This is a genomic window from Kitasatospora sp. NPDC101235, from assembly GCF_044767505.1.
Lineage (GTDB): Bacteria > Actinomycetota > Actinomycetes > Streptomycetales > Streptomycetaceae > Kitasatospora.
Genome location: NZ_JBIWNZ010000018.1, coordinates 1 through 56512, shown reverse-complemented (window position 1 = coordinate 56512; position 56512 = coordinate 1). Strand labels below are relative to the sequence as shown.

Annotated in this window: 49 protein-coding genes, 2 tRNA genes and 2 pseudogenes (1 of these 53 cut by a window edge); 32 read left to right on the top strand and 21 right to left on the bottom strand. The window is 73.4% G+C overall.

Annotation, left to right across the window (positions count from 1 at the left end):
• Window positions 1-474, top strand: the final stretch of a protein-coding gene (dnaB, locus tag ACIRRH_RS27090) for a replicative DNA helicase (protein WP_403072740.1). It extends 1002 nt beyond the left edge of the window; the window shows 474 of its 1476 coding nt (coding positions 1003-1476); its start codon lies off the left edge, out of view; the stop codon is at window positions 472-474.
• A 27-nt stretch (window positions 475-501) separates the two neighbouring features.
• Here dnaB and manA read toward each other — a convergent pair whose 3' ends face one another.
• Window positions 502-1701: a mannose-6-phosphate isomerase, class I gene (manA, locus tag ACIRRH_RS27085; protein WP_403072435.1), complete on the bottom strand. Its 1200-nt coding sequence runs from the start codon at window positions 1699-1701 to the stop codon at window positions 502-504.
• Between the two features lie 316 nt (window positions 1702-2017).
• On the opposite strand from manA, the gene ACIRRH_RS27080 reads away from it, so the two are divergent.
• The 10 genes and pseudogenes from ACIRRH_RS27080 (at window position 2018) to ACIRRH_RS27035 (ending at window position 13859) form a co-directional block, all read left to right on the top strand.
• Window positions 2018-2782 (top strand): polyprenol monophosphomannose synthase, encoded by a 765-nt coding sequence (locus tag ACIRRH_RS27080; protein ID WP_403072433.1) that lies wholly within the window; start codon window positions 2018-2020, stop codon window positions 2780-2782.
• A 98-nt stretch (window positions 2783-2880) separates the two neighbouring features.
• Window positions 2881-4059: an MBL fold metallo-hydrolase gene (locus ACIRRH_RS27075; protein ID WP_403072430.1), complete on the top strand. Its 1179-nt coding sequence runs from the start codon at window positions 2881-2883 to the stop codon at window positions 4057-4059.
• Window positions 4060-4075: 16 nt separating this feature from the next.
• A pseudogene (locus ACIRRH_RS27070) lies at window positions 4076-5018 on the top strand (NTP transferase domain-containing protein).
• Window positions 5015-6223 (top strand): molybdopterin molybdotransferase MoeA, encoded by a 1209-nt coding sequence (locus tag ACIRRH_RS27065; RefSeq protein WP_403072428.1) that lies wholly within the window; start codon window positions 5015-5017, stop codon window positions 6221-6223. The pseudogene ACIRRH_RS27070 and the gene ACIRRH_RS27065 overlap by 4 nt, the downstream one beginning before the upstream one ends.
• Window positions 6224-6350: 127 nt before the next feature.
• Entirely contained in the window at window positions 6351-7412 is a 1062-nt protein-coding gene (locus ACIRRH_RS27060; RefSeq protein WP_403072425.1) for a potassium channel family protein, read from the top strand.
• A 42-nt stretch (window positions 7413-7454) separates the two neighbouring features.
• Complete coding sequence (locus ACIRRH_RS27055; protein ID WP_403072422.1) at window positions 7455-8432, top strand: NAD(P)H-quinone oxidoreductase; 978 nt, start codon at window positions 7455-7457, stop codon at window positions 8430-8432.
• Between the two features lie 151 nt (window positions 8433-8583).
• On the top strand, window positions 8584-9390 hold the full coding sequence (locus ACIRRH_RS27050; protein ID WP_403072419.1) for a hypothetical protein: 807 nt from the start codon (window positions 8584-8586) through the stop codon (window positions 9388-9390).
• 320 nt (window positions 9391-9710) lie between these two features.
• Window positions 9711-10313, top strand: a complete 603-nt coding sequence (locus tag ACIRRH_RS27045) for a bacterial proteasome activator family protein (protein ID WP_403072737.1) — start codon at window positions 9711-9713, stop codon at window positions 10311-10313.
• A gap of 293 nt (window positions 10314-10606) precedes the next feature.
• Window positions 10607-12046, top strand: a complete 1440-nt coding sequence (locus ACIRRH_RS27040; RefSeq protein WP_403072416.1) for a protein kinase — start codon at window positions 10607-10609, stop codon at window positions 12044-12046.
• A gap of 112 nt (window positions 12047-12158) precedes the next feature.
• On the top strand, window positions 12159-13859 hold the full coding sequence (locus tag ACIRRH_RS27035; protein ID WP_403072413.1) for a protein kinase: 1701 nt from the start codon (window positions 12159-12161) through the stop codon (window positions 13857-13859).
• Window positions 13860-13864: 5 nt separating this feature from the next.
• Here the strand turns inward: ACIRRH_RS27035 and ACIRRH_RS27030 are convergent, their stop codons facing one another.
• Together ACIRRH_RS27030 and ACIRRH_RS27025 are read right to left on the bottom strand one after the other, a co-directional pair.
• Window positions 13865-14968 (bottom strand): phosphotransferase, encoded by a 1104-nt coding sequence (locus ACIRRH_RS27030; protein ID WP_403072410.1) that lies wholly within the window; start codon window positions 14966-14968, stop codon window positions 13865-13867.
• Between the two features lie 65 nt (window positions 14969-15033).
• Complete coding sequence (locus tag ACIRRH_RS27025; protein ID WP_074001879.1) at window positions 15034-15693, bottom strand: response regulator transcription factor; 660 nt, start codon at window positions 15691-15693, stop codon at window positions 15034-15036.
• 426 nt (window positions 15694-16119) lie between these two features.
• Here ACIRRH_RS27025 and pdhA point away from each other — a divergent pair, with 426 nt between their 5' ends.
• Genes pdhA through ACIRRH_RS27010 form a run of 3 tightly spaced genes read left to right on the top strand, consistent with a single transcriptional unit; the run spans window position 16120 to window position 19685 of the window.
• Window positions 16120-17274, top strand: a complete 1155-nt coding sequence (gene pdhA / locus ACIRRH_RS27020; protein WP_403072406.1) for a pyruvate dehydrogenase (acetyl-transferring) E1 component subunit alpha — start codon at window positions 16120-16122, stop codon at window positions 17272-17274.
• Window positions 17274-18248, top strand: a complete 975-nt coding sequence (locus ACIRRH_RS27015) for an alpha-ketoacid dehydrogenase subunit beta (protein ID WP_403072404.1) — start codon at window positions 17274-17276, stop codon at window positions 18246-18248. Before pdhA ends, ACIRRH_RS27015 begins: the two co-directional genes overlap by 1 nt.
• 15 nt (window positions 18249-18263) lie before the next feature.
• Window positions 18264-19685, top strand: coding sequence for a dihydrolipoamide acetyltransferase family protein (locus ACIRRH_RS27010; RefSeq protein WP_403072402.1), 1422 nt, complete (start codon window positions 18264-18266; stop codon window positions 19683-19685).
• A gap of 88 nt (window positions 19686-19773) precedes the next feature.
• Here the strand turns inward: ACIRRH_RS27010 and ACIRRH_RS27005 are convergent, their stop codons facing one another.
• Window positions 19774-20739, bottom strand: a complete 966-nt coding sequence (locus ACIRRH_RS27005) for a hypothetical protein (protein ID WP_403072399.1) — start codon at window positions 20737-20739, stop codon at window positions 19774-19776.
• Window positions 20740-21140: 401 nt separating this feature from the next.
• Between ACIRRH_RS27005 and ACIRRH_RS27000 the strand changes: the two genes are divergently transcribed.
• Window positions 21141-22337, top strand: a complete 1197-nt coding sequence (locus ACIRRH_RS27000) for a M64 family metallopeptidase (protein ID WP_403072397.1) — start codon at window positions 21141-21143, stop codon at window positions 22335-22337.
• A 62-nt stretch (window positions 22338-22399) separates the two neighbouring features.
• Complete coding sequence (locus ACIRRH_RS26995) at window positions 22400-23779, top strand: nitrate/nitrite transporter (RefSeq protein ID WP_403072394.1); 1380 nt, start codon at window positions 22400-22402, stop codon at window positions 23777-23779.
• A gap of 53 nt (window positions 23780-23832) precedes the next feature.
• Here the strand turns inward: ACIRRH_RS26995 and ACIRRH_RS26990 are convergent, their stop codons facing one another.
• Both ACIRRH_RS26990 and ACIRRH_RS26985 read right to left on the bottom strand, forming a co-directional pair.
• Window positions 23833-24555, bottom strand: a complete 723-nt coding sequence (locus tag ACIRRH_RS26990; RefSeq protein WP_403072391.1) for a Bro-N domain-containing protein — start codon at window positions 24553-24555, stop codon at window positions 23833-23835.
• Window positions 24556-24708: 153 nt separating this feature from the next.
• Window positions 24709-25530, bottom strand: coding sequence for a maleylpyruvate isomerase family mycothiol-dependent enzyme (locus tag ACIRRH_RS26985; RefSeq protein ID WP_403072388.1), 822 nt, complete (start codon window positions 25528-25530; stop codon window positions 24709-24711).
• A gap of 174 nt (window positions 25531-25704) precedes the next feature.
• Between ACIRRH_RS26985 and ACIRRH_RS26980 the strand changes: the two genes are divergently transcribed.
• The 3 genes from ACIRRH_RS26980 to ACIRRH_RS26970 all read left to right on the top strand — a co-directional run bounded on the left by ACIRRH_RS26980 (window position 25705) and on the right by ACIRRH_RS26970 (window position 28432).
• Window positions 25705-26502, top strand: a complete 798-nt coding sequence (locus tag ACIRRH_RS26980; RefSeq protein ID WP_403072385.1) for a carbon-nitrogen family hydrolase — start codon at window positions 25705-25707, stop codon at window positions 26500-26502.
• A gap of 149 nt (window positions 26503-26651) precedes the next feature.
• Complete coding sequence (locus ACIRRH_RS26975; RefSeq protein WP_403072383.1) at window positions 26652-27668, top strand: GntR family transcriptional regulator; 1017 nt, start codon at window positions 26652-26654, stop codon at window positions 27666-27668.
• A gap of 116 nt (window positions 27669-27784) precedes the next feature.
• Window positions 27785-28432, top strand: coding sequence for a hypothetical protein (locus ACIRRH_RS26970; protein ID WP_224284654.1), 648 nt, complete (start codon window positions 27785-27787; stop codon window positions 28430-28432).
• A gap of 10 nt (window positions 28433-28442) precedes the next feature.
• Here ACIRRH_RS26970 and ACIRRH_RS26965 read toward each other — a convergent pair whose 3' ends face one another.
• Entirely contained in the window at window positions 28443-29228 is a 786-nt protein-coding gene (locus ACIRRH_RS26965) for an SLATT domain-containing protein (RefSeq protein ID WP_403072380.1), read from the bottom strand.
• Window positions 29229-29595: 367 nt separating this feature from the next.
• On the opposite strand from ACIRRH_RS26965, the gene purD reads away from it, so the two are divergent.
• From purD to ACIRRH_RS26945, 4 genes are all read left to right on the top strand, one after another.
• Window positions 29596-30843: a phosphoribosylamine--glycine ligase gene (gene purD, locus ACIRRH_RS26960; RefSeq protein WP_403072377.1), complete on the top strand. Its 1248-nt coding sequence runs from the start codon at window positions 29596-29598 to the stop codon at window positions 30841-30843.
• Window positions 30844-31543: 700 nt separating this feature from the next.
• Window positions 31544-33142, top strand: coding sequence for a hypothetical protein (locus ACIRRH_RS26955; protein ID WP_403072374.1), 1599 nt, complete (start codon window positions 31544-31546; stop codon window positions 33140-33142).
• Between the two features lie 228 nt (window positions 33143-33370).
• Window positions 33371-34978: a N,N-dimethylformamidase beta subunit family domain-containing protein gene (locus tag ACIRRH_RS26950; protein WP_403072371.1), complete on the top strand. Its 1608-nt coding sequence runs from the start codon at window positions 33371-33373 to the stop codon at window positions 34976-34978.
• Between the two features lie 54 nt (window positions 34979-35032).
• On the top strand, window positions 35033-35932 hold the full coding sequence (locus tag ACIRRH_RS26945; RefSeq protein ID WP_224281506.1) for a phosphoribosylaminoimidazolesuccinocarboxamide synthase: 900 nt from the start codon (window positions 35033-35035) through the stop codon (window positions 35930-35932).
• A gap of 25 nt (window positions 35933-35957) precedes the next feature.
• On the opposite strand, the gene ACIRRH_RS26940 is transcribed toward ACIRRH_RS26945, so the two are convergent.
• The 7 genes from ACIRRH_RS26940 to ACIRRH_RS26910 form a co-directional block, all read right to left on the bottom strand.
• Complete coding sequence (locus ACIRRH_RS26940; RefSeq protein ID WP_403072368.1) at window positions 35958-36578, bottom strand: response regulator; 621 nt, start codon at window positions 36576-36578, stop codon at window positions 35958-35960.
• A 13-nt stretch (window positions 36579-36591) separates the two neighbouring features.
• Window positions 36592-37833 carry a sensor histidine kinase gene (locus ACIRRH_RS26935; protein ID WP_403072365.1) on the bottom strand — a complete coding sequence of 414 codons (1242 nt, stop codon included), beginning with the start codon at window positions 37831-37833 and terminating at the stop codon, window positions 36592-36594.
• 109 nt (window positions 37834-37942) lie between these two features.
• Window positions 37943-38773 carry an ABC transporter permease gene (locus tag ACIRRH_RS26930; protein ID WP_403072362.1) on the bottom strand — a complete coding sequence of 277 codons (831 nt, stop codon included), beginning with the start codon at window positions 38771-38773 and terminating at the stop codon, window positions 37943-37945.
• Complete coding sequence (locus tag ACIRRH_RS26925) at window positions 38770-39780, bottom strand: ABC transporter ATP-binding protein (RefSeq protein ID WP_403072360.1); 1011 nt, start codon at window positions 39778-39780, stop codon at window positions 38770-38772. Before ACIRRH_RS26925 ends, ACIRRH_RS26930 begins: the two co-directional genes overlap by 4 nt.
• A gap of 219 nt (window positions 39781-39999) precedes the next feature.
• Window positions 40000-40072 (bottom strand) — tRNA-Gly (locus ACIRRH_RS26920).
• A 39-nt stretch (window positions 40073-40111) separates the two neighbouring features.
• Window positions 40112-40184 (bottom strand) — tRNA-Gly (locus ACIRRH_RS26915).
• Window positions 40185-40327: 143 nt separating this feature from the next.
• A complete protein-coding gene (locus ACIRRH_RS26910) occupies window positions 40328-40645 on the bottom strand; it encodes an Lsr2 family protein (protein ID WP_030056585.1) in 318 nt (105 codons plus the stop codon).
• 467 nt (window positions 40646-41112) lie between these two features.
• Here ACIRRH_RS26910 and purS point away from each other — a divergent pair, with 467 nt between their 5' ends.
• The 4 genes from purS (at window position 41113) to ACIRRH_RS26890 (ending at window position 45175) form a co-directional block, all read left to right on the top strand.
• Window positions 41113-41367 (top strand): phosphoribosylformylglycinamidine synthase subunit PurS, encoded by a 255-nt coding sequence (gene purS / locus ACIRRH_RS26905; RefSeq protein ID WP_049654013.1) that lies wholly within the window; start codon window positions 41113-41115, stop codon window positions 41365-41367.
• Window positions 41364-42041: a phosphoribosylformylglycinamidine synthase subunit PurQ gene (purQ, locus tag ACIRRH_RS26900; RefSeq protein WP_403072357.1), complete on the top strand. Its 678-nt coding sequence runs from the start codon at window positions 41364-41366 to the stop codon at window positions 42039-42041. The genes purS and purQ overlap by 4 nt, the downstream gene beginning before the upstream one ends.
• Window positions 42041-44296 (top strand): phosphoribosylformylglycinamidine synthase subunit PurL, encoded by a 2256-nt coding sequence (gene purL, locus ACIRRH_RS26895; RefSeq protein WP_224281514.1) that lies wholly within the window; start codon window positions 42041-42043, stop codon window positions 44294-44296. The genes purQ and purL overlap by 1 nt, the downstream gene beginning before the upstream one ends.
• 66 nt (window positions 44297-44362) lie before the next feature.
• Window positions 44363-45175, top strand: a complete 813-nt coding sequence (locus ACIRRH_RS26890) for a sterol carrier family protein (protein ID WP_403072354.1) — start codon at window positions 44363-44365, stop codon at window positions 45173-45175.
• 90 nt (window positions 45176-45265) lie between these two features.
• Here the strand turns inward: ACIRRH_RS26890 and ACIRRH_RS26885 are convergent, their stop codons facing one another.
• Window positions 45266-46060, bottom strand: a complete 795-nt coding sequence (locus tag ACIRRH_RS26885; protein ID WP_403072351.1) for a DUF3152 domain-containing protein — start codon at window positions 46058-46060, stop codon at window positions 45266-45268.
• Window positions 46061-46281: 221 nt separating this feature from the next.
• On the opposite strand from ACIRRH_RS26885, the gene ACIRRH_RS26880 reads away from it, so the two are divergent.
• On the top strand, window positions 46282-46701 hold the full coding sequence (locus tag ACIRRH_RS26880) for a DUF3151 domain-containing protein (RefSeq protein ID WP_350631934.1): 420 nt from the start codon (window positions 46282-46284) through the stop codon (window positions 46699-46701).
• Window positions 46702-46795: 94 nt separating this feature from the next.
• On the opposite strand, the gene fbaA is transcribed toward ACIRRH_RS26880, so the two are convergent.
• Window positions 46796-47818: a class II fructose-bisphosphate aldolase gene (gene fbaA / locus ACIRRH_RS26875; RefSeq protein ID WP_224284781.1), complete on the bottom strand. Its 1023-nt coding sequence runs from the start codon at window positions 47816-47818 to the stop codon at window positions 46796-46798.
• Window positions 47819-48184: 366 nt separating this feature from the next.
• Between fbaA and ACIRRH_RS26870 the strand changes: the two genes are divergently transcribed.
• Window positions 48185-48904, top strand: a complete 720-nt coding sequence (locus ACIRRH_RS26870; protein ID WP_403072348.1) for a DedA family protein — start codon at window positions 48185-48187, stop codon at window positions 48902-48904.
• Between the two features lie 86 nt (window positions 48905-48990).
• Here the strand turns inward: ACIRRH_RS26870 and pyrE are convergent, their stop codons facing one another.
• The 5 genes and pseudogenes from pyrE to ACIRRH_RS26845 form a co-directional block, all read right to left on the bottom strand.
• A complete protein-coding gene (pyrE, locus tag ACIRRH_RS26865; RefSeq protein WP_224284783.1) occupies window positions 48991-49527 on the bottom strand; it encodes an orotate phosphoribosyltransferase in 537 nt (178 codons plus the stop codon).
• A 44-nt stretch (window positions 49528-49571) separates the two neighbouring features.
• On the bottom strand, window positions 49572-50591 hold the full coding sequence (locus tag ACIRRH_RS26860; protein ID WP_403072345.1) for a CoxG family protein: 1020 nt from the start codon (window positions 50589-50591) through the stop codon (window positions 49572-49574).
• A 270-nt stretch (window positions 50592-50861) separates the two neighbouring features.
• On the bottom strand, window positions 50862-52508 hold the full coding sequence (locus ACIRRH_RS26855; RefSeq protein ID WP_403072342.1) for a polyamine aminopropyltransferase: 1647 nt from the start codon (window positions 52506-52508) through the stop codon (window positions 50862-50864).
• 154 nt (window positions 52509-52662) lie between these two features.
• Window positions 52663-53193 carry a DUF2617 family protein gene (locus ACIRRH_RS26850; RefSeq protein WP_224284249.1) on the bottom strand — a complete coding sequence of 177 codons (531 nt, stop codon included), beginning with the start codon at window positions 53191-53193 and terminating at the stop codon, window positions 52663-52665.
• Window positions 53194-53794: 601 nt separating this feature from the next.
• Window positions 53795-54136 (bottom strand): annotated as a pseudogene (locus ACIRRH_RS26845) (aminotransferase); the annotation flags it as partial.
• On the opposite strand from ACIRRH_RS26845, the gene ACIRRH_RS26840 reads away from it, so the two are divergent.
• The 3 genes from ACIRRH_RS26840 to ACIRRH_RS26830 all read left to right on the top strand — a co-directional run bounded on the left by ACIRRH_RS26840 (window position 54050) and on the right by ACIRRH_RS26830 (window position 56387).
• Window positions 54050-54898 (top strand): hypothetical protein, encoded by an 849-nt coding sequence (locus ACIRRH_RS26840; RefSeq protein ID WP_403072734.1) that lies wholly within the window; start codon window positions 54050-54052, stop codon window positions 54896-54898. The pseudogene ACIRRH_RS26845 and the gene ACIRRH_RS26840 overlap by 87 nt on opposite strands.
• A gap of 254 nt (window positions 54899-55152) precedes the next feature.
• Window positions 55153-55998: a DUF2637 domain-containing protein gene (locus ACIRRH_RS26835; RefSeq protein WP_403072337.1), complete on the top strand. Its 846-nt coding sequence runs from the start codon at window positions 55153-55155 to the stop codon at window positions 55996-55998.
• An 8-nt stretch (window positions 55999-56006) separates the two neighbouring features.
• Window positions 56007-56387: a hypothetical protein gene (locus ACIRRH_RS26830; RefSeq protein ID WP_403072334.1), complete on the top strand. Its 381-nt coding sequence runs from the start codon at window positions 56007-56009 to the stop codon at window positions 56385-56387.
• The last annotated feature ends 125 nt before the right edge of the window (window positions 56388-56512 follow it).

The window sequence follows — 56512 nt, the reverse complement described above, 5'->3', positions numbered from 1 at the left end:
TTCATCGACGACTCGCCGAACCTGTCGATGATGGAGATCCGCGCCAAGTGCCGCCGGCTGAAGCAGCGCAACGACATCAAGCTGATCGTCATCGACTACCTCCAGCTGATGCAGTCCGGCGGCTCCCGGCGGGCCGAGAACCGTCAGCAGGAGGTCTCGGACATGTCCCGTAACCTCAAGCTGCTGGCCAAGGAACTGGAAGTCCCGGTCATCGCGCTGTCACAGCTGAACCGTGGCCCCGAGCAGCGCACCGACAAGCGGCCGATGGTCTCGGACCTCCGCGAGTCCGGCTCGATCGAGCAGGACGCCGACATGGTCATCCTGCTGCACCGCGAGGACGCCTACGAGAAGGAGTCCCCGCGGGCGGGCGAGGCCGACCTGATCGTCGCCAAGCACCGTAACGGTCCGACCGCGACCATCACGGTGGCCTTCCAGGGCCACTACTCGCGCTTCGTCGACATGACCCGGGACTGAGGGCCCGGGCCATCACCCACGGCGTGGTCAGACGGTGACGGTGGCGCGGAAGAGCGTGGTGCCGGTGCCGGAGAGGCGGGTCGGGGTGCCGGTGGCGGGCAGGAAGGCGGACTGGCCGCGGACGAGCTCCAGGACGGTGCCGTCCGCCCCGGTGAGGCGGGCCGCGCCCTCGGTGCAGAGCAGGATCTGCGGGGTGCGGCCGTCCATCGCGCGCTCGACGCCGTCCAGCGTGAAGCGGGAGAGCCGGAACTCGTCGATCGGGACGGGGTAGAGCTCCTCGCCCGGGGTGGCCTCGACCCGGACGGGGGCCAGCACCTCGGGGGCGCCGGCCTCGAAGACCACGACCTTCAGCAGCTCCGGCACGTCGATGTGCTTCGGGGTGAGGCCGGCCCGCAGCACGTTGTCGGAGTTGGCCTGCAGCTCGACGCAGACGCCGGACAGGTAGGCGTGCGGCACCCCGGCGCCCAGGTAGAGCGCCTCGCCGGCCCGCAGCCGGAAGTGGTTGAGCAGCATGCCGGCGATCACGCCGCGGTCGTCCGGGAAGTCCTCGGCGATCCGGGCGTACGGTGCGTAGGACCGGTCCGGATCGCCGGTGTCGTACGCCGCCAGTGCCTCGGCCGTCTCCCGGACGGTCTTCGCGGCGGTCTCGTCGTCCATGGTGAGGACGGCGGCCAGCGTGCCGCGCAGAGCCTCGGCCTCGTCCTCGACGCCCAGCAGGTCGATCAGCGGGTCCAGCCCGGGCACCGAGAGCCGGGCCATCAGCTCGGCTGCCTCACGCGGCCGGCGGAAGCCGCAGAGGCCCTCGAACTCGCTCAGCGCGCAGACCATTTCGGGCTTGTGGTTGGCGTCGCGGTAGCTGCGCTCGGGGGCGTCCAGCGGTATGCCGAGGGCGTTCTCGGCGGCGAAGCCGGCGCGGGCCTGCTCGATCGTGGGGTGGGCCTGGATCGACAGCGGGGTGCCCGCGGCCAGGACCTTGAAGAGGAACGGCAGGGTCGGGCCGAACCGGGCCGTGCTCGCGGCGCCCAGCTCGCCCTCGGGGTCGGCCGCGATCAGCTCGTCCAGCGGGCGCGGACCGTCGCCGCGGTCGGCGCGGGACGGGTCGCCGGGGTGGGCGCCCATCCACAGCTCGGCCTGCGGCTCACCGGTCGGCTGCTGCCCGAGCAGTTCGGGCAGGGCGGTGAGCGACCCCCAGGCGTACGGGCGGACGGTGTTGAGGAGCCTGTCCATGCGCGCGGTCCTACTCCTTCGCTGTCTGGGCGGGTGCGCCGGCTCGCCGGGGCGGGCCCGGCGGTGCGGGCGTGGGCAAGGGAACGACCCTAGCCGAACGGTGTCACCCACGGGGAAACGGCGGGCAGCGGGCGGGAGTGCCGCGGTCGAACCGGTGGCTCCCGGGCGCGGTAGTAGACTGCCTGGACGCAGTTGCCTCCGCCCTGCGCGCAGTTCGCCACCGGGGTCCTCCCCGGCGGGTTGCCGGCGGAGCCGCGTTCCAGAGTGCGGGCGCCGGTGTTCCGAGACCCCCCGCCATCGGCCGAGAGGTTTGTACGTGACCGTGAACCAGCAGAGTTTTGCTGATCTCGGCAAGGTCCTGGTGATCATCCCGACCTACAACGAGGCGGAGAACGTCGAGCGGATCGTCGGCCGGGTCCGCGCCGCCGTGCCCGAGGCGCACGTTCTGGTCGCCGACGACAACAGCCCCGACGGCACCGGCGAGCTGGCCGACAAGCTGGCCGTCGAGGACCAGCACGTCCACGTGATGCACCGCAAGGGCAAGGAGGGGCTGGGCGCCGCCTACCTCGCGGGCTTCCGCTGGGGCATCGACAACGGCTACGACGTCCTGGTGGAGATGGACGCGGACGGCTCGCACCAGCCCGAGGAGCTGGACCGGCTGCTGGGCGCGCTGCGCGGCGCCGACCTGGTGCTGGGCTCGCGCTGGGTGCCGGGCGGCCGGGTGGTGAACTGGCCGAAGTCGCGGCTGCTGCTCTCGCGCGGCGGCTCGACCTACTCGCGGCTGATGCTGGGCGTGCCGATCCGGGACGTCACCGGCGGCTACCGGGCGTTCCGCAAGGAGACCCTGCTGGGCCTGGGCATGGACGAGGTCGCCTCGGCCGGGTACTGCTTCCAGGTCGACCTGGCCTGGCGCACGGTGAAGGCCGGATTCAAGGTCGCCGAGGTGCCGATCACCTTCGTCGAGCGCGAGCTCGGGGCGTCCAAGATGAGCCGCAACATCGTCGTCGAGGCACTGTGGCGGGTGACCACCTGGGGCGTCACCGACCGCCTGGGCCGGCTGCGCGGCGCGCAGAAGCGCTGAGGACTGCGCGCGCCGCGGATTGCGCTTCGAGGTTCCGCGCCGGGGTTCCGCTCAGGTGAAGGGCCCGTCTGCTGGTGACAGCAGGCGGGCCCTTCCGCATGTCCGGGGGCGGCTCGTACGCGCCCGGCGCCCCGCGCGAGCCGTACGAGTTCGTCACCACCTACCTGGAGAAGGTGCTGACCGGGATGCTGGCGTGCCCCACCGGGCGCGCCTTCCGCGGAATCGGGCAGCAGTACTCCCATGCTGTAGGGCGCAGGAGAACCGACCGTGCGGGGAGGGTCCACGCCGGGAACCCGTCCGCCGACCAGAGGGAGCAGCCCGTGACGTCGTCCCCGCCCGAGGAGAGCGCCGGCGGCGAGCCCGCGGACACCCAGCCCATCGAGCTCCCCGAGGCCGAGCGGCCCGCCCGGCCGCTGGAGGTCGCCGTCTTCACCGGCCCCGAGTCGGCCTTCTTCGCCACCTCCACGCTGATCCTCGGCGAGCGGACCGCGATCCTGGTGGACGCCCAGCTGACCCGCAGCGCCGGGCGCGAGCTGGCCGAGTGGGTCGCGGGCAAGGGCAGACGGCTGCTCGCCGTCGTGGTCACCCATCAGCACCCGGACCACTACTTCGGCGCCGAGGAGGTGCTGCGGCTCTTCCCGGACGCGCAGCTGCTGGCCGCCCCGGCCGTGGTCGAGGGCATCCGGCGCACCGTCGCCGCCAAGGTCGCGCAGTGGAAGCCGGTGTACGGAGACGACATCCCGGACCACCCGCTGATCCCCGCCCCGCTGCTGCCGCAGCCGCTGATGCTGGACCGCCAGGTGATCCCGGTGCTGCTGCTCGGCCAGGCCGACTGCGGGGACTCCACGGTCGTCCACGTGCCGAGCATCCGCACCGTGATCGCCGGGGACTTCGTCCACAACGGCACCCACCCCTGGACCGCCGACACCACCCCGGCCCAGCGCACCACCTGGGGCCACAACCTCGGCCGGATCGCCGACCTCGGCGCGGACCGGGTGATCGCCGGCCACCGGGCCCCGGACCAGGGCGACGACGCCGCCCGGGTGCTGGCCTTCACCGGCGAGTACCTCCAGGACTTCGACCGGCTGCTGGCCGCGCACCCGGACGATCCGGAGGCGCTGGTCACGGCGATGAACGAGCGGTACGGGGAGCTCACCCTGCCGTCCTTCCTGGAGCTGGGCGCGGCGGCCAACACCGCCCGTGCGGCCGAGGCCGCCCGGTCCGGGGCCGAGGAGGGTCCGGAGCCTGCGGAGGACGGCGGGGCCGCGGCGCAGTAGGGCGGATACTGGCCGCATGACGCCCTACGACGCGATCGTCCCGGCGGGCGGGAGCGCCCGGCGCCTCGGCGGGGCCGACAAGCCGGGCCTGACGGTGGGCGAGGCCACCCTGCTCGACCGGGTGCTCGCCGCCTGCGCGGGCGCCCGCACCACCGTCGTGGTCGGCCCGGCCCGGCCGACCGCGCGGGCCGGAGTCCGCTGGACCAGGGAGCAGCCGCCCGGTGGCGGGCCGGTCGCCGCCGTCGCGGCCGGGCTCGACCTGGTCACCGCGGACACCGTGCTGCTGCTCGCCGCGGACCTGCCGTTCCTGGACCGGCGGACGGTGCAACGGCTGGTCACCGCCCTCGACGAGGCCGGGCCGTACGGGGACGCCGCCGTGCTGGTGGACGCGGGCGGCCGCGACCAGCCGCTCGCCGCCGCCTACCGGACCGCGGCGCTGCGCGACGCGCTGGCCGCCCTCGGCGACCCGGCCGGCCAGTCGCTGCGGCGCTTCCTCGGCGGGCTGAGCGGGGTACGGGTGGCCGACACCGACGACGTCGCCTACGACTGCGACACCTGGGAGGACCTGGAGCAGGCCCGCGAGCGCGACCGAAGCTGAACCTCACCGACGCAGACACCGGGGTGTGAGCGAAACGACGTGCCCCGCACACGGGCCGAACACCTCGGGGAAACCGCCGATCGGGCAGCATGGGCGCATGGAGCGCACGCTGGATGACTGGATCGCCGAGGTCAAGGCCGACCTGGGCATCGACCTGGACGTGGACGTCCGTGGTCTGCTCGACGTGGCCCGGGTGGTCGCGCACGGAGTGGCCCGGCCGGCCGCGCCGCTGACCGCCTTCCTGATCGGCTACGCGGCCGCCCAGCGGGGCGGCGGGGCGGAGGCCGTCGCCGAGGCGGCCCGGCGGACCGAGGCCCTCGCCGAGGGCTGGGGCGCCGCCGGCCGGCCGGGCGAGTCGTGAGCACGGTCGGACGGACCACCGTGGCCGCACCGTCCACCGCCCCCGGCGTGCTGAGCTGGCCCCGGGCCCGCGAGACCGCGCGCCGGGCCGGGCTGCGCCCGTTGCCCGGGGTCGGAGTCCCGCTGGCCGAGGCGCTGGGTTGCACCCTCGCCGAGCCGCTCGGCGCGCTGACCGACCTGCCCGCCTTCGACACCTCCGCGATGGACGGCTGGGCGGTCGCCGGTCCCGGCCCGTGGCGGGTCGCCGGCCGGGTGCTGGCCGGACGGGCCGAGCCGGCGCCGCTGGCCGACGGCACCGCCGTGGAGATCGCCACCGGCGCCCAGCTGCCGGCCGGCGCCACCGCCGTACTGCGCCGTGAGCACGGGCGGACGGACGGCGCGCTGCTGCACGACCGCGGCCCGCGGCCGCTGACCACCGGCCAGGACGTCCGCCCGCGCGGCCAGGAGTGCCGCCGGGGCGAGGAGTTGCTGCCGTCCGGCACGCCGGTCGGGCCGGCCGTGCTCGGCCTGGCCGCCGCCTGCGGCCACGACCGGCTGCCGGTCCACCGCCGTCCGAAGGTCCAACTTCTCGTTCTGGGCGACGAGTTGCTCATCTCCGGGGTGCCCGGGCCGGGCCTGGTCCGGGACGCGCTCGGGCCGCTGCTGCCGCCCTGGCTGCGGGCCGCCGGTGCGGAGCCGGCCGAAGTCCGGTACGTCCGGGACGACTTCGATCTGCTCCTGGACGCGCTGCGGCACTCCGCCGCCGATCTCGTGGTCACCACCGGCGGAACGGCCGCCGGGCCGGTCGACTTCCTGCACCGGGCGCTCGCCGAGGCCGGTGCCCGGCTGCTGGTGGACGGCGTCGCCGCCCGGCCGGGGCACCCCATGCTGCTGGCCGAACTCCCGGGCGGCCGCCACCTGGTGGGCCTGCCGGGCAATCCGCTGGCGGCCGTCGCCGCGATGGTCACCCTCGTCCTGCCGCTGCTGCACGCCTGCAGCGGACGGGCCGCCGGGGCCCCCGCCCTCGCCCCCGCCGCGACGGCGCTGCCCGGGCACCCGACGGACACCCGGCTCCAGCCGGTCCGGCGGAGCGCCGAGGGCGTCCTGCCGCTGGCCTTCGACGGGCCGGCGATGCTGCGCGGGCTCGCCCGGGCCGAGGCGCTGGCCGTGGTGCCGCCCGGCGGGGCGGCGGCGGGGGAGACGGTCGAACTCCTGGAGGTGCCGTGAGCGAGCGAAGCACAGGGGTCCCCACGGCCGGAGGCCGGGGGAGAACCATCACGAGGTGCGCGTCCGGCGAAGCGGCTGTCGAGCGGCGGGGGCGCCCCGGGCCGGACGCCGGGGCAGGGGTGGGCGCATGAGCCGCCTGCGACGCAACCTGGCGCCCGGCACCGAGCCGTGGGCGGACGCCGGGATCGTGCTGCCCGCCCGCCGGACCGCGCCCGCCGTCCGGCAGGTCGGTTCCCGGCTGCTGCTGGCGCTCGCCGTACTGGTCGCCACCACGTTCATCGTCTACTTCGACCGGGCCGGCTACAACGACAACGCCGGTGGCGGGCTCAGCTTCCTGGACGCGGCGTACTACGCCACGGTGACGCTCTCCACCACCGGGTACGGCGACATCACCCCGTACAGCGACAGCGCCAGGCTCACCAACATCTTCGTGATCACCCCGCTGCGCGTGGTGTTCCTGATCATCCTGGTCGGCACCACCCTGGAGGTGCTCACCGAACGGACCCGCCTGCAATGGCGGTTGAACCGCTGGAGGTCCACCGTGCGCGAGCACACCGTCGTCATCGGCTACGGGACGAAGGGCCGCAGCGCCGTCGACACCCTGCTCGGACAGGGGGCGAAGAAGGAGGAGATCGTCGTCGTCGACCCGCAGCGCAAGGTGATCGACCACGCCGCCCAGCACGGCCTGGTCGGGGTGGTCGGCGACGCCACCCGCACCGACACCCTGGTGCGCGCCGCGCTGCCCACCGCCGCGCGGGTGGTGGTCGCGCCGGAGCGGGACGACACCGCCGTGCTGATCACCCTGACGGCCCGCCAGCTGAACAAGTCCGCCACCGTGGTAGCCGCCGTCCGGGAGGACGAGAACGCTCCGCTGCTGCGGCAGAGCGGTGCCGACGTCGTGGTGACCAGCTCCAGTTCGGCCGGGCGGCTGCTCGGGCTGTCGATGCTCAGCCCGCACGCCGGGGCGGTGATGGAGGACCTGCTGACGTACGGCAACGGGCTGGACGTGGTGGAGCGCCCGGTCACCCGGGCCGAGGCCGGGCACAGCCCGCGCGAGTGCGCGGACCTGGTGGTCGCGGTGGTCCGGGGCCGACGGGTGCTCAACTACACGGAGCCGGAGGCCGCCGTGCTCCAGCTCACCGACCGGGTGATCGTCATCAAGTCCAGCGGAGTCGCGCCGACCGGCTGAGCCACGCCGTGGAACCGCCCCGGCCCGCAGTAGGTTCGGGGCATGTATGCGATGACGATTCCCGTACCCGGCGGTCCCGAGGCACTGGTCTGGGCCGAGGTGCCCGACCCGGTGCCCGCTGAGGGCGAGGTCCTGGTCGAGGTGGCGGCCACCGCCGTCAACCGTGCCGACCTGCTCCAGCGGCAGGGCTTCTACAACCCGCCGCCCGGCGCCTCGCCCTACCCGGGGCTGGAGTGCGCCGGGCGGATCGTCGCGCTCGGGCCCGGGGTGTCCGGCTGGGCGGTCGGCGACGAGGTGTGCGCGCTGCTGGCCGGCGGCGGCTACGCGCAGCGGGTCGCGGTGCCGACCGGGCAGCTGCTGCCGCTGCCCGCGGGGCTGTCCGTCGAGCAGGCCGCGGCGCTGCCCGAGGTCGCCTGCACGGTGTGGTCCAACGTCTTCCTCACCGCGCACCTGCGGCCCGGCGAGACGGTGCTGCTGCACGGCGGTGCGAGCGGGATCGGGACCATGGCGATCCAGCTCGCCAAGGCGGTCGGCGCCCGGGTCGCGGTCACCGCGGGCAGCCCGGAGAAGCTGGCGCGGTGCGTCGAGCTGGGCGCGGACATCCTGATCGACTACCGCGAGCAGGACTTCGTGGAGGCGCTCCGGGAGGCCACCGGCGGGGCCGGGGCGGACGTGATCCTGGACATCATGGGTGCCAAGTACCTCCAGCGGAACGTGGACGCGTTGGCGGTCAACGGGCGGCTGGTGATCATCGGACTCCAGGGCGGGGTGAAGGGCGAGCTCGACCTCAACGCGTTGCTGCGCAAGCGCGGCGCGGTGATCGCCACCAACCTGCGCGGACGACCGCTGGCGGAGAAGGCGGCGATCGTGGCGGCGGTGCGGGAGCACGTGTGGCCGCTGGTCGAGTCCGGGGTGGTGAAGCCGGTGGTGGACCGGGTGCTGTCGCTGGCCGACGTGGCCGAGGCGCACCGGGTGCTGGAGCGCGGGGAGCAGGTCGGGAAGGTCGTGCTGCGGGCCTGAGCGCCGGGAGGCACGGCGGCGGGGCGGTAACGGAACCGGGGGGTAAATCGCCCGAAATGCCGTACGAGCCGGGGCGTGCGAGCCTGGTCCGGAGCAGTCCCGCCGCCGATCCCGCCTCCGGGCGCCATCGGCCGTCGGAAGGACTCCGACCGTGGCCGCATCACTGCACGCACTCCTCGGGCCGCTGCCCGCATCACCGCATCACCGTCGTACTTCCCGCCGCTCTCCGGGCCGCGCGCAGCGGCTGTTGGCGGCGGCCGTGCTGGGGCTCACCCTCCCGCTGGCCGCCGCCTCGGCGGCGGTGGCGCTGCCCTCGCCGGCGGCGCTGCCCCTGCCGGTGACCCTGTCCTCGCCGGAGGGGCTGTCCTCGCCGGAGGCGGGGACGAGTGCCAAGCCGAGTGCCAAGCCGAGTGCCGAGCCGGGCGCGTCCAGGGCGGCGGCCGCGCGGCCACGGCACCGGCCGCGGCGGCCGGTGCCGCGTTCGCACCCGGGCGGCTACTTCGCGCAGGTCCACCGGCACCACGTGGCCTCGCTGCCCGAGCGCTCCGACGCCGCCGTGGAGCAGGCTCCCGGGCAGGTGCCGGACCAAGCCCCTGGGCAGGCTCCCGAACAGGCCCCGGACCAAGCCCCTGGGCAGGTGTCGGAGCAGGCCGCCGAGCAGCCCCCCGAACAGGTGCCGGAGCAGGCCACCGAGCAGGCTCCCGGACAGGCCCCGGAGCAGGGCGTCGAGGCCGGGCGGCCGGAGACCGACGCGGAGGCCGCGGAGGCCTGGGCCCCCGGCGGTGCCGCCGCTCCGGCCCCGGCCGCTCCGGACACCGTCGCGGCTGCCGCCGCCGTGCCCGCGCTCTTTCCCGCCCGTTGGCAGGACGCCTCCACCACCCAGCTCCCGCTGGGCGTCGGCCTGGGACTGATCGGCTGCGGCCTGGGACTGGTCGGCCTGCGGCTGCGCAGGGGCTGACGTGCGGGGCCGCGGCCGGCAGGGCCGGGGCCCCGCCGGGTGTGGAGATCCGGTGTGGGACCGGGACCGGCTTCCGGGTGCGGCACGCCCGGGACGGTCCGGGGTTTCGGCGGGTGCGGTGCGGCGGGCCGGTGCGGGCGGGGCCGGGGCACGGTCGCCGGGCGGTCGGCGGCCGGGGCGCGGGAACTGAGTACCCGTACGGATGCCCGCAGGGCGCCCGGGGGCGTACCTTCGTCGCGGGTGGCGCAGGACGGCGGGACGACCGGGGGCTTCCGCCCGACCAACCCCAGTGAGAGAGAATGTTGTTCATGACGAATCCGATGAACGAGCGCCCGTCGCAGGAGCCCTTCCGGGCCGCCGGCGGGCAGTCGCAGGACGGCCAGAAGGTGCTGATCGTCGGACCGGACGGGCTGCCCGTGGGCCAGGGGTTCGCGGGCACGGCTGGGGGCGGGGACGACGAGGGCGACGTGCCGCGTGAGCTCCCGGTGACCGAGATGGTCGAGCAGCCCGCCAAGGTCATGCGTATCGGCAGCATGATCAAGCAGCTGCTGGAGGAGGTCCGGGCGGCGCCCCTCGACGAGGCGAGCCGGGCCCGGCTGAAGGACATCCACGCGAGCTCGATCAAGGAGCTCGAACTGGGGCTGGCCCCGGAGCTGGTTGCCGAGCTGGAGCGGCTGTCGCTGCCGTTCACCGACGACACCATCCCGACCGAGGCCGAGCTGCGGATCGCCCAGGCCCAGCTGGTCGGCTGGCTGGAGGGCCTGTTCCACGGCATCCAGACCGCCCTGTTCGCGCAGCAGATGGCGGCGCGGGCCCAGCTGGAGCAGATGCGGCGGGCGCTGCCGCCCGGTCTGCACAGCGGCGAGCCGGACGAGGACGAGCTGGGCCAGGGCCGCGGCATCCGCTCCGGCCCCTACCTGTAGCCGCAGCCGGCGGTACCCGCCGGTAGGTACGTCCGGACCGCCGTCGGACCGGACGTACCACGACGATCCGCCCCGGCCCCGGGCCACCCGCACCGAGCGTGGGCGGCCCGGGGCCGGGCCCGGCCCTGGACCGATCACCGTCGGCGCGAGCCGATACCCTGGCCCCTGTCGCCGGCCGGTGGAACCGCCGCGGCAGGGGCCCGCCAGGCCAGCGGGCCGGGCCCACCACGCACGGACGAGACCGAACGTCAGGCTGCGGCAAGCACGGCCGAGCCGAGGGGGAGCAGAGGACCATGAGCGAGCACGGCAACGCGGCGGTCGAGGGCTTCTCCCGGGGCAACGGCCGCTATGTGCTGCAGCGGCTGGTGGGCGAGGGCGGCATGGCCTCCGTGCACCTCGCCTACGACAGCGTGCTGGACCGGCAGGTCGCGCTGAAGAGCATGCACAGCGAGCTGGGCCGGGACGACTCGTTCAAGGAGCGGTTCCGCCGCGAGGCCCAGGCCGTGGCCCGGCTGGAGCACCCCAACATCGTCACGGTGTACGACAGCGGCGAGGACATCGCCCCGGACGGCTCCAGCACGCCGTACATCGTCATGCAGCTGATCGACGGCAAGGGCCTGCGCGAGGCGATCAACGAGGCGATCGGCCAGTACGGCGCGATGCCGGTCGAGGATGCGCTGAAGGTCACCGTCGGCGTGCTGAACGCGCTGGAGGCCTCGCACGACATGGGCCTGGTGCACCGCGACATCAAGCCCGGCAACGTCATGTTCGACCGCAAGGGCAACGTCAAGGTCATGGACTTCGGCATCGCCCGCGCGCTGGAATCCGGCGTCACGTCGATGACCCAGACCGGCATGGTGGTCGGCACCCCGCAGTACCTCTCGCCCGAGCAGGCGCTCGGCAAGCCGGTGGACGCCCGCTCCGACCTGTACTCGGTCGGCGTGATGTTCTTCGAGATGGTCACCGGGCAGCTGGTCTTCGACGGCGACTCGGCGTTCTCGATCGCCTACAAGCACGTCCAGGAGGAGCCGCCGGCCCCTTCCACCCTCAACCGCTCGATCACCCCCGAGGTGGACGCCTTCGTCGCCCAGGCGCTGCGCAAGGACCCGGCGCACCGGTTCCAGAGCGCGGCGGCGATGCGGGACGAGGCGGAGCGGCTGATCGCGGCCGCCAAGGGCGGCGACAGCGGGCACAAGCTGCAGGCCAGCACCCCGCTGGTGATCAACGAGGGCCCGCGCTCGGTGCACGCCGCTCCGCAGGCCCCGCAGACGCCGCAGCCGCAGTACCTCCAGCAGGGCGGGCAGCCGCAGTACCAGACCCCGCCGCCGGCCTACCAGGCGCCGCCGCAGGCCCCGCACACCCCGCACCCGCAGTACCTCCAGCAGGGCGGGCAGCCGCAGTACCAGACCCCGCCGCCGGCCTTCCAGCCCCCACGGCCGCAGGCGCACACCCCGCACCCGCAGTACCTCCAGCAGGGCGGGCCGCAGGCGCACACCCCGCCGCCGCAGCCGATGCCGGCGTACCAGCAGCCGAAGCAGCCCGCCGGCGGCGGCTGCTCGACGGCCGCGGTCGTGATCGGGATCATCATCGGCGTGCTGGTCCTGGCGGGCATCATCATCGCGATCGTGGTCAACAAGGCGAACGAGAAGAGCGGCGGCAAGCTCGGCCACGCACCCCTTCCCGCCAACGTGCTGGTCGTCGACCTCCCGGCCGACCGGAATGGCCTGCTCTGACGGTTTCCGGCAGGTCCGGGGGTGCCACAGCCGTCCGCCGGAAGCGGTAGCGTTCGGGGATACGTAAGCGACAGGGCACCGCGATCCGAGCGAACGCCCGGGGCGAGGAGCGATGGCACAGACGCAGCAGCCGGACGACGACGCGGGTGTCCGGGCGGTCGGCCGGACCGGCGGAACCCCGAGGATTCCCGGGCCCGGCACCGAGGCCGCGACCTCGGCGCTGCCCCCGGTCACCGCGGGCGGCCCGCAGACCCCGGGCCGCGGCACCGCGGTGCCGCTGAGCACCGTCGGCGACGGCCGCTACCGGCTGACCCACCGGCTCGGACGCGGTGGCATGGCCGAGGTGTTCGCCGCCGAGGACGTGCGGCTCGGCCGCACCGTCGCGGTCAAGCTGCTGCGCGGCGAACTGGCCCAGGACGACGTCGCCCGGCTGCGCTTCACCCGCGAGGCACACGCCGTCGCGGCGCTCAACCACCACTCGATCGTCTCGGTCTACGACACCGGCGAGGAGTACGTCGGGGACGAGTCCACGCCGTACATCGTGATGGAGCTGGTCGAGGGCCGCACCGTCCGCGAGCTGCTGGCGGACGAGGAGGCGCCGCCGGTCGACCAGGCGCTGATCATCATCGCCGGGGTGCTGGAGGCGCTCGCCTACAGCCACCGCAACGGCATCGTCCACCGCGACATCAAGCCCGCCAACGTGAGCATCACCAACACCGGCGCGGTCAAGGTGATGGACTTCGGCATCGCCCGGGCGCTGACCGGCGGGGCCACCACGATGACCCAGACCGGCATGGTCATGGGCACCCCGCAGTACCTCTCGCCCGAGCAGGCGCTCGGCAAGCCGGTCGACCACCGCTCCGACCTGTACGCGGCCGGCTGCATGCTCTACGAGCTGCTCACGCTGCGCCCGCCGTTCACCGGCGACACCCCGCTGTCGGTGGTCTACCAGCACGTCCAGGACCCGCCGGTGCCGCCCTCGCAGGCCAACGGCCGGGTGCCGGCCGGCCTCGACCCGCTGGTGCTGCGCTCGCTCGCCAAGAACCCGGACGACCGCTTCCAGGACGCCGACGAGTTCCGCGCCCACGTGCAGCACGCGCTGCGCGAGATGCACGACGCGGCCGGGGCCGGCTGGGTCGGCGCGACCGCGGGCGACACCGGTGCGACCCAGGTGCTCCGGCCGGACCAGACCGCGGCCACCGCGGCCTTCGGCGCGGTGCGCCCGGGCGACCAGACCTCCGTGCTGCCGTACTCGACGGGCGGCCCGCACACCCCCTCCTCGCCCTACCCGGCGGCCGGCGGCCCGTACGGCGGCGGCGCGGGCGAGGACGGCGAGGGCCCCGGCCGGCGGCGCGGGCCGTGGGCCTGGGTGGCCGGTGCGATCGCCGTGCTGGTCGCGGCCGGTGCGGGCATCGCGTTCGCGCTCAGCGGCAACGACAAGGTCGACCACGGCGTGTCCCCGACGCAGCCCCCGGCGGTCACCACCACGGAGCCGACCGCGCCGGCCCAGGGCGGTCTGGTGACCCCGCCGGCCTCGGTCTCCGGCAGCAAGAAGCCGCAGCAGCCGACCGACCCCGGCAACAACGGCGGGAACAACACCGGGAACAACGGCAACAACATGTCGCCGTCGCCGAACTCGGGCAAGCACACGCCGACCCCGACGCCGACCGGGACCGCCAGCCACACGCCGACGGCGACCGCGCCGGCGTCGACGCCGCCTGCGACGACGCCGCCGGCGACTTCGGGCGCCGGCACGGGTACGGCCAAGCCGCCGACGGACACGAAGACGACGGACCCGAAGACGACCCCCTGACCCGGTCAGTTGGCGAAGGCGTCCAGGACCTGCTCGTACTCCTGGCACCACCACGCCAGCTGCCCCGCGGAGGCGGGGTAGAGCGGGTCGGCCCGGTGGTCGGCCCGCTGGTAGCGCCACTGCAGCATCCAGAAGTCGTTCAGCCGCTCCCACCAGACCCGGTGGACGGCGCCGGCCATGTGCTCGGCGGTGGCGGCACCGGAGGCCCGGTACGCCTGTGAGTAGCGGCGGACCCGGACCAGGTCGAGGACGCCGGACGACCGGTCGTTGAAGAGCAGCGTGGCGGCCCGGACCGCCTCCTCGGCGCGTGGCTGCGGGCCGAGCTTGTCCCAGTCCAGGACGGCGGTCACCCGGCCGCCTCCCTGCGGGCCGTCGTCGTACAGCAGGTTGAGGCCGTGGAAGTCGCCGTGGGTCCAGCCGGTGGGCGGCGCGGCCTCCGGGGCGGGGCGGCGGTGGGCGTGCTCGGCGAGCAGTTCCAGCCGTTCCGTGAGCCGTTCCACCACCAGGGCGTCCAGCTCCCCGGCCGGGTGGTACTCCCGGGCGCGGCGCCGCAGGTCGCGGGCGAGTCCGGCGCTGTCGACGGGGTCGGCGCTCCGGTAGCCGGCGGGTTGTCCGAGCGGGGCGCAGACGTCGTCGAGTGCGCCGTGCAGCCGGCCGAGCAGCGCGCCGAGCGCGTCGCACTGCGACGGGTCGAGCTCGCCGCCGTGCCGGTGCCGGCCGTCGACCCAGGGGAACAGCGCGAACAGCCGACCGCCCCGGGCGGCCACCGTGCCGGACCGTTCGGCGCAGGCCAGCGGGGGTGTGACGGGCAGTCCGAGGGTGTTCAGCGCGGCCATCGCGCGGTGGTGGGCGAGGATCTTCGGACGGCTGGCGGTGGCGGTGTCGACGTAGCACTTCAGGAAGTGCGGACCGGCCTCGGTGGTGACCAGGTACCCCCGGTTCAGCAGGCCCTCGGCGACGGGTTCGGCGGTCAGCAGCCGTCCTACCCGGTAGCGGGCCAGGACCTCGGCGAGCGCGGCCGGCGGGACGGGTGGGCTGAGGGTCCCCATCGGCGGTGCGCAGACGTCGGGGCGGGCCGGGGCGCAGGCGAGGGTCTGGCTGAAAGTCACGTGGAGAGGTTATGGCCCCTTTGCAGGGGCCCTTGACAAGCCGTCAGTTCTGTGCAGCCGTCCGGTCAGTACTGGTGGTCGGCCTGGTGCCGCGCCACGAAGGCGGCCGCCTGGGTGCGCCGCTCCATGCCCATCTTGGCGAGCAGACTGGAGACGTAGTTCTTCACCGTCTTCTCGGCCAGGTGCAACTCGTTGCCGATCTGACGATTTGTCATACCTTCGCCGATCAGATCGAGGATCCGCCGCTCCTGCTTGGTGAGTTGGGCGAGCCGCTCGTCCTCCTTCTCCCCGCCGTCGCGCAGCCGGGCGAGCACCCTGCTGGTGGCGACCGGGTCGAGCAGCGAGCGGCCGGCCGCGACGTCCCGGACGGCGGTGATCAGGTCGGTGCCGCGGATCGCCTTCAGCACGTAGCCGGAGGCGCCGGCCATGATCGAGTCGAACAGCGCCTCGTCGTCCGAGAACGAGGTCAGCATCAGGCACTTGATCTCCGGAAGCTTGGACCGGATCTCGCGGCAGACCTCGACCCCGTTGCCGTCCGGCAGCCGGACGTCGAGCACCGCGACGTCCGGGTGGACCGCCGGGATCCGGGTGAGTGCCTCGGCGGCCGTGCCGGCCTCGCCGACCACCTCGATGTCGTCCTCGACCGAGAGCAGATCGTGCACGCCCCGTCGGACGACCTCGTGATCGTCGAGCAGGAACACCCTGATTTGTCCGTTATCAGTCACGTCCAAAGCCTCCCATATCACCCTACGAAAGACCTATCGCCCGCACCTCCGTCACAACGGGATCCGGCCACAGCCGTCCGAAACCGATACCGAGAACCCCCTTACGTACGGGCGTCTGCCCGGATAACGTGCGCTGGTGTCCTGAAGGCGCTCGAATTGAGAGCTGCGTCACGCCGACCGTCACCCCCACCCTTCCGACGGCGAGCCGAACGCAGCACCCTCGGGGTTGTAGGCCCTGAACAAGTAGGACGTCCTAGCGCAAGCGCGTCGAGGGCGGACGCTGGGTAACGTTCTCGTGAGGGACGCCGTCGGAACAGGATCACCACCTGCCCCGCAGTGGGAGCGCACACCCACGCGCGCCCCGCGAGGCGGTGACCGGACCGGTCACCGGCGACCCCGGGTGGCCGGACAGACCGAGGAGTGAACGTGACCGTCAAAAGCACGGCGAGGGCTCGCAAGAAGGCGGCCCCCGGCGTCCCTGACAACCTCCGCGCCACGGGCAAGGACGCCCAGCCGGAGCTCGTCCAGTTGCTCACGCCGGAAGGCGAGCGGGTCGAGCACCCGGACTACCCCCTCACCACCACTCCCGAGGAGCTGCGCGCCCTCTACCGCGACCTGGTGCTGGTGCGCCGGTTCGACGGCGAGGCCACCGCGCTCCAGCGGCAGGGCGAGCTGGGCCTGTGGGCCTCGCTGCTCGGCCAGGAGGCCGCCCAGGTCGGTTCCGGCCGCGCCATGCGCCCCGGCGACTACGCCTTCCCCACGTACCGCGAGCACGGCGTGGCCTGGTGCCGCGACGTCGACCCGCTGAACCTGCTCGGCATGTTCCGCGGCGTGAACCACGGCGGCTGGGACCCGAACGAGAAGAACTTCCACCTGTACACCATCGTGATCGGCGCGCAGGCCCTGCACGCCACCGGTTACGCGATGGGCGTCAGCAAGGACGGCGCCGACGACGCGGTGATCGCGTACTTCGGCGACGGTGCCTCCAGCCAGGGCGACGTCAACGAGGCCTTCACCTTCGCCTCGGTCTACAACGCGCCGGTGGTGTTCTTCTGCCAGAACAACCAGTGGGCGATCTCCGAGCCCACCACCACCCAGACCAAGATCCCGCTGTACCGCCGCGCCTCCGGCTTCGGCTTCCCGGGCGTCCGGGTCGACGGCAACGACGTGCTGGCCTGCCTGGCGGTCACCCGCTGGGCGCTCGACCACGCCCGCAGCGGCAACGGCCCGGTGCTGATCGAGGCGTTCACCTACCGGATGGGTGCCCACACCACCTCCGACGACCCCACCCGCTACCGGCACGCCGAGGAGACCGAGGCCTGGAAGGCCAAGGACCCGATCACCCGGCTCCGCGCCCACCTGGAGAAGGAGGGCCTGGCCGACGAGGCGTTCTTCGCCGCCCTCGACGCCGAGAGCGAGCAGTTGGGGCTGCGGGTGCGCGAGGGCGTGCGCGGCATGCCGGACCCGGACCCGACCCTGATCTTCGACCACGTGTACAGCGAGCCGCACACGCTGGTCGATGAGGAACGGGCCGAGTACATCGAGTACGCGGCCTCCTTCGAGGCGGGGGAGACCCACTGATGGCCGGTCAGCTGAGCATCGCCAAGGCGCTGAACGGAGCGCTGCGCAAGTCGCTGGAGAACGACCCGAAGACCGTCCTGATGGGCGAGGACATCGGCAAGCTCGGCGGCGTCTTCCGGATCACCGACGGCCTCCAGAAGGACTTCGGCGAGGACCGGGTGATCGACACCCCGCTCGCCGAGTCCGGGATCATGGGTACCGCGATCGGCCTCGCGCTGCGCGGCTACCGCCCCGTCGTGGAGATCCAGTTCGACGGCTTCGTGTACCCGGCCTTCGACCAGATCGTCTCCCAGCTGGCCAAGATGCACGCCCGTGCGCTGGGCCACGTCAAGCTGCCGGTCACCGTGCGCATCCCCTACGCGGGTGGTATCGGTGCGGTCGAGCACCACAGCGAGTCGCACGAGGCGTACTTCGCGCACACCGCCGGTCTGCGCGTGGTCACCCCGGCCAGCGCGCACGACGCGCACTGGATGCTGCGGCAGTCGATCGAGTCCGACGACCCGGTCATCTTCCTGGAGCCCAAGCGCCGCTACTGGGACAAGGGCGAGGTCGGCGACGCCGCCGACCTGGGCCTGCACGACGCCCGGATCGTCCGGTCCGGCACCGACGCGACGCTGATCGCGTACGGCCCGATGGTCAAGGTCTGCCTGGAGGCCGCCGCGGCCGCCGAGGAGGACGGCCGCCGGCTGGAGGTCGTCGACCTGCGCTCCCTCTCCCCGGTGGACTTCGCCGCGCTGGAGGTGTCGGTCAAGCGCACCGGTCGGGCCGTCGTGGTGCACGAGGCACCGGTCTTCATGGGCATGGGCGCCGAGCTGGCCGCCCGGCTCACCGAGAAGTGCTTCTACCATCTGGAGGCGCCGGTCCTGCGGGTCGGCGGCTACCACGCGCCGTACCCGCCGTCCCGGGTCGAGGAGGCCTTCCTGCCCGACCTGGACCGCGTGCTCGACGCCGTCGACCGCGCGCTGGCGTACTGATACCGGGGAGCGAAGATGACCACCGAAGTTCGCTCGCTCCGCGAGTTCAAGATGCCCGACGTGGGCGAGGGCCTCACCGAGGCCGAGATCCTCAGCTGGTACGTCAAGCCCGGTGACACCGTCACCGACGGGCAGGTCGTCTGCGAGGTGGAGACCGCCAAGGCGGCGGTGGAGCTGCCCATCCCGTTCAACGGGGTGGTCGAGAAGCTGCACTTCCCCGAGGGCGCGACGGTCGACGTCGGCACCGTGATCATCTCGGTCGCGGTCGCCGGCGAGGCGGGGGCCGAGGCTCCGGCCGCGCCCGCCGCGACGCCGGCCCAGGCTCCGGCTCCCGCCGAGGAGGCCGAGCCCGAGCGGCGCGAGGTGCTGGTCGGGTACGGCCCGCGCACCGGCGGCACCCAGCGCCGGGCGCGGCGGACGACCACCACCAGGGTCGACGCGGCCAAGCCGGCCCCGGCCGCGCCTGCCCCGGTCGCGCCTGCCCCGGCGCCCGCGGCCCCGGTCGCGGTTGCGGAAGTGCCCGGCGGGGAACGGCCGTTGGCCAAACCGCCGGTGCGCAAGCTGGCCAAGGACCTCGGCGTCGACCTGCGCGCGGTCACCCCGACCGGCCGGGACGGCGTGATCACCCGCGAGGACGTGCACGCCTACGCCACCGCCCAGGCCGCTCCGGCCGCCCCGGTGGTCGAGGCCGCCGTGGCGGAGCCGGCCGCGCCGCAGGCGCCGGTGCCCACCGCGGGCGACGTCCGGGTGCCGATCAAGGGTGTCCGCAAGGCGACCGCGCAGGCGATGGTGGCCTCGGCCTTCACCGCCCCGCACGTCACCGAGTTCGTGCAGGTCGACGTGACCCGCACGATGAAGTTCGTCCGCCGGCTCAAGGAGAGCGGCGAGCTGGGCCGGGACGTCCGGGTCAGCCCGCTGCTGATCGTCGCCAAGGCGCTGCTCACCGCGATCAAGCGGCACCCCGAGATCAACGCGCAGTGGGACGAGGCGGCGCAGGAGATCGTCCTCAAGGGCCAGGTGAACCTCGGCATCGCCGCGGCCACCCCGCGCGGACTGATCGTCCCGAACATCAAGGACGCCGGGTCCAAGACCCTCGCCGGGCTGGCCACGTCACTCGGCGAGCTGGTCGAGACCGCCCGTCAGGGCAAGACCTCGCCGGCCGACATGCAGGGCGGGACGGTCACCATCACCAACGTCGGCGTCTTCGGCGTCGACACGGGCACCCCGATCCTCAACCCGGGCGAGGCCGCCATCCTGGCCTTCGGCGCGGTCCGGGAACTGCCGTGGGTGCACAAGGGCAAGGTGGTTCCGCGTCAGGTGACCACGCTCGCGCTCTCCTTCGACCACCGCCTGGTGGACGGGGAGCTGGGCTCCAAGGTGCTGGCCGACGTGGCCGCGTTGCTGGAGCGCCCGAAGCGCCTGATCACCTGGGGCTGACGGCCCGGTAGGACCTCGTAGGACCGAAGAAGGGGCCCTCCTCCGCACCGTGCGGAGGAGGGCCCCTTCGTTGCGACCGCCCGTTCGACTAACGCTGGGGACGGAGCCGGCGGACGGCGATCAGGACGCCGGCTCCGAGGGCGAGGAGCGCGGCGGAGGAGACGGCGAGGAAGGTGTTGGTGGACGAGGAGCCGGTCCGGGCCAGCTCGGGCGTGCCGGCGGGCGCCGTGGTGGCGGTGGCGGTGGCGGGGGCGGTGGCCGGGGCCGAGGCCTTCGGGGCCTCGGGGGCGACCGGGGCGGCGTCCTTGGTCCTGTCGGCGGCGGGCTCGGCGGGCTCGGCGGTCTTGGTGGGCGTCGGCTCGGGCTCGGCCGGGGTGGTCGGCTTCGCGCTGGGTGCGGGGGCTGCGGCCCGCGCCACGTGGAAGCTGCGGGACTCGCCGCCCTGGACCGGGAACCCGGGGGCCTTCGCGAGGGCGACGAACTCGAGCCCGGTCATCTCCTTGGGCGCCTTCGCGGAGAGCCCCACCCGGAACAGGACGTTCGCGGCCCGACCGTTCTCCAGGCGCGCGGTGGTGGTCGCCGGGGACTCGACGGAGGTCAGCGACGGGTCGCAGCCGCCGTGGACCAGCTTGACCGGCTTCCAGCCGCCCGCGGAGGCGACCTCGACCGTGACGTCCTCGGCCTCCAGGCCGCCGGCGGCCGGGTTGTGGATCCCGAGCAGCGCGGAGATGTTCTGGTACGGGGCGCCGGTGAAGTTGGTGACGCTGACGCCGACCTCGACCTTGGGGCCGCCCGCGGTGATGGTCTGGTTGCCCGGGGTCATGATGAACCCGGCCTGGTAGGAGCCCTGGTGGTCGGCGGCGGGCGCCTCGGCGACGCTCGCGGTGGTCTTCGCGCGGGTGGTGGTGGCGCCCTCCCCGCAGGCCCAGGCGGTGTCGGTGGCGAGGAGCTGGACGCCGCCGGCGAGGACGGCGGTGGCGGCGAGGGTGGCGATGCGGCGACGGGAGAGCGTGCGGTCGTTCTTCGCAAAACGGGTGATAACGGGCATGCGCATGACGTGACTCCCCAGGGTCATCGTGCTGATGGTGTGAGTGGGTGAAGACGACCGGCCCCGCTCCTGTCGAGCGGAAGCGCCCCCCGGCTCTGCCGGTCTCGCTCTCCGTGCCTTCACCCGTACAGACGCGCATCCCCGGAGGGGGTTGCAGACGAGTTCCGAAAAGTTTTCGGGGCTCTTCGGCGGGCTTCGGGGGGCCACTCAGGTGGTGGTTGGTATGACATGAATGATCCGGGAGGTCCGGATCGTTGGGCCAGGTCGGTGACTTTTACGCGGCCGGATAGGGGAGCCCCACCGGTCAGGGTACGTCTCCGCTCCACCACCCGGGCGACGCCGGGTGACCGGAGCCCGGAGGACGCACCCGTATGCCGCGTGGCAACCCTGGCCGTCTCGTCCGGAGTGTGGCCGCACTCGTGCTGGTGTCCGTCGCCGCCCTCCCGGCCGCCGTGGAGCTGGCCGGCCCCCCGCCGTTCGGCGTGATCGGGCCGGGGGCGCCGGCCGACCGCGCGGTGCCGCCGCACACGGCCCTCCGCGCCGACCAGCAGGCATCCGGGGCCGCCCCGACCTTCGACATACGCCGCACCGGGGACCCGGCCAACCGGATCACCCTGGTGCTGCTCGGCGACGGCTACACGGCCGACGAGCAGGAGCTCTTCCGGCAGCAGGCAGACAGGGCCTGGCACGCGCTGATGGACATCGAGCCCTTCCGCACCTACCAGGGCTTCTTCAACATCAGGCGGGTCGAGGTGGTCTCCCCGGTCTCCGGGATCGCCGAGTCCGAGAGCCGCGGCCGCAAGACCGCCACCCCGCTCGGCATGCACTTCTGGTGCGAGGGCACCGCCCGGCTGCTCTGCGCCGACGAGGCCGCCACCGCGCGGTACGCGGGCGACGGCGCCGGGCCGCAGTACCTGATAGCGCTGGCCAACTCCGCCGAGTACGGCGGCGCCGGCGGTACCGGGGTGACCACCCTCGCGGGCGGCAGCCCGGACGCCGGGCGGATCATCCAGCACGAGATCGGGCACACCGTGGGGGACCTCGGCGACGAGTACGACAGCGCCCCGGACGACGCCGACTACCCGAACCTCGCCACCCTCAACGCCGAAGACATGCGCAGGAAGCAGACCAAGTGGTGGCGCTGGCTCGGCGCCGAGTCCCCGGACGGGGCCGGGGTGATCGGGGCGTACCGCAGCGTCAACGGCCTCTACCGGCCCACCCCGGACTCGGTGATGCGCACCCTGGGCAGTGCGTACAACCTCCCCTCGCGGGAGGCGATCATCGAGGAGCTGTACCGCAAGGTCCGGCCGACCGACGACCCGCTGCCGGCCCCCGGCGAGGTGGCCGGGCGGCCCCGGCTCGACGTCCGGCCGCTGCCGCTGACCGGCCCGCGGCAGCTGAAGGTGGAGTGGACGGTGGACGGCGTCCCGGTGACGCCGCAGCCCGCCGACGGCTCCTGGCTGGACACCGCCCGGCTGGAGCTGGCCCCGGGCCGGACGGCCACCGTGACGGCGACCGTCCGGGACACCACCGACTGGGTGCGGGACGAGGCCTTCCGGGAGCGCTACATGACCCGCTCGGTGTCCTGGACGCTGACCGGCTGACGCCCGGTTCGCACCACCCGGATCTGGGCGTCCAATCATGGGATGACTAGTCTGGTCGGACTATGACCGTGGAGCCCGATCGTTCAGCCCCGTCCCTGTCCGTCCCCGCTCCCCGATCCACGGCCGAGCCCCCGGCCGCCCCCACACCTGTGCCTGTGACCGCACCCGCACCCGCACCGCCCGGTGGTCGCGCGGCCTGGCTGGCCTGGTCCATCGGCGTCAGCGTCTACATCCTGGCCGTCATCCACCGCACCAGCCTCGGCGTGGCCGGACTGGACGCCGCCGACCGCTTCGGCATCGGCGCCTCGGCGCTCTCCACCTTCTCGATCCTCCAGGTGCTGGTCTACGCGGCCATGCAGATCCCGGTCGGCCTGCTGGTCGACCGGTTCGGGCCGCGCCGGGTGCTGCTGCTCGGTGTCCTGCTGCTGAGTGCCGGTCAGCTGGCCTTCGCGTTCAGCTCCGCCTTCGGCCCCGCGCTGGCCTCCCGCGCCGTGCTCGGCTGCGGTGACGCGATGACCTTCATCAGCGTGCTGCGGATCGCCGCCCGGTGGTTCCCGGCGGCCCGGAACCCGTTCGTGGCCCAGCTGACCGGCTTGGCCGGGATGGGCGGCAACCTGGTCACCACCGTGGTGCTCGCCCGGGCGCTGCACAGCGAGGGCTGGACGCCCACCTTCACCGCGATCGCCCTGCTGGGCGTGGTGGTGTTCGCGCTGGTCGCGCTCTTCCTCCAGGACACGCCGCCCCACCAGGAGGCCGCCGTACGGCCCGACGCGGCACGGCCCGACGCGGTACGGGCGGCGCGGCCGAAGGTCGGCCGGCAGGTCCTCGCCTGCTGGCGGGAGCCGGGCACCCGGCTCGGGCTCTGGATCCACTTCACCACCCAGTTCCCCGGCAACGCCTTCGGCCTGCTCTGGGGCCTGCCCTACCTGGTGCAGGCGCAGGGCATGTCCCGGGCCGGGGCCGGCGGGCTGCTGACCCTGCTGGTGCTCAGCAACATGACCTTCGGCTTCGTCTTCGGCCGGCTGCTCTCCGCCTCGGCGCGGGCCCGGATGCCGATCGTGCTGACCGTCATCGTGACCACCGCGCTCGGCTGGGCGCTGGTGCTGGCCTGGCCGGGCGGCCACCCGCCGACCTGGCTGCTGGTCGGGATCATCCTGGTGATGGGCAGCAACGGACCGGCCTCGCTGGTCGGCCTCGACTACGCGCGCGCCCGCAACCCCGCGGAGCGGCTCGGCACCGCCTCCGGGATCGTCAACATGGGCGGCTTCATCGGCACGATGATCACCCTGTTCGGCATCGGCGTGCTGCTGGACGCGCTCTCCCCGGACGGCGCCGGGGCCTACTCGGCCACCGCCTTCCGCTGGGCGTTCTGCTGGCAGTACGTCCCGTTGGCGGTGGGGACGGCGATGATCCTCAGGCTGCGGCGGAAGGTCGCGGCGTAGGGTTTCTGACCTGCGAAGATGCGTAACCCTCACTTCAAGTGAGGGTTGCGCCGCTACGCCTGAGTCGAACTCGGGCGTAGCGACGGCGTCAGCGGCCGCACTCCCTTGGGGCAGCCCGGGACGGTCCGGCTGCCCCGGATGCCGACCCGTTCCACGTCCGAGCAGGAGTAGTACCCGCCGAACGGCGGCCCACTGTCCTCGTCCTGAGCCGGCATGTGGAAGACCATCTCCCCGTGCCGACAGTGCACCGTCCCGTCCGAGCGGATGGTCACCCCCGGCCAGTTCTCGTGGTCGATCTCGGCGATGACATCGACCTGTCGGCCGATCGCCTCGGTCAGGGTCTCTGCCATCCGCCGCTGCTGGGTGGGGATGTCGGTGTCCCCGCGGCGGACGGAGGGGAGGAGGTCGCGGGTGACCCAGTTCCGGAAGGGCTGGGCATCCGGTTTCCTCGACCGCATGATCAGCGTGTAGACGCCGGCCTCACTGATCACGTTGAGATTTGGGTTACCGCGCTCGTAGAGCTTCTGACCTGCGGAAACGTGATTACCCTTCCTAGTGGGAAGGTTAATCGAGCGTGAGTTGATGACCCGTACCTGGCTTTCGCCGACCACTTGGCGGACACGGCTCGGGTTGATGCGACCGAGAACCGCGCACACGTCCGCCGTGACGAACCACGGCTCCCCGTCGATCATCACCACGCGGATCGGCTGCCCCGTGACCGGGAAGCTCGATCGCACCAGCACCATTTGTTCCTGCTGTCCCTGCTCGTCGTCCATGTGGACGCCCCTCCTTCTTCCGGGTGATGGCTGGACTGCCCGGAACAACGAGGTCGAACGGGTGAGGTGCTGGTCAAACATTGACGTGCGGTAGTGCGAGGGGTGCCGACCCGGCGGGCGTCGGTGCGTGCACGCCGGGTGGTGCCCGTCGGCTCAGATGGTGACCGAGAAGTTGGCCAGCACCCGCTCGGCCAGTTCCCGGTCGCCCTCGACGGAGACGTGGCCGGGCCGGCCGCGGCCGCAGGCGAGCCGCAGGTAGGTCTCCCAGCCCATGGTGAGCTGGACGTCGGGGGCCAGGCTGATCGACTCGTCCACGGTGCAGTGGCCGATGGCGTCCACCCGGACGGTGCGCAGGAACTCCACCGGGCCGGTGACGTCCAGCACCAGGGCCGTCCCGGCCGGGGCCCCGGCCTTGGTGGCGACGGCCTTGGGCAGCAGCTCCAGCAGCAGGTCCCGGGTGATCAGGGCGGCCGGGGCGTCCAGGTTGCCCGGGGTCTCCAGGGCCCGGCGCAGGTCCTGCTCGTGCACCCAGACGTCGAAGGCCCGCATCCGCAGCAGCTCGTGGTACGGGACGTCCCTGGCCAGCGGCCCGGCCGGCCAGCGCACCGGCTCCTCGGGCGTCTGCTTGGCGTTCCGCAGCGCCCGGGAGCGGCGGATGATCGTGTACTCCAGCTCGCTGGTCATCTCCAGCGCGGTGTGGCAGCGGCGCTTGTCGACCGGCAGTTCGATGTAACGGGCGAACTCGGTGGTCACGTGACGGAGGTCACGCGGCAGCGAGTGGATCGGGCGCGGGTCGCCGAGCAGGTCGGACTCGACCGCGATCACGTGTGAGACGACGTCCCGGACGGACCAGCCCGGGCACTCGGTGGCCCGGTTCCAGGAGTCCTCGGGAAGGCGGGCGACCAGCTCCGATATGGACTCGATGGTCTGGGTCCACGCCTCGGTGTAAGCCTGCACGGTCTGGTTGTCCGTCACGGGAATCTCCGGCCCTCCGTCAGCTTCCTTGCCGCCTGTGCCCCGCCGTCACGGCCGACCGGGATGGTCCGGCTTTCCGGGCGCACACGCTAACCGCACGTTACGCTGCCGGGAGACAGCTGGGCAGCGCTTTCGGGTGACGATCGTAGGTCTCTTGCCGTGGACGGTGGTACTGTGCGCGCTTCATTGATCCAACTCGCGGTTTCCGACGTGGAACCGCCCGCCGAGCGGAGGGCCCGGGCGGCGGCCCTGGTGCGGGCTCAGCAGGGCGCCGATCTGGTGGTGCTCCCGGAGCTGTGGCCGCTCGGCGGTTTCGCCTACGACCTCTGGTCGGACGGTGCGGAGACGCTGGACGGGCCCACCTCGGACGTGATGTCGGCCGCGGCCCGGGCCGCCGGGGTCTGGCTGCACGCCGGTTCGATCGTCGAGCGCGATCCGGACGGGCCGATCTACAACACATCGCTGCTGTTCTCCCCGGACGGGGAGCTGGTGCACACCTACCGCAAGATCCACCGGTTCGGCTTCGACAGCGGCGAGGCGGTGGTGATGGGTGCCGGGCAGGAGATCGTCACCGCGCCCACCGACTTCGCCACCCTGGGTCTGGCCACCTGCTACGACCTGCGCTTCCCGGAGCTGTTCCGGGCGCTGCTGGACGCCGGCGCGCAGCTGCTGGTGGTTCCGGCGGCCTGGCCGGCCCGGCGGTGCGAGCACTGGACGCTGCTGGCCCGGGCCCGGGCGGTGGAGGAGCAGGCCTTCGTGCTGGCCTGCAACACCGCCGGTACGCACGCCGGGGTCGAGCAGGCCGGGCACAGCATCGTGGTGGACCCGTGGGGCCGCGTGCTGGCCGAGGCGGGGGCGGACGAGCAGGTCCTGACGGTCGAGTTCGACCCGGCCGAGGTGGCCAGGGCGCGGGCGGAGTTCCCGGTGCTGCGGGACCGCCTGCTGGGGATCCCGGCGCCGGTCCAGCGCTGAGCCGGGGCGGGGCCGGGGCGCGGTGGACGCGTTCCGGGAGGGTTGGTTCGTACCGGGGCCGGTCGGGTTTGAGAAGATGAGCACTCGTCGTGTTCCCCGCCGGCCCGTACGAGGGCCAGCACGGTAGGCCGCCCGAGGAGGTCGCGCCCATGCCTGACAACGGCGCAGGCGACACCCCCCGCCCCGTCATCCACCGCAACAGCCTGCGCGAGCAGATCGCCGGCGCGCTGCGCGAGGAGATGATGGCCGGCCGGCTCGCGGCCGGCCGCAACTTCACCGTCAAGGAGATCGCCGAGCTGTACGGCGTCTCCGCGACCCCGGCCCGCGAGGCCCTGGTCGACCTCGGTGCGCAGGGTCTGCTGCGGGCCGAGCACCATCGCGGCTTCACCGTGCCCGAGCTGGGCTGGGACGACTTCCTGGAGATCTTCGAGTCCCGGGTGCTGATCACCGACAGCTTCCACCGCCAGTACGCCGCCCGCCGCGCGCTGCCCGACCTCAGTCGGCTGTCCTCGCTGCACCGCCGGGCCGACGCGGCGGTGCGGGCCGCCCGGGCCGGGAACCTGGACGTGATGGTGGGCTGCGACCGCCGGTTCTGGCAGGAGGTCGGCGGGCTGCTCGGCAACCGCCGGATCGCCGAATACCTGGACTGGCTGCGGGTGCAGTCCTGGATGTTCGCCGCGCCCTACCTGCGGGAGCTGCCCGTGCTGGGCGGGGTCTGCTGGGAACGCCACCCGGACCTGGTCGAGGCGATCGAGGCCGGCGATCCGGCCGGTGCGCACCGGATCATCTGCGAGTACAACCTGTACACCGTCCGGCTGCTGGCCGGGCTGGCCGGGCAGTCGCTGGAGTCGGTGACCGTCCTGGGACTGCTCACCGAGGCCGTCGGGGAGCAGCCGCCGGCGGTGCCCGTCGAGCCGCCGCCCGCGCCGGCGGCCCCGCCGGAGCCGGCCGCCGGGCCCGCCGACGAGCCCGGCGCGGGACGCGTCGAGCGCAGCCGCCGCAGCGACGAGGTGGGCCGGGAACTCGGCCGTGAGCTGGGCCTGGGACTCGGCCTGGTGCCGCAGCCGCGCGTGACGCCGTACGGCCGGTTCGGCCGGCGGCTGCCCGGGCCGCCCCCGGAGGCCCCGCGGGGACGGCCCGACCCGCACGCCGCACCGGGCCGGTAGGGTGGCGGGCGTCGTTACCGGGCGCCCCGCGAAAGGGCCGTCAGGGTACCGACCCAGCCCCCGTCGTCGCCCCGCCTCCGTGGGCGATCCCCGCCTCCGGAGAGGAACTGCCGGCCATGGCCTGCGACCTCTGGCTCGTCCCGCTGGTGGACGCGCTGAGCCACAGCCCCGACAACCCCTTCCGGGACGACCTCACGCTCTACAACTCGGTGCTGGCCTCACGCGGGCTGCCCGAGGTGCCGGTCTACCGGTTCGTCCCGGGCATCAGCGGTGCGGTCGAGCCGATAGCCGCCTTCGACTACGACTCGCTGCACTTCCTGCGCCGCGCCTACCTGTTGGGCCTCACCGGACTGGACATCACCCCGGTCGACGCGCTCGGCGGCGACTACGAGCAGCTGCTGGAGATGTTCGAGAGCAGCGCCGAACAGTCGCACCTGGTCTGGCACTTCGACCACGCCGGTGCGTACGTGCCGGTCGAGTTCGCGGTGCCGCTGGTGGACGACACGCTGCTCGCCTCCGGCGGCCCGCTCGGCTCCAGCCACGGGCTGCTGCGCGAACTCCAGGCCGTCGCACCGGCGCTGGGCATCGACCCGTTCAACCCGCCGGGCCCGACCCGGCCGCTCGGCCCGACCGGCCTGGAGCAGCCGTTCGGGCCGCCGATCGACGACGTCCACCCCTTCGCCCGGGAGCGGCACGCCTGGTCGGGCCTGTACGCGGCGGCGACCAGGAGCGTCACCCAGGGCTCGATGATCGTCTTCGCCTGACCTCCGGGCACTACCGCAGCGGCCCCTCCGGCGGCCGCTGGCGCGGCATGGTGGGCCGGGTGCCCGGCGGCGGCAGCACCCGCACCTGGGCACCCACCCCGGGCTCGCTGCGCCCGCCCCAGGCCCCGCCGGACTGGGTGGGCAGCTGGGTCATCGAGGCGCGGAACTCCAGCATCCACTCCGAGGTCTCGGAGCGGACCATGTCCGAGACGTCCTCGCAGAACCGGCGCAGCACGCCCAGGCAGCGCTCGGCGGCCTCGCCCGCGGTGCCCTCGGTCGGGCCGAGCACCTCGCGCACGCACTCCGACGCCCAGTCGAACTGGAAGGCCTCCAGGCGGCGTTGCAGCGCCTGCCCGGTGGAGACGTCCCGCATCCAGCCGGAGGTGAGGCCGAAGACCCGGTCGGCGGCCAGGCAGGTGGCGGAGAGTGCGAAGCCGACGTAGCCCCAGCTGGTGCCGTGCGCGAAGGCGCCGGCCAGGTCGACCAGCGGGGCGACCACCCCGCCCACCGCGAAACCGGCCGCGCCGAACCGCAGCAGGCGCGCCCAGCGGCGCTTCCAGACCCGGTCCCGGCGGTACCACTCGATCGCCTCGACCGCCCGCTCCTCGGACCAGCGGTAGAGCTCCTCCAGCCGTTCGGCGGGCTCGCCCCAGTCCCCGAGGGGGAACTGGCGGGTGCTCAGATCGGCCCGGTGACGGGTGGAGGCTCGTCGGACGACGGCGGCGGCGGGCTGGTCCTCCTCACCGATCTCCTTGCCCCAGGCACTCTCCTCGGGCTGCATTTCCGGCTGGCTCACCTGTGGGGCTCCCTGTGGCGGGCGGACTGCTGGGTCTGTCGGCGCAACGGCTGACGTGGCGTCCGCCGGTGGTTCTCCAACAGCACTTCTTACCGCCAAATGGCTGACCGTGGGGGCGCTTCTCCGTCGATCGTTACTGGTTTCGGCCACCGGAACCCGAGGTGGGCGGGTTGCGGGGGGCGGCGAGATTTCACCCGTCCGAGCGAGGGTCCGGTGACCCGGCGTCGTGACCCGACCACCCACAGCCGAACCGGCCCGGCCGGGCTTGGAGGATCCTCCGGCACACTCGGCGTACGGAGCTCTTCTCCTGGAGGATCCGACGGGACCGGAGAGCGACCGGAACAGGCCACCGACTACGCTGCCAGACGTGAAGGTCCTCGTCATCGGCGGCGGCGCCCGCGAACACGCCCTGTGCCGCTCTCTGTCCCAAGATCCCGCAGTGACCGAACTGCACTGTGCCCCGGGCAACGCCGGGATCGCACAGGTCGCGGCGGTCCACCCGGTCGACCAGCTGGACGGTGCGCAGGTCGCCGCGCTGGCCGGCCGGCTCGGCGCCGGCCTGGTCGTGGTCGGTCCGGAGGCCCCGCTGGTCGCCGGCGTCGCGGACGCCGTCCGCGCGGCCGGCATCCCGGTGTTCGGCCCGTCCGCCGCGGCAGCCCAGCTGGAGGGCTCGAAGGCCTTCGCCAAGGACGTGATGGCCGCGGCCGGCGTCCCCACCGCCCGCTCCTACGTCTGCACCACCGCCGCCGAGGCCGCCGAGGCGCTGGACGCCTTCGGTGCCCCGTACGTGGTCAAGGACGACGGCCTGGCCGCCGGCAAGGGCGTCGTGGTCACCTCCGACCGCGAGGCCGCGCTGGCGCACGCCGCCGCCTGCGAGCGCGTGGTCATCGAGGAGTACCTGGACGGCCCCGAGGTTTCGCTGTTCGCGATCACCGACGGCACCACCGTCGTCCCGCTCCAGCCCGCCCAGGACTTCAAGCGCGCACTGGACGGCGACGAGGGCCCCAACACCGGCGGCATGGGCGCCTACTCGCCGCTGCCGTGGGCGCCCGCCGGGCTGGTCGAGGAGGTCCTGGAGACCGTCCTCCAGCCGACCGTGGACGAGCTGCGCCGCCGTGGCACCGCGTTCTCCGGCCTGCTGTACGCGGGCCTGGCGCTCACCTCCCGCGGCACCCGGGTGATCGAGTTCAACGCCCGCTTCGGCGATCCGGAGACCCAGGTCGTGCTGGCCCGGCTGCGCACCCCGCTGGCGGGCGTGCTGCTGGCCTCCGCCGACGGCACCCTGGACCAGCTGGAGCCGCTGCGCTGGGACGAGGGCGCGGCCGTCACCGTGGTCGTCGCCTCCGAGGGCTACCCGGCCGCCCCGCGCACCGGCGACCCGATCGAGGGCCTGGCCGAGGCGGAGGCGGACGGCACCGCGTTCGTGCTGCACGCCGGGACGAAGGCGGACGAGGACGGCCGGGTGCTGAGCGCCGGCGGCCGCGTCCTGTCGGTCACCGCCACCGGCGCCGACCTGGCCGAGGCGCGCGAGCGCGCGTACGCCGCGGTGGACCGGATCTCCCTCAAGGGCGGCCAGCACCGCACCGACATCGCGCTGAAGGCGGCCACCGCCTGAGGCGTCGGCGTCCGCGCCGCCCGCGGCCCCCGTGCGAACCGCTCGGGGGCCGCGGTGCGTCGCACCCACGGTGCGTCGCACCCACGGTGCGTCGCACCCACGGTGCGTCGCACCCACGGTGCGTCGCACCCACGGTGCGGGGCGGCGGCGGGCGGACCCCGGAAGGGGAGAGCGAGTCCCGAACAACCGAGCCCGCCGGTCAACCCCATGGGCGCAGCGTCCCGGGCGTTTCGGGGTCGGAGCGGCCGCAGGGGCCGACGCACCGTTCGGCCGACGGATTCCAGTCCATCGGGTGACAGCACCCGCATCCGGCTGACGCAACCGGCTGTTCGGCCTTATGGTGCGCTGGATCGCGGTGCGCGGGGCCCGTGCGCCGGGGGCGCCGCCGGGTAGCGGTGCTTCCACGGGGGGATGCTGGACGGCGTCCGGCCGGGCGGTCGTCGGGGTGCTTCGCACCGGACCGGTCGCCGGCGTCCGGGCGGCGTCACCGGAACGACCGGGCGGTGTCACCGGGACGAGTGGAAACCGGGGCGATCCGGAACGCCCACCCGGACCGGGGCGTCGAAAATGTCAGTAGCGCCACGCAGCATGCACTACCGGGGATCGGACGCCTCCGCTTCCCGGTCGGAACTGATCGTTTCGAGTTGGCTCAGGGCCCGAAGCCGGGCGCCCGAGGGCTCCGAAGGGGGTGCCGCACCGTATGGCCGCAGTCGACACCGCGCGCGCTCACGCCCAGGCGGTCCTGCGGGTCCGAGGCCTCGCCCGGGCCGCCGCCGCCCTGCCCGCCGCCGTCGCGGTGGTCCTGCTCGCGGGCCGGTTCACCGGCCGGATCGGCGCGCCCGGGGCCGCCGACGCGGCGGGCTGGGACGCCGCCCGCTGGGCGGTCTGCGCGGTCGCCGCGCTGACCCTGCTGGTGGCCGGGCTGACCGCCCGGGCCCTGCGCCGGGCCGTCCCGCCGTGCACCCCGGCCGTCCCGCTGGACCGCGCCGAGGCCCCCGAGCTGTACCGGCTGATCGACGAACTGGCGGACCGGCTGGACGTGCCCGCGCCCTCCGCCATCGCCCTCACGCCGGACTGCGACAGCTGGCTGGAGGACGTCCCGCCGGCCCGGCGGACGGCACCGTCGAGGCCGCACCCGCTGCGGCCGCACCCCGAGCCGCCCGCCCCCGTCCTGGTGATCGGCTCGCCCTTCCTGTGGTGGATGCGGGCCGGGGAACTGCGCGCCCTGCTCGCCCCCGTGGTGGCCGGCACCGCCGCCTCCGCCGACCCGGAGATCGCCGCCGCCCGGCGCTTCCTGCGCAGCCTGGACGCCTGCCTGGACTCCGGTGGCGGTGCGGCCCCCGGTCTCGGCGGCGGCACCCTGGCCGCCCCGCCCCGGCCGCCCCGGGGCGGTCCGGCCGCACTCGCCGAGCGGGTCACCCGCAGGATCGCCCGCCGCCTGCTCGGCGCCTGCCGGGGCCACTCCGCGGAGCTGGAGCGCTCGGTCGCCGGCTGGGCCTCCGAGCAGGCCAGGACGGTCGACTACGGCCTGCGGATCGCGGCTCAGGAGCAGGTCGGCCTGGCCTACGCGGGCTGGGACCGGCTGCTCACCCGGGTCGCGCTGCCCGCCTGGCGGCTCGGCCGCCACCCGGCGCACCTGAACGCCGGTGTGGTCTCCGCGCTCACCGAGCTGTCCCGGCGCGACCGGCTGGCCGACAGCTACGGCAGCCGATTCGGTGACCGCCCCGCCTGCGACCTGCTGGAGGAGCCCGGCGCCGTCGACCGGGCGGTCTCCCGGCTCGCCGCCGACCTGTTCTTCGGCCGTCCGGAAGCCGGCACCTGGCACGAGCTGGAGTGGGCCGACTACCCGGCCGACGTGGTGGACGCCGGCTGGCGGACGGGCGCCGCCACCCTGCAGACCGCCCTGGACCGGCTCGCCCCGCAGTCCCGCCCCGGCGCCCCGACCCTCACCCGGCTGCTGGGCCGGCTCGCCGAGGGCGACGGCGAACTGCTGGCCGCCGCGCTCGCCGCCCAGCCGGCCCGCACCACCGCCCCGGCCCCGCTGCTCGAACCCGACCGCAGTGGCCGCGACCTGCTGGTCGACCACGTCACCGCGATGGTCTGCTGCGCCGCCGTGGACACCGCCGGCGGCGCTCCCGGCCTGGACTGGCTGGACGGTCCGGTGCTGCTGCTCGGCGGAGTGCGCCGCACCGACCTCGCCGGCCCGGTCGCCCAGGCCGTCGAACAGGGCCAGGACGGCCCGCTGCGCGCCTGGCTGGACGCCGCCGACGTCCGGCTGGAGAAACCCGTCCGCCTCTGATGTCCCGGGCGTCCCAGGAGGGCGCTCGACACCACCGCGCGCGCCCCCGATCGGTTCGGCCGCCGGGCGTCTTCGCAGGCCGGAGGCCCTGCCCGGGAGGCGCGCGAGATTCCCTGCACCAATTGCTACCGGAGGGTGACGTTGCGCCAGCACTCTGTGGTGTATTAGACCGCACGCACATCCGGGGGGCACGTGCCAACCGGGCGGAAGTGCACCTGGGAGGGGCGCGTGGGGACCGAACTCAACCGCCGCTGGGAGTCGGGGACGCACGCCTACAGCGTCTCCGACCCCTTCGGCCAGGGCCCGCTGCCCTGGCTGCGCAGCCCGGACCAGTACCTGGCCGGCGCGGAGGGCGCCGTCCCCTGGTACGTCTCGGTGGACGCGCCCGGCCAGCAGCCGCTGACCGCGGGCAGCCGGCCCAAGCCGTCGGTCGGCACCCCGCAGGGCGCCAACGACGTGGACCAGCAGATCAAGGGCTTCGCCTCGGCCGGGGTGATCCGCCCCGGCGGCTCGGTGGACTTCCGGGTCACCGTCAACCCGCCCCGCGAGTTCACCGTGGACGTCTTCCGGATCGGTCACTACGGCGGCGACGGCGCCCGCCACATGACCTCCAGCCCGCTGATCGCCGGCCTCGCCCAGCCCGCCCCGCTGGTGGCCGACCGGACGGTCTCCTGCCACCACTGGTGGCACTCCTGGCGGCTGCAGATCCCGACGCACTGGAAGCCCGGCGCCTACGTCGCCGTGCTGACCACCGCGGACATGCTGCACCGCAGCCACATTCCCTTCACCGTCCGGGACTTCGAGGAGCAGGGGCACACCGCCGAGCTGCTCCTGGTGCTCCCGGACGTGACCTGGCAGGCGTACAACCTGTTCCCCGAGGACGGCCGCACCGGCGCCAGCCTCTACCACGCCTGGGACGGCCGGGGCGGCCTGGTCGGCGAGCCCGAGGCGGCCGTCACCGTCTCCTTCGACCGCCCGCACGCCACCGCCGGACTGCCGCTGCACGTCGGCCACGCGTACGACTTCATCCGCTGGGCCGAGCGCTACGGCTACGACCTCTCCTACGCCACCGCCACCGACCTGCACGCCGGCCTGGTGGCCCCGTCCAGGCACCGGGCGCTGGTCTTCCCCGGCCACGACGAGTACTGGTCCGAACCGATGCGCCGGGCCGCCGAGCGGGCCCGGGACGGCGGCACCTCGCTGGTGTTCCTCTCCGCCAACACCATGTACTGGCGGGTCGAGCTGACCGCCGCCGCCTCCGGCGAGCCCAACCGGCTGCTCAACTGCCGCAAGCGGCAGAAGGTCGTCCCCGGCAGCCCGGCCGCCGGGGCGTCCGGCGCGGCCAGCGCGCTGTGGCGGGACGCCGGGGAGCCCGAGCAGCACCTGCTCGGGGTGCAGTACTCGGGGCGGGTCGCCGCGCCCGTCCCGCTGGTCGCCCGGCACACCGGGCACTGGCTCTGGGACGGCACCGGCCTCCAGGAGGGCGACGAACTGCCCGGGCTGGTCGCCGGCGAGGCCGACCGCTACTACCCCAAGGTCGCGCTGCCCGAGCACGTCGAGCGGGTGCTGCTGGCACACTCGCCGTACCAGGACCTGGCCGGCCGCACCCGCTACCAGGAGACCTCGCTGTACCGGGCGCCCAGCGGCGCGTACGTCTTCGCGGCCGGCACCTTCGCCTGGTCGCCCGCGCTGGGCCGCCCGGGCCTGACCGACGAGCGGATCCAGCGGGCCACCGCCAACCTGCTGGACCGGCTCTGCAAGAACCAGCCGTCGGTCCCGGGCCCGGCGGCCGGGGAACCGGCGTTCGGCGGTCGTGAAAGACTGCGGGGGCAGTGACCTCCCCTTTCGCGGTGCCCCCGCCCGTGAACGACCCCTGAGGACTGAGACACCTTGAGCGGATTTGTCACCAAGCCCGAACCGGTCCAGGTACCCGGCCTGGTCCACCTGCACACCGGCAAGGTGCGCGACCTCTACCGCACCGAGTCGGGTGAGCTGGTCATGGTGGCCAGCGACCGGACGTCCGCCCACGACTGGGTGCTGCCGAACGAGATCCCCGACAAGGGCCGCATCCTCACCCAGCTGTCGCTGTGGTGGTTCGAGCGGATCGCCGACATCGTCCCCAACCACGTGATCTCCACCGAGGTCCCGGCCGGCGCCCCGGCCGACTGGAAGGGCCGCACGCTGGTCTGCCGCAGCCTGGAGATGATCCCGGTCGAGGCGGTCGCCCGCGGCTACCTGGCCGGCTCCGGCCTGGCCGAGTACGAGGAGAGCCGCACGGTCTGCGGCATCGCGCTGCCGGAGGGCCTGGAGAACAGCTCCGAGCTGCCCGCCCCGATCTACACCCCGGCGCTCAAGGCCGAGGTCGGCGAGCACGACGAGAACGTCTCCTACGAGGAGACCGCCCGCCGGATCGGTGCCGAGCTGGCCGCCCAGCTGCGCCGCACCACCCTGGACGTCTACGCCCGGGCCCGGGACATCGCCCGCGAGCGCGGCATCATCCTGGCCGACACCAAGTTCGAGTTCGGCCTGCTGGACGGCGAGCTGGTGATCGGCGACGAGGTGCTCACCCCGGACTCCTCCCGCTACTGGCCCGCCGACGAGTACCAGCCGGGCCGCTCGCAGTCGTCCTTCGACAAGCAGCTGATCCGCGACTGGCTGGTCTCCCCGGCCTCCGGCTGGGACCGTTACAGCGAGCAGCCCCCGCCGGCGCTGCCGGCCGAGATCGTCGAGCAGACCCGTGCCAAGTACATCGAGGTGTACGAGCGGCTGACCGGGACCACCTGGGCGTGATGCCACGACGCCCGCGGGTACGGCCTCAGATCCAGCCGTGCTCGCGGGCGATCCGCACCGCCGCGTGCCGGTTCTCCGCGCCCAGCTTGGTGGCCGCCGAGGACAGGTAGTTGCGCACCGTGCCCTGGGAGAGCGAGGCCCGCTCGGCGATCTCGGCGATCGGGGTGCCGTCGGCGGCCAGCTCCAGGACGTCCGTCTCACGCGGGGTCAGCGGGGTCTCTCCGGCGCTGATCGCGTCCGCGGCCAGCTCCGGGTCCACGTACCGGCCGCCGGAGCGCACGGTGCGGATGATGCCGGCCAGGTCGGCCGCCGAGACGGTCTTCGGCAGGAAGCCGCGCACCCCGACCTCCAGCGCCCGCTTCAGGTAGCCCGGGCGGCCGTGCCCGGTGACGATCATGCAGCGGCAGTCCGGCAGCAGCAGGCGCAGCTGGGCGGCCACCTCGATGCCGTCCTTTCCCGGCATCTGGAGGTCCAGCACCGCGACGTCCGGGCGGTGCGACTGCGCCATCGCCAGCGCCTCCGGGCCGGAGCCGGCCTGCGCGACCACCTCGATGTCGTCCTCCAGCGAGAGCAGCGCGGCCAGCGCGCCCCGGATCAGGTGCTCGTCGTCGGCGAGCAGGACGCGCACGGGCGCGGTGTCGGTCATCGGGCGACCTTCCTCAACGGCGGATCAGCGGTCGGAGCGGGACGGTGGCGAGCATCCGGAAGACGCCCGCCTCGGCGGCCGGTACGGTCAGCTCGCCGTCGTGGGCGGCGAGCCGCTCGCGCAGTCCGCGCAGCCCGGTGCCGCTGCCCTGGGAGGGGAACGGGACGTCGGGCACCCCGTCATTCTCCAGTTCCAGCACGGCCCGTCCGTCCTCGGTCCGCAGCCGGATCAGGCAGCGGTCGGCCTCGCTGTGCCGCAGCACGTTGGTGGTGGCCTCGCGGATCACCCAGCCGAACACCGACTGCACCGGGGCCGGCAGCTCGTCGGCGTGCTCGCCGAGGTCGATCTCGCAGGTGACGTCGGCCGAGCGCAGCACGGCGCGGGCGCCGATCGCTTCGGCGTGCAGGTCGGCGGTGCGGTAGCCGCGGATGACGTCCCGGACCTCGCGCTGCGATTCCTGGGCGATCTTCTGGACCTCGGCCATCTGGTCGGCGGCCTCCTCGCGCCCCCTGCGGGCGAGCTGGACGGCGAGCTCGCTCTTCAGCGCGATGGTGGTGAGGTTGCGGCCCATCACGTCGTGCAGGTCGCGGGAGAAGCGTAGCCGCTCCTCGGCGACGGCCAGCCGGGACTGCGCCTCGCGGGCGGCGTCCAGCTCCCAGACCACCGAGGTCAGCCAGGCGAAGCTGCGGCAGGTCGCCCCGAGGATGGGCAGCGTGATCAGGGCGCTGACCAGCATTCCGGCGATGCCGGCGACGCCGTATCCGGCCGGCACCATCGCCGGGGCCACCAGCACGAACCCGCCGAGGGCGGCCAGCGCGGCTCGGGGCAGCGACAGTCCGATGGACGCCGGGCCGAAGGCCATGGCGAGCAGGAGGAGCGAGACCGTGGAGGCGAACGCCTTTCCGTGCGGGCTGTCCGCCCCACCGGCGTCCGGTCCGGACAGCAGGACGGCCCAGGAGCCGGCCACCGCGAACGCGCCGTTGACGGCCAGCCAGCGCAGGTGGTCGGTGGGGCGCTTCAGGTAGTGGTCGAGCGAGGTGCGGCAGGCCCGCAGGCCCAGCAGCGTCGAGGTGAGCGCGACCAGCAGGGCGATCCGGACCGTTGCGATGGAGCCCGGCAGGTCGGCACGGGCCCCGGCGGCCAGCAGCGTGATCGGGAGCAGCAACAGCGGCAGCGAGTAGAGCGACCAGCGCAGGTACAGCTCGGTGCGCTGGGGTTTGCTCAGGTCCGTCCAGCTGTGAAGCGGCGACCGCATTCTCAATTCTTCCGCCCCCAGTTCGACCACGATCATGCTTGCTGCCTTCATATCAGAGGTCGAACCGAGGGCGGTCCTTCGGATTGCTGTTCGTTGCTCAGCCGGAGGCTCAGCGGCGCGGCTCCCAGCGGAAGTAGCGCACCGCGCCCCAGACCGCCAGGCCCAGCCAGATGGTCCCGGTGACCAGGTGCGAGCCGGCCGCGCCCCAGGAGCCGGCGAAGCCGGTCGCGGCGGCCGAGCCGTCGGTGCCGAACCAGCCGACGCGGATCAGCTGGAAGGCCGGGGTGGTCGGCAGCAGGCGGCAGATGTCGGCCAGCTGCTTGGGCATGACCTCCAGCGGGATGAACAGGCCGGAGCCGAGCTGCATCACCAGCATGATCGGCAGGGTGGTGATGCCCGCGCTCTCCACGGTCTTGGTGAACGCGCTGGACAGCGCGGCCAGGGCGATCATGGTGGCCAGTGCCAGCAGCAGGCCGACCAGCATCAGTACCGGGTTGACCGGCACGGCCAGGTGCAGACCGAGGCTGCCGCCGATCCCGATCAGGGCGGCCATCAGCAGGCCGAGCACGAGCGAGGGGACGGCGGTGCCGAGCAGGATCTCGATGTCCCGGGCCTCACCGGTGCGCAGCCGCTTGAGGACCAGCTCACCGCGCCGGCCGACGTACGCGGCGGTCAGGTTGTAGTACACGACAAAGGCCAGGATCATCCCGACCGAGCCGTAGACCAGCAGCGAGTCGACGTCCAGCCCGGGGTTGGTCTCGGCCTGCTTCGCCAGCGTGCTCTGCAGGGTGAAGACCAGCACCAGCGGCAGCAGCAGGGCGGTGAACAGGGCCGTGCGGTTGCGCAGCAGCAGGGTGGCCTCGGCCCGGCCGAGGGCGAGCAGCCGGCGGACGGTGGTGCTCTGCGGGCCGGTGGCGGTGGGGGCGGCGGCGGTGGTCATCGGGCGGATCCGATCAGGCGGCGGCGGGCGGGACGGGTGGCGGCGGCGGGCGCCTGCGGCGGGTTCTGGTGGGCGGCCTCGGAGGCGATCGCGAGGAAGGCCTCCTCCAGCGAGGCGCTGCGGGCGTCCAGGGCACCGAGCGCGATCCCGTGGTGCCGGGCCCAGCCGAGCAGGTCGGTGAGGGTGTCCTGGAGCCCGACGGTCTGCACGGTGACCTTGCGGCCGTCGACGGCGACCTCGGCCCCGGCCAGGACGGGCAGCGCGGCCCCGGCGAACTCGGGCAGTTCGAAGGAGATCCGGGAGGGCCGGCCGGCGATCACGTCGGCGACGGTGCCGGAGGTGACGACCTGGCCGCCGTGCATGATGGCCAGCCGGTCGGCCAGTTCCTCGGCCTCCTCCAGGTAGTGCGTGGTGAGCAGCACCGTGGTGCCCTGGGCGCGCAGCTCGCGGACCAGCCGCCAGACGGCGGCGCGCGCCTCCGGGTCGAGGCCGGTGCTGGGCTCGTCCAGGAAGAGCACCTCGGGGCGGCCGAGCAGGGCCATCGCGAGGTCCAGCCGGCGCTTCTCGCCGCCGGACAGCTGCTTGACCCGGACGTTCGCGCGGTGGCCGAGGCCGACCAGCTCCAGCGCCTCCGCCACCGGGCGGGTGCCGCTGGTCATCCCGGCCCAGGCGCGGCCGGTCTCGGCGGCGGTGAGCTCGCCGGGGAAGCCGCCCTCCTGGAGCATGATGCCGATCCGCGGGCGGACGGCGGCGCGCTCCTTGAAGGGGTCCCGGCCGAGCACCCGGACGGTGCCGCCGGTGGGCGCGGCCAGACCCTCGACGACCTCCATGGTGGAGGTCTTGCCGGCCCCGTTGGTGCCGAGCAGGGCGAACAGCTCGCCGCGGCGGACGGTCAGGTCGACGCCGCGCACGGCGTGGTACCCGGTGGTGCCGCCGCCGTAGTGGCGGTGCAGGTCGGTGACCTCGATCACGTTCTCGCTGGGGCGGGAGGGCCGGCTCGTTTCCATGCCTCAAGCCTTCCGCCGACCGGGCCGCGCGGGCAGTGCGCGCCGTCATGACATCGCGGTGGGGATGCACGGGTCGGCGATGACAAATGTCATGGCCGTACCCCCGGCCGAACTCGCCGGTGTCGAACTCGCGGGCGCCGGGCTCGCGGGCGCCGGGCTCGCGGGCGTTGGGAAGGAATGCCGAAGGGCCCCCTCGATCGAGGGGGCCCTTCGTACCGGAGCGGACGACGAGATTCGAACTCGCGACCCTCACCTTGGCAAGGTGATGCTCTACCAACTGAGCCACGTCCGCAGGTCTGACTATTGAGTTGTGCTGTGCTCGCGCACTGCGAGCGGACGACGAGATTCGAACTCGCGACCCTCACCTTGGCAAGGTGATGCTCTACCAACTGAGCCACGTCCGCGTGGTGCCTGGTGGGGCACCCGCCGCCTCTTCGGATCTCTCCGTTGCGGCGACGAGGAATACTCTACAGCATCGTTCGGGGTGGTCGCCCCACCCTTTCGGTCCGGGTGGGCGGGGCGACCGGGGAGCGGGTCCCCGCGCGCCTCAGTTCGCCTCGGCGAACGCCTCGTACACGTGCTTGGGGATGCGCCCGCGGGCCGGCAGTTCCATCCCGCGGGACAGGGCCCAGGCGCGCACGGCGGCCGGGTCCGGGGTGAGGGCGGTGCGGCGGAAGGACTTTCCGGTGCGGCTCTGCCGGCGGCCGGCGGCGACGAACGGGGCGAGGGCCTCCCGCAGCTTTTCCGCGTTGTCCACGGACAGGTCGATCTCGTACGACTTCCCGTCGACGCCGAAGTGGACGGTTTCCGCGGCGGCGCCGCCGTCCAGGTCGTCGGAGAGCGTGACAACTACACGCTGAGCCATGGGTGTCAATCCTCTCGGGCAATTCGGCCACCGGTCCGCGGGGGTACGCCGGGGCCTGATGTGCACCAACTCGCGCAAGCGCGTACGGGCGGGCCGGACGGCTCGCCTGATACGCAGCACTTGCCGCGACAGGTGGCCCTATTCTGCACCCGAAGGGGGCCGAAATCGAAGAGTCCGGCATTCTTTTCCGGATATTCACGTCTCTTCGCGGGACTCTCGGATACCGATGAGCGGGACGGGCGGATCTGTCCCCAAGTGCCGTATTCGGGTGTTCTCCGGACGGCGTGGTTCCGGGTGCCGAATCCGCGGAAACCGGTGGGCCCGGACGGGCGGCGAGGAGCCCGGATCCCTTGTGGCGTAAGGGTCTGGGGTCTACGCGCGTCGCTATCCCCGGCCAGCAATCCTGCCCGAAACCACGGGTAGTCTGGAGCTCCCCCGCCTCACCGAAGACACCACCGGGAGTGCCAGTGGCACGCGTCGTAGTCGACGTCATGCTCAAGCCGGAGATCCTCGACCCCCAGGGACAGGCGGTGCAGCGCGCACTGCCCCGTCTCGGATTCACCGGGATCGCCGACGTCCGCCAGGGCAAGCGTTTCGAGCTGGATGTGGAGGGCCCGGTCGACGACGCGGCGCTCGCCCGTATCCGCGAAGCCGCCGAGACCTTTCTCGCCAACACCGTGATCGAGGACTTCACCGTCCGGGTCGAGGAGGAGGGCAAGTGACCACCCGCGTCGGCGTCGTCACTTTCCCCGGCTCCCTCGACGACCGCGACGCCCAGCGGGCGGTCCGCCTCGCCGGCGCCGAGCCGGTCGCCCTCTGGCACCGTGACAAGGATCTCCACCAGGTCGACGCCGTCGTCCTGCCGGGCGGATTCAGTTACGGCGACTATCTTCGCTGCGGTGCGATCTCCCGCTTCTCGCCGGTGATGGAGACCATCATCGAGCAGGCGAAGCTCGGAATGCCGGTGCTCGGTATCTGCAACGGCTTCCAGGTGCTGTGCGAATCGCACCTGCTGCCCGGTGCGCTGACCCGGAACGACTCGCTGCACTTCATCTGCCGCGACCAGAAGCTGCGCATCGAGAACGCCGGTACCGCCTGGACCCGGGATTACTCGGCGGGCCAGGAAATCGTCGTCCCGCTGAAGAACGGCGAGGGCCGCTTCGTCGCCGAGGAGCGGGTGCTGGACGAACTGGAGGCGGAGGGCCGGGTCGTCGCCCGTTACCTGGACGTCAACCCGAACGGTTCGTACCGCGACATCGCCGGCATCACCAACGCCGCCGGCAATGTCGTCGGCCTGATGCCGCACCCGGAGCACGCCGTGGAGCCGCTCACCGGTCCGACCACCGAGGGCCTGGGCTTCTTCACTTCCGTCCTGAAGCAGCTGGTGAACGCCTGATGAGCCTCGACACCGTCAAGAACGCCGAGCAGACCCCGGACGCGGCCCAGCCCTGGGCCGAACTCGGCCTCAAGGAGGACGAGTACGCGCGCATCCGGGAGATCCTCGGCCGCCGCCCGACCGGCGCCGAACTGGCCATGTACTCGGTCATGTGGTCGGAGCACTGTTCGTACAAGAGCAGCAAGGTCCACCTGAAGCAGTTCGGCGAGAAGAAGCCGGATTCGGACGCGATGCTCGTCGGCATCGGCGAGAACGCCGGCGTCGTCGACGTCGGCCAGGGCTACGCGGTCACCTTCAAGGTCGAGTCGCACAACCACCCGTCGTACATCGAGCCCTACCAGGGCGCGGCCACCGGCATCGGCGGCATCGTGCGCGACATCCTGGCGATGGGCGCCCGCCCGGTCGCCGTGATGGACCCGCTGCGCTTCGGTGCGGCCGACCACCCGGACACCCGGCGCGTGCTGCCCGGGATCGTCGCGGGCATCGGCGGCTACGGCAACTGCCTGGGCCTGCCGAACATCGGCGGCGAGGTCGTCTTCGACTCCTGCTACCAGGGCAACCCGCTGGTCAACGCGCTGTGCGTGGGCGTCATGAAGCACGAGGACATCCACCTCGCGCAGGCCTCCGGCGCCGGCAACAAGGTCATCCTGTACGGCGCCCGCACCGGCGGCGACGGCATCGGCGGCGTCTCGGTGCTCGCCTCCGAGACCTTCGACGACACCAAGCCGGCCAAGCGCCCGGCGGTCCAGGTCGGTGACCCGTTCCAGGAGAAGCTCCTGATCGAGTGCACCCTGGAGATCTTCCGGGAGAAGCTCGTCAAGGGCATCCAGGACCTCGGCGGCGCCGGCCTGTCCTGCGCCACCAGCGAGCTGGCCTCGGCCGGCTCCGGCGGCATGCGGATCCAGCTCGACACCGTGCACCTGCGCGATCACACGCTCTCGCCCGAGGAGATCCTCATGAGCGAGTCGCAGGAGCGCATGTGCGCGATCGTGGAGCCCGACAAGGTCGACCGCTTCCTGGAGATCTGCGAGAAGTGGGACGTCATCGCCAACGTCATCGGTGAGGTGACCGACGGCGAGCGCCTGGAGATCTACTGGCACGGCGAGCTCGTGGTGGACGTCCCGCCGCGCACCGTCGCCCACGAGGGCCCGACCTACCAGCGCCCGTACGCCCGCCCGAGCTGGCAGGACGCGCTGCAGGCCGACGCCCCGACCGCCGAGCGCCTGGCCCGCCCGACCACCGGCGAGGGCCTCAAGGCCGACCTGCTGAAGGTCGCGAGCCACCCGAACCAGGCCTCCAAGTCCTGGATCACCGACCAGTACGACCGCTACGTGCTCGGCAACACCGTGCTGTCGGTCGGCGAGGACTCGGGCATGATCCGGATCGACGAGGAGACCAACCTCGGCGTCTCGGTCGCCACCGACGGCAACGGCCGCTTCGCCAAGCTGGACCCGTACACCGGCGCCCAGCTGGCCCTGGCCGAGGCGTACCGCAACGTCGCGGCCGGCGGCGCCAAGCCGCTCGCCGTCTCCGACTGCCTCAACTTCGGCTCCCCCGAGGACCCGGACGTGATGTGGCAGTTCGCCGAGGCCACCCGCGGCCTGGCCGACGCCTGCCTGGTGCTCGGCACCCCGGTCACCGGCGGCAACGTCTCGCTGTACAACCAGACCGGCGAGGTCGCCATCCACCCGACCCCGGTGGTCGCGGTGCTCGGCGTCATCGACGACGTCACCCGGCGCACCCCGCTGGCCTTCGCCGAGGAGGGGCAGCTGCTCTACCTGCTCGGCGACACGGCGGACGAGCTCGGCGGCTCGGCCTGGTCGCAGGCCGTCCACGACCACCTCGGCGGCCTGCCGCCCAAGGTGGACCTGGAGCGCGAGCGGCTGCTCGGCGAGATCCTGATCGCCGCCTCGCGCGACGGCATGATCGACGCCGCGCACGACCTGTCCGACGGCGGTCTCGGCCAGGCGCTGGTGGAGAGCTGCCTCAAGGGCGGCCACGGTGCGCGGATCGTCGTGCCCGAGGGCCAGGACCCGTTCGTCCTCCTGTTCTCGGAGTCGGCCGGCCGTGCCGTCGTGGCGGTGCCGCGCAGCGAGGAGCTCCGGTTCAACGACATGTGCACCGCGCGCGGCCTGCCGGCCACCCGGATCGGTGTCGTGGACGGCGACAGCCTGGACGTCCAGGGCCAGTTCAGCGTCTCGCTGGCCGAGCTGAAGGACGCCCACACCGGCGTGATCGAGGCCCTGCTGGCCTGACGCACGGCTCCTGAGGGGCGGGCGGTTCCTGGTGAACCGCCCGCCCCTCGGCGTATGTTGAGGCCCATGCCTGCCAAGCCCCGTACGTACCAGCCGCAGAAGGTCCGCGCCGGTCTGGCCGGCCAGACCCGGGCGCTGCGCGCCGCCGTCGCCGCGCTCGGCACCGGGCAGCTGGACCTGCCGACCCGGCTGGGGCAATGGCGGGTCCGCGAGCTGCTCGCCCACCTCGCCGTCCAACTCGAGTACGTCCCGGCGCACCTGGAGGACCTGCCGCAGGGACGGGCGCCGCTGGACCTGCTGGGCTGGGTGGCCGGGGTCGGTACCGTCGCGCCGCTGCTGGACGAGCAGGCCCGGGAGCGGAGCGCGGCGGAGTTCGCCGGGGACGCGGCCTCGGTGGCAGCCGCCTTCGGACGGGCCGCGGACGCCCTGACCGCCCTGCTGGAGCGGCCCGAAGCCGCCGACCCGGCCCGCAGGTTCGAGATCCGGCTGGGCTCGATGGCGCTCTCCGACATGCTGGTGACCAGGCTGGTGGAGACGGTCGTGCACGCCGACGACCTGGCCGACGCGCTCGGCCTCGACGCCTTCCCGCACGACCGCCAGGCCCTCGCCGCCGTCACCCGGCTGCTGGCCGACGCCCTCGCCGACCAGGCGCCCGGCGGCGCGGTCGAGGTGCGGGTCCCGCCGTACGCGGTCGTCCAGGCCGTGCCGGGGCCGAAGCACACCCGGGGCACCCCGCCCAACGTGGTGGAGACCGACCCGCTGACCTGGATCCGGCTGGCCACCGGCCGGGCCGACTGGGCGGCGGCGGTCGAGGCCGCCCAGGTGTCCGCCTCGGGGGAGCGCAGCGACCTGCGGGCGTACCTGCCGGTGCTCGGCTAGGGCCAGTCCTCGAACCCGTCGCTGCGGGGCGCGTGGGGGCGGGTCCTGCCCCGTCGCGCCGCGGCTCCCGTCCTGGCCGCGGCTTCTGTCCTAGGGGACGGACGGCCCGCTGAGGTACCCGCCCTCCGCGGAGTACGGCCAGGCGTTGGGCGTGCAGCCCTTGAGACCGTAGATCTGCTGCATCATCGCGGGTGCGGGTTTGCCCTCTCCCGGGCAGCCCTCGTGTCCGTGGCCGATCCGGTGGCCCACCTCGTGGTTGACGATCAGCGCCCGGTACTCCTCCAGCGGTCCGCTGAACTGGGGCGAACCGGTGTTCCAGCGCTTGGAGTTGACGAGCACCTGGTTGCCGACGTTGCAGTTGACCTCGCCGTGGGTGTCCAGGCCGGACGCGCCGCAGATCCGGTCCACGGTGGCCGGTGAGGCGATCTTCACGGTGAAGTCGTACGGGCCGGTGGCGACCAGCTGGAAGCCGTTCTTGCGGTCGTTGGTCCAGCCGCGCTTGTCGCCGAGGATGCCGTGGATCTGTGCGGCGGCCGCCGCGGCGTCGATGCCGATGCCGTCCTCGACCTCGACCCGGTAGCGGCGCACGGTGCCGCGCCCGACCGGCTTGGCGGTGGCGGGCGCGACGGTGAAGGTGCCGGCGCCCTTGGTGGGGCCGGGGTCCGGACCGGCGGGGGCGGGCGGTGCGGGCGGCGGGGTGTCGGCCCGTGCCGGGGCGGGAGCCGGGGGCGGGGTCTCCTCCGGCGGCGCCGTGGTGGCCTGCTCGGCCGGCGGGGCGACCCTCGCCTGGGTGGTCGGAGCGGCGGCCGGGGTCCCCGCGGGGCGGGTCAGCACGACCGCCGTGGCGCCCAGCACCAGCACGGCGACCGCAAGTGCCGTGAGCATGCCAGGGCCGAGTCTCCGCCGTGGTCGTCGGCGTCGGCGACCGCCCTTCCGGGGCGGTGCGGCGCGCCTGCCGGCGGATCGGGCTGCGGACATGATCTTCACACTGGCATGGGAAACGGGTGAATGTCCATGTCCCAGGTGTGCGGCGTTCGGGGCGCGGGAAGCGGTGGCCGTCCGGGACGGCGGTTGACCCCTGCGTCTCGGATGGCAGACTTCAGGGCATGGCGATTCACAGGAACCTTCTCGACGGTCCCGAACCGACCCTTCTCCCGGAGGAGGAGCGGCCCTACCGGATGCTGGCGGAGGAGTCGGCCTCCCCGACCCAGGTGGCGGCCGAGTTCCCGGCCTTCTGCCTGGCCTGGGCCATGCTCGCCGACGACGCCTACGCGGCCGGCCGGTACGTCGAGTCGTATGCCTACGCCCGTACCGGCTACCACCGCGGCCTGGACGCGCTGCGGCGCAGCGGCTGGAAGGGCCACGGCCCGGTGCCGTGGGAGCACCGCGGCAACCGCGGCTTCCTGCGTTGCCTGGCGGCGCTCGCCCGGGCGGCCGGCGCGATCAAGGAGACCGAGGAGGAGGCCCGCTGCTGGCAGTTCCTGAAGGACAGCAGCGCGGAGGCGTACGCGGAGCTCAAGCAGTAGGACACCCCCCCGACGTGCGGGTGCCCCCGGCGGTCTCCGCCGGGGGCACCCGTGTTTCACGCTTCGGGCGCGGGCCGTACGCCGGGCGCGGGCCTCACTTCAGGCGCTTGCCCGCCGAACGCAGCTGCTCGGCGGCCTCGACCACGCGGGCGGCCATGCCGGCCTCGGCCAGCTTGCCCCAGGTGCGCGGGTCGTAGGTGTTCTTCTTGCCGACCTCGCCGTCGACCTTCAGCACGCCGTCGTAGTTGGCGAACATGTGGCCGGCCACCGGGCGGGTGAAGGCGTACTGGGTGTCGGTGTCCAGGTTCATCTTCACGACGCCGTTCTCCAGCGCGGTGGCGATCTCCTCGGCGGTCGAGCCCGAGCCGCCGTGGAAGACGAAGTCGAACGGGTCGGTCTTGCCGTACTGCTTGCCGATCGCGTCCTGGAGCTCGCGCAGCAGCTCCGGCTTCAGCACGACGTTGCCCGGCTTGTACACGCCGTGCACGTTGCCGAAGGAGGCGGCCAGCAGGTAGCGGCCCTTCTCGCCCAGGCCCAGCGCCTCGGCGGTGCGCACGGCGTCGTTGACGGTGGTGTACAGCTCGTCGTTGATCTCGTGGGTGACGCCGTCCTCCTCGCCACCGGTCGGGGTGATCTCGACCTCAAGGATGATCTTGGCGGCGGCGGCCTGGGCCAGCAGCTCCTGGGCGATGGCCAGGTTGTCGGAGAGGGTCTCGGCCGAGCCGTCCCACATGTGCGACTGGAACAGCGGGTTCTCGCCCTTGGCAACGCGCTCGGCGGAGATCGCCAGCAGCGGGCGGACGTAGCCGTCCAGCTTGTCCTTCGGGCAGTGGTCGGTGTGCAGCGCGACGGTGATGTCGTACTTGGCGGCGACGATGTGGGCGAACTCGGCGAGCGCGACGGCGCCGGTCACCATGTCCTTGTTGTGCTGGCCGCCCAGGAACTCCGCGCCACCGGTCGAGATCTGGATGATGCCGTCGCTCTCGGCCTCGGCGAAGCCGCGCAGCGCGGCGTGCAGGGTCTGCGACGACGTGACGTTGATGGCCGGATAGGCGAACTTGCCCGCCTTGGCCCGGTCGAGCATCTCGTTGTAGACCTCGGGAGTTGCGATGGGCATGCGATCCGCTCCTGTCGGGTTGCGGCGTACGGACGGTGCTGTCCGACGCTGTGTACGCCTTCGTGACGACTCCGTGCCGGCCCGCCGACGCGCGGCGTTGCGGTGTGGCTCTCCGGCACCAGGGTTCGAGGCGACCTCCGCGGTTCGGCCATGAGGGTGGTGTGCCACCGCGGACCGGACGCCTGTGCCATCTTCCCAGACTCGTGCCCGCAGGTCAGCAGGAGCCCGCCATGCGGAACGCCGCGGGGCACGGGCGCGGGCCGGTCCCCGGACGGCCCCGGCGGGGGTCGGCAGCGGCCCCGGACGGGGCACCGCCGGCACGGTACGCCCGCTTCGCCGGCACGGTACGCCCGCTATCCTGCGCCCGTGGACTACAACCAGTTGGCCGTCAACCTGCTCGACGCCAAATCCCTGATCTCGTCCCTCGGCGCCATCGGGCTGATCGCGATCATCTTCGCGGAGACCGGCCTGCTGGTCGGCTTCTTCTTCCCGGGCGACTCGCTGCTGATCCTCGCGGGCGTCGCCGCGTCGAACGCCGCCTCCTCGGTGCTCGGCGACGGCGCCAAGCTGCCGATCACCCTCCTGCTGATCGGCTGTCCGATCGCGGCGATCGCCGGTGCGCAGCTGGGGCACCTGATCGGCGCCAAGGTCGGGCCGAAGATGTTCGACAAGCCCGATTCGAAGATCTTCCGCCGCGAGTACGTCGTGAAGGCGGAGGAGTACTTCAACAAGTTCGGCTCCGGCAAGGCCGTGGTGCTGGCCCGCTTCATGCCGATCATCCGCACGTTCCTGAACCCGGTCGCCGGCACCCTGGAGATGCCCGCCCGGACCTTCTTCGTCTGGAACGTGATCGGCGGTGTGCTGTGGACCGAGTCCATGCTGCTGATCGGCTACTTCTTCGGTGACGCGCTCGCCCCGGTGATCGACAAGTACCTGATCCCGGCGGTGCTGCTGATCGTCCTGCTCTCGATCTCGCCGATCCTGGTCGAGATCATGCGCGAGCGGAAGAAGAAGCGGGCCGGCGGCGTCGAGGCCGTCGACGAGAGCCAGGTCCAGGCCGGCAGCGGCCGGCACCGGCGGGGCTGAGCGCCCGGCGCTCCGGACACGGCGAGGGCCGGTGCTGTTTCACGTGAAACAGCACCGGCCCTCTGTCGTTCGTCGTGCCGGTCGGGTCAGAGACCCAGGTCGTCCAGGTTGTACGCGGTCACGTACTCCAGGCCCTGGGCCTCGACGGCGGCCGCGCCGCCGCGCTCCACGATCACCGCGACGCCGACCACCTCGGCGCCCGCCTCGCGCAGCGCCTCCACGGCGGTCAGCACCGAGCCGCCGGTGGTGGAGGTGTCCTCGACGGCCAGCACCCGGCGGCCCTTGACGTCCGGGCCCTCGATCCGGCGCTGGAGGCCGTGCGCCTTGCCGGTCTTGCGGACCACGAAGGCGTCCAGCTGCTGCCCGCGTGCGGCGGCGGCGTGCAGCATCGAGGCGGCCACCGGGTCGGCACCCAGGGTCAGACCGCCGACGGCGTCGTACTCCAGGTGCGAGGTCGCGTCCAGCATCACCCGGCCGACCAGCGGGGCGGCCACGCCGTCCAGCGTGATCCGGCGCAGGTCGACGTAGTAGTCGGCCTCCTTGCCGGAGGAGAGGGTGACCTTGCCGTGCACGACGGCCTTGTCCTTGATCTGTGCCAGCAGGGCGTCGCGGTCGTTGCTCATGAGCGTTCAGTCTAGGCCCTGGTGGTCCTTGCGGCGCTCCGGGCTCAGCGCCGGCGCAGCGCCCTGACCAGCACCACGGCACCGCCCAGCAGGGCCACCGAGCCGCCGATCACCCACGGCACCGCGCTGCGGCCGCCGGTGCCGGGCACCACGATCCCGCCGGCCTCCCCGCCCCAGCGGGACGCCGCGCGGGCCCGTGCGCTGCGGGCCGGCAGTGCCGGGGCGTACGGGCCGCGCGGCGGGGCGTGGTCCACCTCCTCGGCGGACCGGCCGACGATGCTGCGGCGCACCGGGCCGGTGAGCACCGGCTCGTCCTCGTACACGAAGAGCGGCTCGGCGGGCAGTTCCTCGGCGACGCCGTCCTGCTCGGCGTCGTCGTCCGCGTCCGCGTCCTCGGCCTCGACGTCGTCGTCCTCGTCGTCGGCGGAGCCGGTCGGCAGACCGAAGCGCTCGGCGTCGGCGTCGGAGAAGGCGATCAGGTCGGAGAGGTCGTCGTCCAGGTCGTCGCCGGGCTGGTCCTGACGCTCCTCGATGAAGACCACACCGGCGTCGGTCCCGGCGGCTCCGGACTCGGCCGGCTCGGTGTCCTCCTCCTGGTCCTGGTCCTGCGGCTGCTCACCCTCCGGGGCGACCAGCGCGGCGGCGAACCTGTCCAGCAGGCGGCGGCCGGTGGCGTCGAGGGTCTCCTCGTCGAACTCGGTCAGCCGGCCGGTGGCGCTCAGGTCGCCGGTGAAGCGGATCGCCGCGGTGCCGTCCTCGGCGCCGTCCGCGACGCTGACCCGGACGGTGGCGGTCACCTCACCGCTGCCCCGGACCTCCTCGCCCTCGGCGAGCACGGTCAGCACGCCCTCCCGGCCCTCGATCAGCGACAGCACGCCCTTGTACGTGATCGTGGAGCCGCCGATCCGCAGCTTCAGCCGGCCGCCGATCTCCTCGGCCGAGCCGGCCCCGACCGCGGCCGGCTCGGTGCTCAGCCCCGGCACGCTCCGGGCCAGCAGCGCCGGATCCTGCAAGGCCTGCCGCACCAGCTCGGCGGACATCGGGACGACAACCTCATGCTCCATGTCACGGAGCCTACCGACTGGGCCCCGTCCGGTCCCTACCCACCACCACCAGATTTTTCCCGCCCCACCTGTTCCCTCGGCCATCGCACCACCGGCCCTGCGACCCCACGCCCGCCCACCCGGCCCGCGCCGCCGACGGGCCCGGGCGATCCGCTGTCCCGGCCCACTCCGCGTACGCCAGGGGCCCCTGCCGTGTCCGGCAGGGGCCGCCTTCTCCCGGGCGTTCTTCCCGCGGCTTCGTCCGGCGGGGGCGGGGCCTGCGGGCCGGCCTCAGCGGGGGCCGAGGAGGGTGAGGGCTGCCGGGGGCCGGGTGGGGCGGAGGGCGGTGAGGCGGGTGGTGGAGCCGTGGAGGGTGTCGGGGGTGAGGGCGCGGGGCGTCGGGGCGTCGGGGGCGAGCGTGAGCGGGGGCTGGGCGGCGGCGGCGAGGAGGAAGTTCTGGGCGTCGTCCGGCGGGCCGGGGCGGCAGGTGGCGGTGGCGCTGCCCGGGACGGCGTACGGGGCGGTCCGCAGGCCCGCCGTCCGCAGGCCGGACTCGATCTGCCAGAGGCCGTCCAGGTCGCTCCCGGCGCGGACCGCGATCCGGCCGCCGGGCGAGAGCAGCCGGGTGGCGAGGCCGTAGAACTCCTGGGAGTGGAACTTGACCGGCCCGCCGTCGGCCGGTGCCGGGAGGTCGGCGAGCACCACGTCGTACGGCCCGTCCCCGCCGGAGGCGCCCGCGTCGCGCAGCCAGGCCATCGGGTCGGCCGCGGTGGTGCGGACCCTGGGGTCCTCCAGTGAGCGGCCGCCGAGGGCGGCGAGCCCGGGGTCGGTGCGGGCGAGCCGGGGGAGGGCGGGGTCGGCGTCGACCAGCCGGACGGTGCGGACGCCCCGGTGCCGCAGCACCTCCCGTAGGGAGAGCCCGTCGCCGCCGCCGAGCAGCAGGACCCGGGCGTCCGGGCCGGCCGCCATGGCGGGGTGGACCAGGCCCTCGCTGCCCCGGTACTCGTCGGGCCCGCAGACGGCGAGCCGGCCGTTCAGGTAGAGCCGGAGCGGGCCCTCGGCGGGGCCGGTGAGCACGATCTCCTGGTACCGGCTGCGGGTCGCGTAACGGACCTGGTCGCCGTACAGGGCGTGCCTGGCGGCGCGCTCGATGGCGTCGGAACCGGCCGCGGCCGCCGCGAGCACGGCGAGGACCAGCAGGCAGCCGCCCCAGAGCAGCCGTCGTATCCGGCGGGCGGGTTCCTCGCGGAACAGCCAGAGCACCAGGGCCGCCCCGGCGACGGCGTTGACCGCGCCGGTGAGCAGCGCGCCGTCGCCCGGTCCGAGGGCGGGCAGGATCAGGAACGGGAAGGCGAGGCCGCCGATCAGCGCGCCCACGTAGTCGGCGGCGAACAGGTCGGCGACGGCCCGCCCGGCGTCCTCGCGCCGGATGCGCTGGATGAGGGTCATCAGCAGCGGGATCTCGGCGCCGATCAGGATGCCGATCAGGCAGGTGAGGCCGACCATGGCGGCCTGGTAGCGGCCGATCCAGGCCCAGCAGGAGTAGAGCGCGAGGACGGAGAGCCCGCCGGTGAGCGCGAGCGCGCACTCGACCAGGGCGAAGGCGGTGGCGGGCCGGCTGGTGAGCCGCTTGGCGAGCAGCGAGCCGAGGCCCATCGCGAACACCATGACGGAGAGCACGACGGAGGTCTGGGTGACCGTGTCCCCGAGCACGTAGTCGCCGAGCGCCACGAGTTCTAGCTCGTACACGAGTCCGCAGGCCGCGCAGACGAACGCGGCCAGCAGGACGGTCAGGCGGGCGAGCCGGGGGCGGGAGCGCAGCCGGGACCGACGGCGGGCGGGCAGGAGTGGGGCGAGGCCTCGCCCGGGCCGGGGTGGGGCGCCGTCGTCGAGGTCCACTCGCGGGCGTGCGGGCGGACCGGCCGGATGATTGATCACGAACAAACGCTAGGGGACGTGCGGGACGGATGGCTGCGCCCATCCGACGGACAGTGAGCGACGTCGGATTGACGAACCGTTCCTGCGTGCGATTCGTAGGCCTGCGTCTGGCGGCCTCCGGCCGGATCGGTGTTCCGGTCCGGGCTTCGGGCGGTCATGCCCCGGACACCACCAGCGAGGAGCGGGTGCACACCAGCTGCCCCTCCTGCGGGTAGGCGTGCCAGGTGCGCCAGAGGAGCCGGTCCGGGCCGCCCTGGGTGACCAGCGCGGTGAAGGCGCTCGGGTCGCCCGGGAAGACCCCGGCGAGGCCCCGCGGGTGCCCCTCGACCAGGGCCAGCAGCTCCTGGGCGCGGGCCGCGAAGTCGTGCGGGGGCAGCACCTCGATCCGGGCGGCGAACTCGTACTCCCAGCCGCCGACCTGCTTGGCCACCCGGGCGGGCAGCGGGGTGCGGCGGCCGGGCAGGCAGGCGACTGTCTCCAGACAGCGGCCGGGGCCCGCGTCGATCACCACCTGGTGGGAGGCGCCCAGCAGGCGCAGCTGGAGGGTCCCGGACGTGCCAGGGCGGCCGCCTCCGTCGAGTCTCAGGTCGCGGACGGCGAGAGCGGGCAGCGGTTCGCCGCCGAGGCACCAGGCGAGGTCACCGGCCCGGGTGTCCGTGTAGGAGGTCTGCAGTGTGGTGAGCATGCTCGGCTCCGCGTTTCAGCTCCGTGCGCGCCCGCCGAGCAGCAGCGAGTAGGCCTAGGCGATGGCGAGGCTGTTCGTGGCTGTGCGGCCCTGGGCGCGGCCGACCGTGGAAGGAAGGATTCCGGCTGGAGATTCAGCAGCAGAGAAGCACGAATACGCCGGGTCCGCCGGTGATTTACCCAACTTTGTCAAGCATTCACCGCTTCGAGCACACCTGTTTCCCGACTCTGATCGAGTTCATGGACGACTTTGCACAGTGCGCATCCCTAGCACCGGATTGCGCGCCGTGCGCGCCGGGTGTGCGCTGTCCGGGTGCATCACACACCGCCGCCCTCCGGGCATGGGGTGTGGAGGGCGGCGGGAGAATGCCGGGAGGGTCGACCCGAATGCCTCAGCGCCATTGAACAGGCAAGCTGATCAAAAAAGTTGATGATCCATCAGCACTGGTGTCGGATCGCGGACATCTCTGTTCGAAGGGCGTGAAAGGGGGCGCGTGGCCCATCACGGGTGCCGCAGGCGGGTGGTGAACTCTTGGAGGATCCCGTCCTTTTTGCAGAAAGTGAAGCGGACCAGGCTACGGCGGCGGCTGGATGCAACCCGGTCAGAGCCGTCGCAGGCGGGTGACGGCCTCCTGGAGGACCTCGTCGCGCTTGCAGAAGGTGAAGCGGACGAGGCTCCGTCCGGCGTTCACGTTGTCGTAGAACACCGCGTTCGGGATGGCGACGACGCCGCAACGCCCGGGCAGGGTACGGCAGAAGTCGATGCCGTCCTTCTCGCCGAGCGGGGTGATGTCGGTGGTGACGAAGTACGTGCCCGCGGGGGTGAAGGCCCGGAAGCCGGCCGCGGCAAGACGACGATCGCCCACCAGGTCGTCCTGGCCCGCCTCGGCCTGCTCTCGGCGGTCCTCGATATGCCGGTCGCCGAGGGCGAGCGCGTCCTGTACCTGGCGATGGACCGCCCGCCGCAGATCGCCCGCGTCTTCGCCCGCCGCGTCCTGCCCGCCGACCGGCGCCACCTCGCGGAGCGGCTGATCTTCTGGACCGGCCCGCTGCCCGCCTCGCTGGACCGGGAGCCCAACCTGCTGGCCGAGATGGCCGAGGCCCACCGGGCGGACACCGTGGTCATCGACAGCCTCAAGGACGTCGTCGGAAAGCTCACCGACGATGAGGCCGGCCTCGCCTACAACAACGCCCGCCAGCGGCTGCTTCGCTCCGGCACCCAACTGCTGGAGTTGCACCACCAGCGCAAGTCCGGCGGCGACTCCAAGCGCGGCGAGCGGCCGGTCCTGGACCGGGTGTACGGGTCGGCGTGGTTCACCGCCGGGGCCGGCAGCGTGCTGTTCCTGGCCGGTGCGGCCGGGGATCCGATCGTGAAGCTGCATCAGCTCAAGACCGTCACCGGCGACGTCGGCCCGCTGTCGGTGGTCCACGACCACACCCGGGGCACGTCCACCGTCGAGGCGGCCCTCGACCCGGCCGCCATCCTCGCCGCCGCCCCGCAGGGCATGACCGCCCGTGAGCTGGCCTGCCGCCTGACCGGCGAGGCCGACCCCGACCGCTCCGACATCGAGAAGGCCCGCAGGCGCTTGGAGAGCCTGGTCAAGGCCGGCAGGGCCACCCGGCAGGACGGCACCACGGGCGGGACCGGAGGCGGCCAGCAGACCCGCGACCGCTCCACCGTCCGCCACATCGCCGCCGTCTCCTGACCGGGCCACCGGCCACCAGCCGGCGCGGTCCACGCGGCCGATCACGCGTCGCCGCCCGTACCGGCCGCCACGTACCGCCCACACCGCACACGGCGCCCGCCAAAACCTGCGGGCCCGCAGCGCACGCGCACCTGCATGCCGTTCACGCCGCCTCCGCTGCACGCGCGTCCCCCTCCTTAAGAGGGGGAACGCGTGCGCGCCCAGCAGGTCCGGCACCCAACACCTCGACCATCCAAGGGAAGGACACCACCCCCGTGCCCGCCACCCTGGACCGCACCGCCCCGACATCGAGCCGTGTGACCGGCTGGGACTTCGCCGCGATCGGCCTGCTCGCCATCGCCGGCTTCGCCCTCTCCTACGACGCCCTGCGTCAGATGGCCATCGCGATTCACGTCCGTAGCCTGCTCACCTACGTCTTCCCGCTGATCATCGACGGGTTCATCGCCTACAGCGTCCGCGCGCTGCTGATCCTGCGCACCGCGCCGCTGACGGCCCGCGCCTACGTGTGGCTGCTGTTCGGCGCCTCCACCACCGCCAGCATCTGGGCCAACGTCCTACACGCGGTCCGCCTCAACCAGCAGACCCTCGCGGTCACCGGCTATCTGCACCTGAGCGATCTGTCGGTCGGCATCCTGTCCGCCGTCGCCCCACTCGCTCTCGCCGGATCCGTCCACCTCGGCATCATCACCGCCCGCCACACCAACCCCACCGCTACCCGGACCGCCGACCCGTCCCTGACGGAAGATGCCTTCCGAGCAGTGAGCGGAACTGAGGCCGGTCCGCGTTTTGCGGAACGCGGCATTGTCCCCGCCAGCCGCCGGCAGGCGAGCCACGCGAAGGCGAAGGTGGGCAAAAGACGCCGGAACAGCCCCCGGCCCGCCCCCGGACCGAAGCGGCGGAAGACCTTCCGTGGACCGTTCCGGGCAGCCCCGAGCACACCCGGGCCGGGGACGCTGTCCTCGGTGAACCCGCAGGCCAGAGGCCGAGCGGAAATACGGCTCAGCCCCCAACTGCCAAGCCCGCCGGCCGTCCGCCGGGCGCTTCGCTCGACGAACTGGCCGCCATCGGCCTGCAGGCGTGGACCGACGCTCGGAAGCTGAGCCGATCCGTGGTCCGCGACGCCATCCGGGACCAGGGCCTCACGATCTCCGACCAGCGGCTCACCGAGGTCATGAAGATGCTCCGCCCCGACAACGAGTCGACGAGAACGACTCCGAAGTCGTCGTACCGGGTGCCGTCTGCCGCGACCATGAAGGTGCGGATGTACAGGCGCGCTCTGGGCCCGGAGCAGACCATGGCCGGGCTCTACCCGGACAATCGCAGAGTGCGGCCCACCGGCCGGATGGTCCTCTACCACCTCGGCGAGCTCAACCTGAGGATCGGGAACCTGACCGACCCACCGACCGTGCAGATCACCCGCGGCGTCCAACTCCACCTCCTCGAACTCCTCGGCATAGAAATCACCCAAACCCGCTGGCCACAGACCTGAAACAGTGACCTGCGAAGTACGGGCCTAGGCCCAATACCAGTGACTTAAGGTTCTGCCTTGTAGAGCCTTGGTCGGTGGGTTGGTGGGAGCGGTGCGGTAGTGCGGGGCGATGCTGACGGCTTCGG

What these genes read in the sequence shown, in the direction of transcription:
- ACIRRH_RS26890 (WP_403072354.1), top strand. Translation starts at nt 44,363, where the DNA reads ATGCCTGCCAAGCCCCGTACGTACCAGCCGCAGAAGGTCCGCGCCGGT.
- ACIRRH_RS27005 (WP_403072399.1), bottom strand. Translation starts at nt 20,739, where the DNA reads ATGCGCATGCCCGTTATCACCCGTTTTGCGAAGAACGACCGCACGCTC.
- purL (WP_224281514.1), top strand. Translation starts at nt 42,041, where the DNA reads ATGAGCCTCGACACCGTCAAGAACGCCGAGCAGACCCCGGACGCGGCC.
- ACIRRH_RS26880 (WP_350631934.1), top strand. Translation starts at nt 46,282, where the DNA reads ATGGCGATTCACAGGAACCTTCTCGACGGTCCCGAACCGACCCTTCTC.
- ACIRRH_RS26925 (WP_403072360.1), bottom strand. Translation starts at nt 39,780, where the DNA reads ATGGAAACGAGCCGGCCCTCCCGCCCCAGCGAGAACGTGATCGAGGTC.
- ACIRRH_RS26975 (WP_403072383.1), top strand. Translation starts at nt 26,652, where the DNA reads ATGCCTGACAACGGCGCAGGCGACACCCCCCGCCCCGTCATCCACCGC.
- ACIRRH_RS27010 (WP_403072402.1), top strand. Translation starts at nt 18,264, where the DNA reads ATGACCACCGAAGTTCGCTCGCTCCGCGAGTTCAAGATGCCCGACGTG.
- ACIRRH_RS27060 (WP_403072425.1), top strand. Translation starts at nt 6,351, where the DNA reads ATGAGCCGCCTGCGACGCAACCTGGCGCCCGGCACCGAGCCGTGGGCG.
- ACIRRH_RS27045 (WP_403072737.1), top strand. Translation starts at nt 9,711, where the DNA reads ATGAACGAGCGCCCGTCGCAGGAGCCCTTCCGGGCCGCCGGCGGGCAG.
- ACIRRH_RS27035 (WP_403072413.1), top strand. Translation starts at nt 12,159, where the DNA reads ATGGCACAGACGCAGCAGCCGGACGACGACGCGGGTGTCCGGGCGGTC.
- ACIRRH_RS26955 (WP_403072374.1), top strand. Translation starts at nt 31,544, where the DNA reads ATGGCCGCAGTCGACACCGCGCGCGCTCACGCCCAGGCGGTCCTGCGG.
- fbaA (WP_224284781.1), bottom strand. Translation starts at nt 47,818, where the DNA reads ATGCCCATCGCAACTCCCGAGGTCTACAACGAGATGCTCGACCGGGCC.
- ACIRRH_RS26860 (WP_403072345.1), bottom strand. Translation starts at nt 50,591, where the DNA reads ATGGAGCATGAGGTTGTCGTCCCGATGTCCGCCGAGCTGGTGCGGCAG.
- ACIRRH_RS27075 (WP_403072430.1), top strand. Translation starts at nt 2,881, where the DNA reads ATGTCCGGGGGCGGCTCGTACGCGCCCGGCGCCCCGCGCGAGCCGTAC.
- ACIRRH_RS27055 (WP_403072422.1), top strand. Translation starts at nt 7,455, where the DNA reads ATGTATGCGATGACGATTCCCGTACCCGGCGGTCCCGAGGCACTGGTC.
- pyrE (WP_224284783.1), bottom strand. Translation starts at nt 49,527, where the DNA reads ATGAGCAACGACCGCGACGCCCTGCTGGCACAGATCAAGGACAAGGCC.
- ACIRRH_RS26990 (WP_403072391.1), bottom strand. Translation starts at nt 24,555, where the DNA reads ATGGACGACGAGCAGGGACAGCAGGAACAAATGGTGCTGGTGCGATCG.
- manA (WP_403072435.1), bottom strand. Translation starts at nt 1,701, where the DNA reads ATGGACAGGCTCCTCAACACCGTCCGCCCGTACGCCTGGGGGTCGCTC.
- ACIRRH_RS26930 (WP_403072362.1), bottom strand. Translation starts at nt 38,773, where the DNA reads ATGACCACCGCCGCCGCCCCCACCGCCACCGGCCCGCAGAGCACCACC.
- ACIRRH_RS26850 (WP_224284249.1), bottom strand. Translation starts at nt 53,193, where the DNA reads ATGCTCACCACACTGCAGACCTCCTACACGGACACCCGGGCCGGTGAC.
- ACIRRH_RS26910 (WP_030056585.1), bottom strand. Translation starts at nt 40,645, where the DNA reads ATGGCTCAGCGTGTAGTTGTCACGCTCTCCGACGACCTGGACGGCGGC.
- ACIRRH_RS26970 (WP_224284654.1), top strand. Translation starts at nt 27,785, where the DNA reads ATGGCCTGCGACCTCTGGCTCGTCCCGCTGGTGGACGCGCTGAGCCAC.
- ACIRRH_RS27015 (WP_403072404.1), top strand. Translation starts at nt 17,274, where the DNA reads ATGGCCGGTCAGCTGAGCATCGCCAAGGCGCTGAACGGAGCGCTGCGC.
- ACIRRH_RS26935 (WP_403072365.1), bottom strand. Translation starts at nt 37,833, where the DNA reads ATGCGGTCGCCGCTTCACAGCTGGACGGACCTGAGCAAACCCCAGCGC.
- ACIRRH_RS26995 (WP_403072394.1), top strand. Translation starts at nt 22,400, where the DNA reads ATGACCGTGGAGCCCGATCGTTCAGCCCCGTCCCTGTCCGTCCCCGCT.
- ACIRRH_RS26885 (WP_403072351.1), bottom strand. Translation starts at nt 46,060, where the DNA reads ATGCTCACGGCACTTGCGGTCGCCGTGCTGGTGCTGGGCGCCACGGCG.
- ACIRRH_RS26940 (WP_403072368.1), bottom strand. Translation starts at nt 36,578, where the DNA reads ATGACCGACACCGCGCCCGTGCGCGTCCTGCTCGCCGACGACGAGCAC.
- ACIRRH_RS27040 (WP_403072416.1), top strand. Translation starts at nt 10,607, where the DNA reads ATGAGCGAGCACGGCAACGCGGCGGTCGAGGGCTTCTCCCGGGGCAAC.